54 protein-coding genes and 2 pseudogenes (1 of these 56 running past the window's edge) are annotated in these 54,788 nt (G+C 67.8%); 35 read left to right on the top strand and 21 right to left on the bottom strand.

Annotation, left to right across the window (positions count from 1 at the left end; translation table 11 throughout):
* The 4 genes from atpA to CDO46_RS20505 all read left to right on the top strand — a co-directional run.
* On the top strand, positions 1-409 hold the final stretch of the coding sequence (gene atpA / locus CDO46_RS20520; protein WP_087840367.1) for a F0F1 ATP synthase subunit alpha. The gene continues 1,133 nt to the left of window position 1, outside the view; the window shows 409 of its 1,542 coding nt (coding positions 1,134-1,542); the start codon falls outside the window, past its left edge; the stop codon is at positions 407-409.
* 59 nt (positions 410-468) lie between these two features.
* Positions 469-1,347, top strand: a complete 879-nt coding sequence (gene atpG, locus CDO46_RS20515; protein WP_087840365.1) for a F0F1 ATP synthase subunit gamma — start codon at positions 469-471, stop codon at positions 1,345-1,347.
* 42 nt (positions 1,348-1,389) lie between these two features.
* On the top strand, positions 1,390-2,808 hold the full coding sequence (gene atpD, locus CDO46_RS20510) for a F0F1 ATP synthase subunit beta (protein ID WP_087840363.1): 1,419 nt from the start codon (positions 1,390-1,392) through the stop codon (positions 2,806-2,808).
* A 142-nt stretch (positions 2,809-2,950) separates the two neighbouring features.
* Positions 2,951-3,373, top strand: a complete 423-nt coding sequence (locus tag CDO46_RS20505; protein WP_087840362.1) for a F0F1 ATP synthase subunit epsilon — start codon at positions 2,951-2,953, stop codon at positions 3,371-3,373.
* Between the two features lie 153 nt (positions 3,374-3,526).
* On the opposite strand, the gene CDO46_RS20500 is transcribed toward CDO46_RS20505, so the two are convergent.
* Together CDO46_RS20500 and CDO46_RS20495 are read right to left on the bottom strand one after the other, a co-directional pair.
* A complete protein-coding gene (locus tag CDO46_RS20500) occupies positions 3,527-4,309 on the bottom strand; it encodes an alpha/beta fold hydrolase (protein WP_087840361.1) in 783 nt (260 codons plus the stop codon).
* 23 nt (positions 4,310-4,332) lie between these two features.
* Positions 4,333-5,484: a tripartite tricarboxylate transporter substrate binding protein gene (locus CDO46_RS20495; RefSeq protein ID WP_087840360.1), complete on the bottom strand. Its 1,152-nt coding sequence runs from the start codon at positions 5,482-5,484 to the stop codon at positions 4,333-4,335.
* On the opposite strand from CDO46_RS20495, the gene CDO46_RS20490 reads away from it, so the two are divergent.
* From CDO46_RS20490 to CDO46_RS20475, 4 genes are all read left to right on the top strand, one after another.
* On the top strand, positions 5,483-6,166 hold the full coding sequence (locus CDO46_RS20490) for an IclR family transcriptional regulator (RefSeq protein ID WP_254914646.1): 684 nt from the start codon (positions 5,483-5,485) through the stop codon (positions 6,164-6,166). The genes CDO46_RS20495 and CDO46_RS20490 overlap by 2 nt on opposite strands.
* 251 nt (positions 6,167-6,417) lie before the next feature.
* Positions 6,418-7,752, top strand: coding sequence for a Rieske 2Fe-2S domain-containing protein (locus CDO46_RS20485; RefSeq protein ID WP_254914645.1), 1,335 nt, complete (start codon positions 6,418-6,420; stop codon positions 7,750-7,752).
* Positions 7,752-8,285 carry a 3-phenylpropionate/cinnamic acid dioxygenase subunit beta gene (locus tag CDO46_RS20480; protein WP_176400804.1) on the top strand — a complete coding sequence of 178 codons (534 nt, stop codon included), beginning with the start codon at positions 7,752-7,754 and terminating at the stop codon, positions 8,283-8,285. The genes CDO46_RS20485 and CDO46_RS20480 overlap by 1 nt, the downstream gene beginning before the upstream one ends.
* 73 nt (positions 8,286-8,358) lie before the next feature.
* On the top strand, positions 8,359-9,282 hold the full coding sequence (locus tag CDO46_RS20475) for a 2-hydroxyacid dehydrogenase (RefSeq protein WP_087840356.1): 924 nt from the start codon (positions 8,359-8,361) through the stop codon (positions 9,280-9,282).
* A gap of 7 nt (positions 9,283-9,289) precedes the next feature.
* Here CDO46_RS20475 and CDO46_RS20470 read toward each other — a convergent pair whose 3' ends face one another.
* Positions 9,290-9,877, bottom strand: a complete 588-nt coding sequence (locus tag CDO46_RS20470) for a TetR/AcrR family transcriptional regulator (protein ID WP_087840480.1) — start codon at positions 9,875-9,877, stop codon at positions 9,290-9,292.
* Positions 9,878-9,965: 88 nt separating this feature from the next.
* On the opposite strand from CDO46_RS20470, the gene CDO46_RS20465 reads away from it, so the two are divergent.
* Positions 9,966-11,207, top strand: coding sequence for an MFS transporter (locus CDO46_RS20465; protein ID WP_087840355.1), 1,242 nt, complete (start codon positions 9,966-9,968; stop codon positions 11,205-11,207).
* A gap of 91 nt (positions 11,208-11,298) precedes the next feature.
* A complete protein-coding gene (locus CDO46_RS20460; protein WP_087840354.1) occupies positions 11,299-12,399 on the top strand; it encodes a mechanosensitive ion channel family protein in 1,101 nt (366 codons plus the stop codon).
* A gap of 18 nt (positions 12,400-12,417) precedes the next feature.
* Here CDO46_RS20460 and CDO46_RS20455 read toward each other — a convergent pair whose 3' ends face one another.
* On the bottom strand, positions 12,418-13,200 hold the full coding sequence (locus CDO46_RS20455) for an IclR family transcriptional regulator (RefSeq protein ID WP_087840353.1): 783 nt from the start codon (positions 13,198-13,200) through the stop codon (positions 12,418-12,420).
* A 127-nt stretch (positions 13,201-13,327) separates the two neighbouring features.
* Here CDO46_RS20455 and CDO46_RS20450 point away from each other — a divergent pair, with 127 nt between their 5' ends.
* The 3 genes from CDO46_RS20450 to CDO46_RS20440 all read left to right on the top strand — a co-directional run bounded on the left by CDO46_RS20450 (position 13,328) and on the right by CDO46_RS20440 (position 16,645).
* Complete coding sequence (locus CDO46_RS20450; RefSeq protein WP_087840351.1) at positions 13,328-14,281, top strand: tripartite tricarboxylate transporter substrate binding protein; 954 nt, start codon at positions 13,328-13,330, stop codon at positions 14,279-14,281.
* A gap of 17 nt (positions 14,282-14,298) precedes the next feature.
* Positions 14,299-15,603 (top strand): homogentisate 1,2-dioxygenase, encoded by a 1,305-nt coding sequence (hmgA, locus tag CDO46_RS20445; protein ID WP_087840350.1) that lies wholly within the window; start codon positions 14,299-14,301, stop codon positions 15,601-15,603.
* 61 nt (positions 15,604-15,664) lie between these two features.
* Positions 15,665-16,645, top strand: a complete 981-nt coding sequence (locus CDO46_RS20440) for a fumarylacetoacetate hydrolase family protein (RefSeq protein ID WP_087840349.1) — start codon at positions 15,665-15,667, stop codon at positions 16,643-16,645.
* A gap of 22 nt (positions 16,646-16,667) precedes the next feature.
* On the opposite strand, the gene CDO46_RS20435 is transcribed toward CDO46_RS20440, so the two are convergent.
* Together CDO46_RS20435 and CDO46_RS20430 are read right to left on the bottom strand one after the other, a co-directional pair.
* The gene (locus CDO46_RS20435; RefSeq protein ID WP_132980134.1) at positions 16,668-16,985 is read right to left on the bottom strand and encodes a hypothetical protein; all 318 of its coding nucleotides are present in this window, start codon (positions 16,983-16,985) and stop codon (positions 16,668-16,670) included.
* A gap of 106 nt (positions 16,986-17,091) precedes the next feature.
* On the bottom strand, positions 17,092-18,150 hold the full coding sequence (locus CDO46_RS20430; RefSeq protein WP_087840346.1) for an AraC family transcriptional regulator: 1,059 nt from the start codon (positions 18,148-18,150) through the stop codon (positions 17,092-17,094).
* Positions 18,151-18,206: 56 nt separating this feature from the next.
* Here CDO46_RS20430 and CDO46_RS20425 point away from each other — a divergent pair, with 56 nt between their 5' ends.
* The 4 genes from CDO46_RS20425 to CDO46_RS20410 all read left to right on the top strand — a co-directional run bounded on the left by CDO46_RS20425 (position 18,207) and on the right by CDO46_RS20410 (position 22,728).
* A complete protein-coding gene (locus CDO46_RS20425) occupies positions 18,207-19,190 on the top strand; it encodes a tripartite tricarboxylate transporter substrate binding protein (RefSeq protein WP_132980132.1) in 984 nt (327 codons plus the stop codon).
* A gap of 30 nt (positions 19,191-19,220) precedes the next feature.
* A complete protein-coding gene (locus CDO46_RS20420) occupies positions 19,221-19,601 on the top strand; it encodes a RidA family protein (protein WP_087840344.1) in 381 nt (126 codons plus the stop codon).
* The gene (locus tag CDO46_RS20415) at positions 19,598-21,871 is read left to right on the top strand and encodes a penicillin acylase family protein (RefSeq protein ID WP_087840343.1); all 2,274 of its coding nucleotides are present in this window, start codon (positions 19,598-19,600) and stop codon (positions 21,869-21,871) included. The genes CDO46_RS20420 and CDO46_RS20415 overlap by 4 nt, the downstream gene beginning before the upstream one ends.
* 128 nt (positions 21,872-21,999) lie before the next feature.
* Complete coding sequence (locus CDO46_RS20410; protein WP_140416889.1) at positions 22,000-22,728, top strand: hypothetical protein; 729 nt, start codon at positions 22,000-22,002, stop codon at positions 22,726-22,728.
* 7 nt (positions 22,729-22,735) lie between these two features.
* Here CDO46_RS20410 and CDO46_RS20405 read toward each other — a convergent pair whose 3' ends face one another.
* From CDO46_RS20405 to CDO46_RS20370, 8 genes are read right to left on the bottom strand one after another with little or no spacing between them, the layout of a single operon-like run.
* Entirely contained in the window at positions 22,736-23,080 is a 345-nt protein-coding gene (locus CDO46_RS20405) for a non-heme iron oxygenase ferredoxin subunit (protein ID WP_165963237.1), read from the bottom strand.
* 22 nt (positions 23,081-23,102) lie between these two features.
* Complete coding sequence (locus tag CDO46_RS20400; protein WP_087840479.1) at positions 23,103-24,350, bottom strand: CaiB/BaiF CoA-transferase family protein; 1,248 nt, start codon at positions 24,348-24,350, stop codon at positions 23,103-23,105.
* Between the two features lie 26 nt (positions 24,351-24,376).
* On the bottom strand, positions 24,377-24,760 hold the full coding sequence (locus tag CDO46_RS20395; RefSeq protein WP_087840337.1) for a Zn-ribbon domain-containing OB-fold protein: 384 nt from the start codon (positions 24,758-24,760) through the stop codon (positions 24,377-24,379).
* Between the two features lie 8 nt (positions 24,761-24,768).
* Positions 24,769-25,944, bottom strand: a complete 1,176-nt coding sequence (locus tag CDO46_RS20390; protein ID WP_087840335.1) for a sterol carrier protein — start codon at positions 25,942-25,944, stop codon at positions 24,769-24,771.
* Between the two features lie 2 nt (positions 25,945-25,946).
* A complete protein-coding gene (locus CDO46_RS20385; RefSeq protein WP_087840334.1) occupies positions 25,947-26,453 on the bottom strand; it encodes an aromatic-ring-hydroxylating dioxygenase subunit beta in 507 nt (168 codons plus the stop codon).
* A gap of 11 nt (positions 26,454-26,464) precedes the next feature.
* The gene (locus CDO46_RS20380; RefSeq protein ID WP_087840332.1) at positions 26,465-27,712 is read right to left on the bottom strand and encodes an aromatic ring-hydroxylating dioxygenase subunit alpha; all 1,248 of its coding nucleotides are present in this window, start codon (positions 27,710-27,712) and stop codon (positions 26,465-26,467) included.
* A 10-nt stretch (positions 27,713-27,722) separates the two neighbouring features.
* Entirely contained in the window at positions 27,723-28,163 is a 441-nt protein-coding gene (locus CDO46_RS20375; protein WP_087840331.1) for a lipocalin-like domain-containing protein, read from the bottom strand.
* Between the two features lie 11 nt (positions 28,164-28,174).
* Entirely contained in the window at positions 28,175-29,020 is an 846-nt protein-coding gene (locus CDO46_RS20370; RefSeq protein WP_087840330.1) for an alpha/beta fold hydrolase, read from the bottom strand.
* A 124-nt stretch (positions 29,021-29,144) separates the two neighbouring features.
* On the opposite strand from CDO46_RS20370, the gene CDO46_RS20365 reads away from it, so the two are divergent.
* The 3 genes from CDO46_RS20365 (at position 29,145) to CDO46_RS20355 (ending at position 32,037) form a co-directional block, all read left to right on the top strand.
* On the top strand, positions 29,145-30,110 hold the full coding sequence (locus CDO46_RS20365; RefSeq protein ID WP_087840328.1) for a VOC family protein: 966 nt from the start codon (positions 29,145-29,147) through the stop codon (positions 30,108-30,110).
* 36 nt (positions 30,111-30,146) lie between these two features.
* Positions 30,147-30,890, top strand: coding sequence for an IclR family transcriptional regulator (locus CDO46_RS20360; protein ID WP_087840327.1), 744 nt, complete (start codon positions 30,147-30,149; stop codon positions 30,888-30,890).
* A gap of 166 nt (positions 30,891-31,056) precedes the next feature.
* Positions 31,057-32,037, top strand: coding sequence for a tripartite tricarboxylate transporter substrate binding protein (locus tag CDO46_RS20355; protein ID WP_087840325.1), 981 nt, complete (start codon positions 31,057-31,059; stop codon positions 32,035-32,037).
* A 19-nt stretch (positions 32,038-32,056) separates the two neighbouring features.
* On the opposite strand, the gene CDO46_RS20350 is transcribed toward CDO46_RS20355, so the two are convergent.
* On the bottom strand, positions 32,057-32,956 hold the full coding sequence (locus CDO46_RS20350) for a LysR family transcriptional regulator (RefSeq protein WP_087840324.1): 900 nt from the start codon (positions 32,954-32,956) through the stop codon (positions 32,057-32,059).
* 396 nt (positions 32,957-33,352) lie between these two features.
* Here CDO46_RS20350 and CDO46_RS28430 point away from each other — a divergent pair, with 396 nt between their 5' ends.
* The 13 genes from CDO46_RS28430 (at position 33,353) to CDO46_RS20290 (ending at position 48,794) form a co-directional block, all read left to right on the top strand.
* Complete coding sequence (locus CDO46_RS28430) at positions 33,353-33,508, top strand: hypothetical protein (protein ID WP_165963236.1); 156 nt, start codon at positions 33,353-33,355, stop codon at positions 33,506-33,508.
* A gap of 36 nt (positions 33,509-33,544) precedes the next feature.
* A complete protein-coding gene (locus CDO46_RS20345; protein WP_087840323.1) occupies positions 33,545-33,910 on the top strand; it encodes an SMR family transporter in 366 nt (121 codons plus the stop codon).
* A 9-nt stretch (positions 33,911-33,919) separates the two neighbouring features.
* Positions 33,920-34,252, top strand: a complete 333-nt coding sequence (gene mdtI / locus CDO46_RS20340; protein ID WP_087840321.1) for a multidrug/spermidine efflux SMR transporter subunit MdtI — start codon at positions 33,920-33,922, stop codon at positions 34,250-34,252.
* A 53-nt stretch (positions 34,253-34,305) separates the two neighbouring features.
* The gene (hemE, locus tag CDO46_RS20335) at positions 34,306-35,379 is read left to right on the top strand and encodes a uroporphyrinogen decarboxylase (RefSeq protein WP_087840320.1); all 1,074 of its coding nucleotides are present in this window, start codon (positions 34,306-34,308) and stop codon (positions 35,377-35,379) included.
* A gap of 404 nt (positions 35,380-35,783) precedes the next feature.
* Positions 35,784-37,994 (top strand): primosomal protein N', encoded by a 2,211-nt coding sequence (locus tag CDO46_RS20330; protein ID WP_254914647.1) that lies wholly within the window; start codon positions 35,784-35,786, stop codon positions 37,992-37,994.
* Between the two features lie 199 nt (positions 37,995-38,193).
* A complete protein-coding gene (locus CDO46_RS20325) occupies positions 38,194-40,218 on the top strand; it encodes a UvrD-helicase domain-containing protein (RefSeq protein WP_087840477.1) in 2,025 nt (674 codons plus the stop codon).
* A 189-nt stretch (positions 40,219-40,407) separates the two neighbouring features.
* Entirely contained in the window at positions 40,408-42,501 is a 2,094-nt protein-coding gene (locus tag CDO46_RS20320; protein WP_132980123.1) for a hydantoinase/oxoprolinase family protein, read from the top strand.
* A 16-nt stretch (positions 42,502-42,517) separates the two neighbouring features.
* A complete protein-coding gene (locus tag CDO46_RS20315) occupies positions 42,518-44,704 on the top strand; it encodes a hydantoinase B/oxoprolinase family protein (protein WP_087840316.1) in 2,187 nt (728 codons plus the stop codon).
* A gap of 11 nt (positions 44,705-44,715) precedes the next feature.
* On the top strand, positions 44,716-45,477 hold the full coding sequence (locus CDO46_RS20310; RefSeq protein ID WP_087840315.1) for a dienelactone hydrolase family protein: 762 nt from the start codon (positions 44,716-44,718) through the stop codon (positions 45,475-45,477).
* Entirely contained in the window at positions 45,477-46,616 is a 1,140-nt protein-coding gene (locus tag CDO46_RS20305; protein ID WP_087840314.1) for an extradiol dioxygenase, read from the top strand. Before CDO46_RS20310 ends, CDO46_RS20305 begins: the two co-directional genes overlap by 1 nt.
* Positions 46,617-46,670: 54 nt before the next feature.
* Positions 46,671-47,534 carry an alpha/beta fold hydrolase gene (locus CDO46_RS20300; RefSeq protein WP_087840313.1) on the top strand — a complete coding sequence of 288 codons (864 nt, stop codon included), beginning with the start codon at positions 46,671-46,673 and terminating at the stop codon, positions 47,532-47,534.
* Between the two features lie 7 nt (positions 47,535-47,541).
* Positions 47,542-47,922, top strand: coding sequence for a RidA family protein (locus CDO46_RS20295; protein WP_176400803.1), 381 nt, complete (start codon positions 47,542-47,544; stop codon positions 47,920-47,922).
* A 98-nt stretch (positions 47,923-48,020) separates the two neighbouring features.
* Positions 48,021-48,794 (top strand): GntR family transcriptional regulator, encoded by a 774-nt coding sequence (locus tag CDO46_RS20290; protein ID WP_165963235.1) that lies wholly within the window; start codon positions 48,021-48,023, stop codon positions 48,792-48,794.
* A gap of 25 nt (positions 48,795-48,819) precedes the next feature.
* On the opposite strand, the gene CDO46_RS20285 is transcribed toward CDO46_RS20290, so the two are convergent.
* A complete protein-coding gene (locus tag CDO46_RS20285) occupies positions 48,820-49,287 on the bottom strand; it encodes a YbaK/EbsC family protein (RefSeq protein ID WP_087840310.1) in 468 nt (155 codons plus the stop codon).
* A gap of 116 nt (positions 49,288-49,403) precedes the next feature.
* Here CDO46_RS20285 and CDO46_RS20280 point away from each other — a divergent pair, with 116 nt between their 5' ends.
* A complete protein-coding gene (locus tag CDO46_RS20280; RefSeq protein WP_087840309.1) occupies positions 49,404-50,177 on the top strand; it encodes a GntR family transcriptional regulator in 774 nt (257 codons plus the stop codon).
* A 35-nt stretch (positions 50,178-50,212) separates the two neighbouring features.
* Here CDO46_RS20280 and CDO46_RS20275 read toward each other — a convergent pair whose 3' ends face one another.
* Both CDO46_RS20275 and CDO46_RS20270 read right to left on the bottom strand, forming a co-directional pair.
* Positions 50,213-51,187 (bottom strand): tripartite tricarboxylate transporter substrate binding protein, encoded by a 975-nt coding sequence (locus tag CDO46_RS20275; protein ID WP_087840308.1) that lies wholly within the window; start codon positions 51,185-51,187, stop codon positions 50,213-50,215.
* Positions 51,188-51,359: 172 nt separating this feature from the next.
* On the bottom strand, positions 51,360-52,337 hold the full coding sequence (locus CDO46_RS20270; RefSeq protein WP_087840307.1) for a tripartite tricarboxylate transporter substrate binding protein: 978 nt from the start codon (positions 52,335-52,337) through the stop codon (positions 51,360-51,362).
* 262 nt (positions 52,338-52,599) lie between these two features.
* Here CDO46_RS20270 and CDO46_RS20265 point away from each other — a divergent pair, with 262 nt between their 5' ends.
* Positions 52,600-53,829 carry a CaiB/BaiF CoA-transferase family protein gene (locus tag CDO46_RS20265; protein ID WP_087840305.1) on the top strand — a complete coding sequence of 410 codons (1,230 nt, stop codon included), beginning with the start codon at positions 52,600-52,602 and terminating at the stop codon, positions 53,827-53,829.
* Position 53,830: 1 nt separating this feature from the next.
* Here the strand turns inward: CDO46_RS20265 and CDO46_RS28425 are convergent.
* The 3 genes and pseudogenes from CDO46_RS28425 to CDO46_RS20255 all read right to left on the bottom strand — a co-directional run.
* Positions 53,831-54,028 (bottom strand): annotated as a pseudogene (locus tag CDO46_RS28425) (helix-turn-helix domain-containing protein); the annotation flags it as partial.
* Positions 54,029-54,325 (bottom strand): annotated as a pseudogene (locus tag CDO46_RS28420) (type II toxin-antitoxin system RelE/ParE family toxin); the annotation flags it as partial. It lies immediately after the preceding pseudogene.
* 121 nt (positions 54,326-54,446) lie between these two features.
* Positions 54,447-54,788: cytochrome c5 family protein (locus CDO46_RS20255; protein WP_140416888.1), on the bottom strand; the 342-nt coding region annotated here is incomplete at its 5' end.

Below are 54,788 nucleotides of genomic sequence, written 5' to 3'. Positions count from 1 at the left end.
TGGCGCCGCCCAGACCAAGGTCATCAAGAAGCTGTCCGGCGGTATCCGTACCGACCTGGCCCAGTACCGTGAACTGGCTGCCTTCGCGCAGTTCGCTTCCGACCTGGACGAATCGACCCGTCGCCAGCTCGAGCGCGGCCGCCGCGTGGTGGAACTGCTCAAGCAGCCCCAGTACCAGCCGCTGCAGGTCTGGGAACTGGCCGTCTCGCTGTTCGCCGCCAACAACGGCTACATCGACGACGTCGAGGTCAAGGACGTCCTGGCGTTCGAAAAGGCGCTGAAGGAATACCTGAAGTCCAAGTACGACGCGCTGGTCGGCCGTATCGAGGACACCAAGGAACTGTCCAAGGACGACGAAGCCGCGCTGCACGAAGCAGTGAAGGATTTCAAGAAGAACGGAGCCTTCTGAAGCAGGGTACACGGGGCGCCGCTCGGCGCCTCTCTGTGAACACTGACAGGGGAAGATAGATGCCCGGAATCAAGGAAATCCGAACCAAGATCAAGAGCGTGCAAAACACGCGCAAGATCACCAAGGCGATGGAAATGGTCGCCGCGTCCAAGATGCGCAAGGCGCAGGACCGGATGCGCACGGCCCGTCCGTATGCCGACAAGGTGCGCAACATTGCCGCGCACATGGCGCAAGCCAATCCCGACTACGAACACGCCTACCTGGCCAAGCGCGACGACATCAAGGCCGCCGGCTTGATCGTGGTCACGACCGACAAGGGCCTGTGCGGCGCGCTGAACACCAACATCCTGCGCGCGGTGCTCAATCGCCTGAAGGACTCGGAAGCGAAGGGCATCAAGGTCCAGACCACGGCCATTGGCAACAAGGGTCTGGGCTTCCTGACCCGTCTGGATGCCAACGTCGTGTCCCAGGCGGTGCAACTGGGCGACGCGCCCAACCTCGAACGCCTGATCGGCGCGATCAAGGTTCAGCTGGACGCGTATGCCGAAGGCAAGGTCGACGTGGTGTACCTCGCGTACAACCGCTTCATCAACACGATGAAGCAGGAGCCCGTGATCGAGCAGCTGCTGCCGCTGTCGGCCGAGCGTTTCGCGCAGACCGAGGAAGAGAAGAAGGCCTACTCGTGGGACTACATCTACGAACCCGATGCCAAGTCGGTCGTCGATGAACTCCTGCTGCGCTACGTCGAAGCGCTGGTGTACCAAGCCGTTGCCGAAAACATGGCGTCCGAGCAGTCCGCCCGGATGGTGGCCATGAAGGCTGCATCGGACAACGCCAAGAAGGTGATCGGCGATCTGCAGCTGGTCTACAACAAGACCCGCCAGGCAGCCATCACCAAGGAAATTTCGGAAATCGTGGGCGGTGCGGCGGCGGTGTAAGCCGGCGCGACGCCTTAAAGAATCAGGAATCGAGGAATCGATATGAGCAACGGAACCATCGTTCAGTGCATCGGTGCCGTGGTGGACATTCAGTTCCCCCGCGACAGCATGCCCAAGATCTACGAGGCCCTTACGCTGGCCGACGAGAGCTCGGCTTTTGCCGAGAAGGGCCTGACGTTCGAAGTGCAGCAGCAGCTCGGTGACGGCGTCGTCCGTACCATCGCCATGGGCTCGTCCGACGGCCTGCGCCGCGGCATGGCCGTGGCCGCCAGCGGCGCGCCCATCTCGGTGCCCGTGGGCACCGGCACGCTGGGCCGCATCATGGACGTGCTGGGTCGTCCCATCGACGAAGCCGGCCCGATCAAGTCGGAAGAGCGCCGCGCCATCCACCAGGACGCGCCCAAGTTCGACGAGCTGTCGCCCTCCGTGGAACTGCTCGAGACCGGCATCAAGGTTATCGACCTGGTGTGCCCGTTCGCCAAGGGCGGCAAGGTCGGCCTGTTCGGCGGCGCCGGCGTGGGCAAGACCGTGAACATGCTCGAGCTCATCAACAACATCGCCAAGCAGCACAGCGGCCTGTCGGTGTTCGCGGGCGTGGGCGAGCGGACTCGCGAAGGCAACGACTTCTACCACGAAATGGCGGAAGCGGGCGTCATCAACCTGGACAAGATCGAAGAGTCCAAGGTGGCGATGGTGTTCGGCCAGATGAACGAGCCCCCGGGCAACCGTCTGCGCGTGGCGCTGTCGGGCCTGACGATGGCCGAGAAGTTCCGCGACGAAGGCCGCGACATCCTGTTCTTCGTCGACAACATCTACCGCTACACGCTGGCCGGTACCGAAGTGTCCGCGCTGCTGGGCCGCATGCCCTCCGCCGTGGGCTACCAGCCGACGCTGGCCGAGGAAATGGGCAAGCTGCAAGAGCGCATCACCTCGACCAAGACCGGCTCGATCACGTCGATCCAGGCCGTGTACGTGCCTGCGGATGACTTGACCGACCCGTCGCCCGCCACGACCTTCCTGCACCTGGACTCGACCGTCGTGCTGTCGCGTGACATCGCCGCGCTGGGTATCTACCCCGCCGTCGACCCGCTCGACTCCACCAGCCGCCAGCTCGACCCGCAGATCGTGGGCGAAGAGCACTACGCCGTCGCCCGTGGCGTGCAGCAGACGCTGCAGCGCTACAAGGAACTGCGCGACATCATCGCGATCCTGGGCATGGACGAACTGTCGCCGGAAGACAAGCAGGCCGTGGGCCGCGCCCGCAAGATCCAGCGCTTCCTGTCGCAGCCCTTCCACGTGGCCGAAGTGTTCACGGGTTCGCCCGGCAAGTACGTGCCGCTGAAGGAAACCATCCGTGGCTTCAAGATGATCGTCGAAGGCGAGTGCGACGCGCTGCCCGAGCAGGCCTTCTACATGGTCGGCACGATCGACGAAGCGTTCGAGAAAGCAAAAAAACTGTAACCCCCCTACGCGCTTACGCGCGCCCCCCAGGGGGCGGCACTGGCGGACCGGCAAAGCCGGATCCGCTGTGCCCTGGGTTCGGGGCAGTTATTTTGGGTAGGGGCGCTGGGGCTGCGCGAAGCGCAGTCCAGGAGAATTGAGTATGGCAACTATTCATGTGGATGTCGTCAGTGCCGAGGCGTCGATCTTCGCTGGTGAGGCGAAGTTCGTTGCGCTGCCTGGCGAGTCGGGCGAGCTGGGCATATTGCCTGGCCATACGCCGCTGATTTCGCGTATCCGTCCGGGTACGGTGAAGATCTCGCGCGCGGACAACGGCGAGGAAGAGCACATCTTCGTGGCCGGCGGTCTGCTCGAGATCCAGCCGGGTACCGTGACGGTGCTGGCCGACACGGCCATCCGCAGCCACGACCTGGACGAGGCCAAGGCCGAGCAGGCGCGCAAGGCGGCGGAAGAAGCGCTGCGCAATGCCAAGGACAAGGCCGAAGTGGCCGTGGTCGAGGCCGAGCTGGCGATGCTGGCGGCGCAGCTGGCCGCCATCCGCAAGCTGCGGGGCGGCAGGAGTTAAACGCCTCGGCGCGCCTGCGCGCGCGGCAGTCGGTGATGGATCATCATTCGCTCGCCCCGGTTCCCACTACAACGCGATGAGCGTGCAGGTGGGGCCGGGGCGCGGTGTTTTCTGTGGGCTCAATGCGGCGTTGCGCCTGGTGGCGCGGCGGCGCTATGCCAGCAGCTGTCTGGCTCGAAGATAAGAGGCGACGATTTCGTCGAAGCCGGCAGGGTCCTCGATGCAGCAGGCATGGCCGGTGCCGGGCAGAATGCGATGGACTGCATTCGGAATCAGGCTGGCGGTCTTGCGTCCGTCGTCGAGCGAAATGTCGAATTCGCCATTGATCACCAAGGTGGGAACGGCCAGCGATGGCAGGCGGGGCGTCATGTCCAAGGCCGCCCGCGCCTGGAAGATCCGGGCGATGGCTGCCCCGGACAGGGACGGGCCCACTTCGGCAAACCTGTCCAGCAGATAGGCGCCGAGCCTGGATCGGGCAAACTGCGGAGCGACCAGTTCGTGCAGGTGCTCGCGCTGATAGCGGGCCACGCCCAGGTTGCCGTAGCCGTCGATGCGGCGGTCGAAGTTCATGCCGCCGCTGCCGCCGCCAACCAGTACGATGGCCCGGAACAACTCGGGCCGCTCGAGGCCGAGCAGCAGGGCGATCCCAGATCCGACGCTCGCGCCCATCAACACGGCTTCATCGATCCCCAGGTCTTCGCACACGCCCAGCACGTCTTCGGCCATGTCGAGCATGGAGAACTCGCCCGACGGTTTGTCCGATCGTCCATAGCCCCGGATATCGACCGAAACCACCTTGAACCAGGTGGAAAAGTGCGCCGCCTGATAAAGCCAGAGCCGATGATCGAAAGGATTGGCGTGGATGAGGACCATGGGCATGCCCTCGCCGGAGACTTCGTAGTGGATACTGACGCCGTTGCGGGTGCTGTATGGCATGCGAGGCCTGCGCGTGGCTGGGTTCAGTCGAGCTTGGTGCCGGTATTCCGGATGACGGTGCTCCAGCGCTCGCGCTCCTGCCTGATGAACTTCGCCATGTCGGCCGGCGTTCCGCCGATCGGGTCCGCATTCATCTGGGACAGCCGCGCCATCGTGTCGGGTTCCTTGAGTATCTCGTTGACCATCGCAGACAGCTTGTTGACGATATGCTCGGGCGTCTTGGGTGGGGCGGCCATGCCGAACCAGGTCATCGACACGAATCCCGGAACGACTTCGCCGATCGCGGGCACGTCCGGCAGCCCGGCTTTACGCGACTCGCTGCCAACTCCGAGCGCGATCAGCTGGCCTTTGCGCACAAAGGGCAGCACCGAACCGAGATCCACGAAGGCAATGTCGGTTTCGCCCGAGACCACCGCCGCGAGCGCCGGGCCGCTGCCGGAATAAGGGATCTGGAAGATCTTGACCTTGGCCAGCTGCTTGAACATTTCCGCAGCCAGGTGCGGGGTGGAGCCGGTGCCGCCGGACGAATAGTTGAGCTTGTCCGGCCTTGCCCGGGCGGCCTTCAACAAGTCCTGCAGGTTCTTGATGCCGGATTTCGGATTGGCCACCAGCGTGCTCGGGCTCGTGGCGATGACCGATATCGGAACGAATTCGTCCGGCACGAACGTGAGCTTCGAATACAGGGCTTGGCTGGTCACCAGCGGTCCGGGCGCGGTGAAGAGCAGCGTATAGCCATCGGGAGCCGCGCGAAAGACGGCATCGGCGCCGATGTTGCCCGAGCTGCCGGGGCGGTTGTCGACGAAGACGGTCTGGCCCAGGCGCTTGCCCAATTTGTCGGCGATCAATCTGGCGAAGGTGTCGGATCCGGCGCCGGGCGCATAGGGCACGATGAAGCGGATCGGATGGTTCGGATAGTCTTCGCCCTGCGCATGGGCGCCTGTACAGAAGAGGAAGACAGACAGGGCATGGGCAGAGATTTTCAGGATTTTCATCGCGGCCTCTGGATGGCATGGTGAAACGATGATGAATTCGCGGAATAGGCGTGTCAATAAAAAATAGAAGTTGATTCTGCTTGGCAGAATCTTTACCATTTCTCCCATGAACAATGAAATCGTTGCTTCCGTCGACCGCGCCATACGCATACTGAATGCCTTTGCGGAAGACGGTTCGCCCATGACGCTGCACGACCTGTCCTTGCGGACCGGTTTCTACAAGAGCACCATCCTGCGTCTGCTTTCGACGCTGATCGAGCACGGCTGCGTCCTTCGCCTGGACAACGGGACGTACCAGCCAGGACCGACGCTTGCGCGCTGGGGCCGGCTGTACCTCGGGTCGGTCAAGAGCGAAACCCATATCACTCCCCTGCTCGAGAAACTCGCCGGAGATACCGGGGAAAGCGCGACGTTCTATGCCAGGCAATCGGACGAAACGCGCATTTGCGTGGCGCGGGTGGACAGCAATCGATCCATCCGGGACCACGTGCGCGTGGGCGATATCGCGCCGCTCGGAACGGGCGCCGGCGGCAAGGTTCTGCTCAGGTTCGACCCGGCGATCCGGAAGGCCCGCCCGCAGGAAACCATGGTGATCGTCAGCATCGGCGGCCGGGATTCGGAAATCGCGGGGCTCGGGACGCCGGTGTTCGGCGCGGGCGGCTCGCTGCGGGGCGCCATGACCGTTTCCGGAACCGTGACCCGGTTCACCGAAGCGGCGATTGCCAAATACGCCAAATCCCTGCTTACGAGCGCCATGGAACTGACCGTGTTGTTCGGCGGGGATCCGGAAGCGCATCGAGCGGCCCTCGGTTCCAATCCCATTCGCCTCGAGTTCAGTCCCAAGGGAAAACTCTGCGCTTCCTAGGGCGCCTGGCCGGCGCAGGCGCGCCGGCCCCCCCACTTCCCGCTTTTCCCGCCATCACTGGAACCCGCCTGCCGGTGCGCCTGTGCGTAGTTGACAGGTAGAGTCCGCGGCCGCAGAATGAATTCTGAGAGACAGTATTAGATTCTGTCTAGCAGAATTTCAATGAAAGAGGCCTGGTTCTTTATCGAGGAGGCGCCATGATGGCCGATGTTCGATGTGTAGACGTTGCCGCGGGAACCGCGGATCGCCGCATGTTCGTGGATGACGATTTGTTTGCCCAGGAAGTGCGGCAAATCTTCGGCCGCGCCTGGCTGCTGGTAGGCCACGAGAGCCAGATCCCGGATCCGGAAGACTTCATCCAGTCGAAGATGGGAACCGATTCCGTCATCGTCACGCGGACGAGGCAGGACAAGGTCGTCGTCCTGCTCAACAGTTGCCGGCACCGGGGGATGAAGGTCTGCCGGGTGGACGAAGGCAAGGCGCGTGCCTTCACCTGTCCCTATCATGGCTGGACTTACTCGACGGACGAAGAGAGAGTCTCCCGGCCAGGCGAGTTGTCGGGGGTTCCGGGTTTCAACGTTCACTACGAGGGCCGCCTCGACAAGGGGGAGTGGGGGCTCAAGGCGGCGCGCGTCCAGGTCTACAAGGGAACGATCTGGGCCACGTGGGACGAACATGCGCCCAGCCTGGAAGCGTACCTGGGCGGCATGCTGAGGTGGCTCGATTCCGCGCTCGACCACCGCAACGGCGATAGCGGCGGCAGCACGCTGCTGGTCGGGGTGCAGAAATTCCGGGTGCGATGCAACTGGAAGTTCCCCGCGACCAACTTCGTGGGCGATGCCTCCCATGCCGTGACGCACAACTCGGCAAACATGATCAAGCTCAATCCGAGCGGGAAGGACGGCCGCAGGGATGAACGCGCCCCCGGCCACGCGGCGTTCGGATGGCCTGACCTGGGCCATGGGGGGCTGGGCTTCCTGCCGCGTCCCGAAGAGGAGTTTCCCCGCCCCGACACCTTCCAGCAGTTTCCCGCTGCCAGCAACTACCTGCGGGACATGGCGCGGGAACACCTGCGCAAGCGGGCGGGCGGCATCCATTACCAGGGCAAGGGGACCATATTTCCGAACATGTCGTTCCACGAGGATCAGCCCCGCACGCTGGTGGTCCACCATCCGATCAGCGCCACCGAGACCGAGATGTGGCGCTACTACCTGATCGACGCCGACGCGCCCGACGAGGTCAAGGATATCTTCAGGCATTACTACATGACCTATTCCGGCCCCGGTGGAATGACGGAGCAGGACGACATAGAGAACTGGGAGTCGGCCACCAGGCAGAGCCTTGGAGGCATGGGCCGCGACCTGCCGTTCAACTACGCGCAGGGCCTGGGGGAATCCGAGCCCTGCGACCTCATGCCCGGCGCGGTCTGGTGCGGACGCACCATTACCGAACAGAACCAACTGATCTGGCTCAAGCGATGGCAGGAGTTCATGGAGGGCCGGTCCTGGGACCAGCTCATGCATCGTGTCGAAGTCGAGGACGATGCCGCTTTTCCCCTCAAGCGGCATGCCGCGGGAGCGAAGTGATGCACGATTCCATGAACGCCATGCTGCGGCTGTACGAGGTTTCCGAGTTTCTCTACAAAGAAGCGGAACTCCTGTCGGACAGGAAGTACGAAGAGTGGCTCGATACCTTGGCGGAGGACATCTCCTACCGCATGTTCGTGCTTCGCAACCTGTCGGGCAAGGCGCAGGCGACCGAGTATCTCGACGGTCCGCTGGACATCAGCTGGTTCGATGAAGGCAAGGAAACGATCACCAAGCGCGTCCGGCAGATCCGCACGCATCAACATTGGGCGGAGGAACCGCCTTCGCGAACGACGCGCTACCTTACCAACCTGCGCATACTCGAGGCCGATTCCGGCACGGAACCCCTGCTGGTCCGGACACGATGCAATTTCATGGTGAACCGGAATCGCAACGAAGCCGACGACCATTGCCTGTATGGACATCGCATCGATCTGCTGGCCAGGTACCAGGACACGTGGCGGATCAAAGAGCGAAAGATCTACATCAACCAATCGACGATATTGATGGGGAACCTGAGCTTCATCGTGTAGCGGTCTTCGCCGCATCGGCGAGCGCCATGACCGATTCATGAAGCATCCCCTCTCAACGACGAAGGCGCCATCCATGAGCAAGCCCGTGGTCCTGAACATCGCGAAGATACCGGCCGTTCTCCAGCAGTCGCTGGAAAGCGAGTTCGAGTTGAGAACCCTGGACTCGCCCGGCGATGCCTCGGAGATTTCCGGCCTGGTCTCTTCCGCGATACGCGGGGTGGACCTCGCCACGCTCGACCGGCTGCCGGGCCTGAAAGTCATGTCGATTTTCGGCGTCGGCCTGGACAAGGTCGATCTTGCCGCCGCGCGCCGCAGGGGAATACGCGTCGGCTACACGCCCGACGTCCTGAACGATTGCGTGGCCGACCTGGCTATAGGATTGATGATCGCGGCCAGTCGCAAGATTCCGCAGGCGGATGGCTACGTGAGATCGAACCGGTGGGCGGAAACAGGCAATGTGTTCGACTTGGGGGACAGGGTAAGCGGCAAGCGCATGGGCATCGCAGGCATGGGAAGGATAGGCAGGATCATCGCGAAAAGGCTTGTCGGCTTCGACGCGGAGATCCGATATTTCTCCCGCTCCGAGGTCCGGGAATGCTCCCATGAACGCGTCTCCACCTTGCAGGAGCTGGCCGCATGGTGCGACTATCTCTTCATTGCCGTGTCGGGCAGCGCGGAAACCCGGCACATGGTCGACGCCGGCGTACTCGCGGCGCTCGGACCGCAAGGCTATCTGATCAATGTTGCGCGGGGCAGCGTGGTCGACGAACAAGCGTTGGTTGCCGCGCTGGAGAACGAAATCATCCGGGGCGCCGCGCTCGACGTGTATGAAGTCGAGCCGCTGAAGTCGTCCAGGCTGACGGAACTGCGAAACACCGTGCTGCTGCCGCACGTTTCCAGCGCGACCAACGAGACCCGGACGGCCATGTCCAACATGGTGGTGGAGAATCTGAAGCGATTCTATGCCGGGGAAAGGATGCTGGCGGAACCGGCGTAGGAGCGGTTCAGCGCACAGCGAAGGCCTGCTCGACGAGTTGCTCGGCCGTGGCGCGTGCTGCCGCGGCCGCGCTGGCGTTGTCGTCCACGTGCGCCGACACCGACGCGCCGTCATAGAGCAGCATCAACTGACAGGCCAGGGCCTCGGGGTCGGACGCGCCGGCTTCGCGTGCCAGGCTGGTGAACAGGTCGCGCAGCCAGCGTCGGGCCGTATCGCAGGCTTCCCGGATGCCGGCGCTGGGCGCCGCCTCGGCGGCGGCGCGGCTGAACGGACAGCCCCGGAAGCGTGGCGACGACGCGGTTTCCCGCATGATGTCGAAGACGCCCAGCAGGCGCTCGCGCGGGCCGGGGTAGTCGGCCAGGCGGTCGGCGATGCGCAGCTTGCGCGCCTCGTGGCGGGCCAGCAGGTAGGCCTGGATCAGGGCCTCCTTGCTGCCGAAGGTGTCGTACAGCGAGGCCTTGGCCACGCCGGCGCGCTCGATGACCCGGTCGATGCCGACCGTGTGGATGCTCCCTTCATAGAACAGCTCGTCCGCGGCGTCGAGCAGGCGTTGACGCGCGGAACGGCGCGCTTCGGGGCTTTTTGTCGTATTCATGGTCATGTCTTGACATTACCAGACAGGTCTGTACACTTCAAGCAAATCAGACAGACCTGTCTGTTTAATGTTCCCCGGATCCCGCCCCATGACCTGCGCTTCCCCCGCCAAGGCCGTCCCCGCCCCTGTTTCCGCCTGCCCCCAGGTTGCCGGGCGCCTGTCGCCGCGCTTCAGTTTCCATCTGCTGGCATCGATCACATTGGCGTTCCTGGCGGGGTCGGCGGCGCCGACCCCGCTATACGCGATCTATCAGCAGCAATGGGGCTTCTCCACCACCATGCTGACCGTGGTGTTCGGCAGCTACGCCCTGGCCGTGCTGGCGGCGCTGCTGGTGGCGGGACGCCTGTCGGACCACATCGGCCGGCGGCCCGTGCTCATGGCCGCCGCCGTCGCACAGGCCGCGGCCATGGTGGTCTTCGCCACAGCCGGCGGGCTGTCCGACCTGCTGGCGGGCCGCATCGTCCAGGGGCTCTCGGCCGGTGCCGCCATCGCGGCCGTGGGCGCCGGCATGCTGGACATCGACAAGACGCGCGGCGCATTGGCCAATGCGCTGGCGCCCATGCTGGGCACGGGTACGGGGGGCATAGTCGCCGGGCTGATGGTGCAGTACCTGCCCGCCCCCACCCATCTCGTCTATGTGGTCCTGGGTGTGATCTTCGTGCTGCAGGGCGTGGGCGTCTACTTCATTGCCGAGACCGCGCGGCGGCGGCCGGGCGCCTGGGCCTCGCTCAAGCCCAGTTTCGCGCTGCCGCCGGAAGTGCGGATGCCGCTGCTGCTGGCGGCGCCCGCCGTGGTGGCCGTGTGGGGCCTGGGCGGCTTCTATGCGTCGCTCGGGCCCACGCTGTTGCGCAGCCTGGTGGGTTCGGGATCCAGCCTGCTGGGTGGGCTGGCCCTGTTCATCATGGCCGGTGGCGGCGTCGTCGCGGTGGTCCTGCTGCGCGATCGCTCCGCCCGCTTCCTGTCGCGCCTGGGCGCGCTGGCCCTGATGGCCGGCATGGCCCTCGTGCTGGCCGCGCTGTCGCTGCATTCGGTGGCGCTGTTCATGGTGGGCACCGCGATCGCCGGCATGGGCTTCGGCACGGGTTTCCAGGGCGCACTGCGCAACGTGATCGCGCCGCTGCCGCCCACCGGCCGCGCGGGCGTGCTGTCGGTCCTGTTCGTGGTGTCGTATCTGGCCATGGGCGTACCCGCCATCCTGGCCGGCTACGACGTGGCGCTGCGCGGAGACATCGTCTCCACCTCGCGCGAGTTCGGCGCGGCCGTCCTGCTGCTGGCGGCGCTGGCCTGGCTGGGTACAGGGAAGGCGCAGCCTGCGCGCGCAAGGGCATGAAAAATCGGCACGCATTCGCTGCGTGCCGAGAAGCGACGCACGGCACACTACTTGCTGGCATGGCGCCCGACTCGACCAAGAAGAGGCCTCCATGCTGGCATCCCTACCCCTGGACTTCCTGCCCGAAGCGCTGCGCCCCTGGTTCGTGCTGACGGTCGCGATGGTGCTGGCCGTCGCCGTCGCGCTGGTCATCCACCGGATAGGCTTCCTGATCCTGCGGCGCATCACCGCGCCGCGTCCCTATCTTCACGCGATGGTGGTCGGTGCGTGCACCGCCAGCCAGTTCGTGGCGGCGCTGCTGGCGCTGCGGGTGGTGCTGACCGGGACTCCGGAGGACATGCCCTATACCCGAGGCATTTCCTACGTCGTCACCGTCATGCTGATCGTATGCGTGACCTGGCTGGCCAACAGCTGCATCAAGTCGCTGAGCGACACGGCCATTCGCCTCAATCCCTATGACGTGGCCGACAACCTGCTCGCGCGCCGCAAGCTGACGCAGACCCGCGTGCTGGCCCGCAGCGCCCACGCCATCGTGTTGCTGCTGGGGCTCTCGTTCGTGCTGCTGACGCTGCCGGGCGCGCGCCAGTTGGGCGCGAGCCTGCTGGCCTCGGCCGGGGTGGCCGGCCTGGTCGCCGGTATCGCGGCGCGGCCGGTGCTGGGCAATTTCATTGCCGGCCTGCAGATCGCCTTCACCCAGCCGATACGCATCGACGACGTGCTGATCGTCAATGGCGAATGGGGCCGGGTCGAGGAGATCACCGGCACTTTCGTCGTGGTGCGCATCTGGGACGAGCGGCGCATGATCGTGCCCCTGCAATGGTTCATCGAGAATCCCTTCGAGAACTGGACACACCGTACCGCGTCGCTGCTGGGCACGGTGTTCCTGTGGCTGGATTTCTCGGTGCCGCTGGAGCCGATACGCAAGGAGTTCGAGCGGCTGTGCAAGGCTTCGCCGCTGTGGGATACGCGGGTGGCGGCGGTGCAGGTCACCGATACCAGTGATCGCGCCATGCAGGTCCGCTTCCTGGTCAGCGCCGCCAACTCGGGCAATGCGTTCGAGCTGCGCTGCCTGGTGCGCGAAGGCCTGATCGCCTTCATCGCCGCGCATCATGCGGAGGGTTTGCCGCGCATACGCGCGAACGTCGAGGGCGAAACCACGGATCCGCCGCCCCCGCGCGTGGTGCCGGTCTGACGCCCGGCTCGCCCGGTTTCAGGCCGGCCGGCCCCGCAGCGAGCCTTCGATTTCCCGCGCGTGCTCGTGCAGGCTGCGGGCCAGCGAGGCCACGCGTTCTTCCCGCATGCGGTCGTCGATGGCGGCCACGCTGATGGCGGCGATGGGCCGGCCGAGCGTGTCGCGTATGGGCACGCCGGCCGCGGTGACGCCCAGGGTGACGCGGTTGCGGATCAGCGAGTGGCCCTGGCGCCGGCACGCGTCGATGGCGGCACGCAGGTCGGCCTCGGTCAAGCGGCCTTCCTCGCAGATGCGGCGGCCATCGGTGGCGATGATGTCCTCGCGCTCGGCGTCGGGCAGGAAAGCCAGGATGGCCAGTCCGCCCGCGCCCAGCCCCAGCGGCCGGCGGCTGCCTATGGACAGGGTGTTGACCCGGATCGGCGACGGTCCTTCATGCCGCGCCTCGCACACGGATTCGCTGCCGCTGCGCACCGACAGATAGACCGTGTCGCCGACTTCTTCGGCCAGCCTGGACAGGCTGGCGCGGCAATGCTCGCGCAGGTCGTAGGCGGCCATGGCGGCGAGTCCCAGCTCGAAGGCCAGCGGGCCCAGCGCGTACCACTTGTCGGATTCCTTCTGGACGACCAGGCGCTCGTGCATGAGGCGGCGCAGCAAGCGATGCACGGTGGAATGCGGCAGGGCCGTGGCTTCGGCCAGTTGCGTGAGGGCCCGGCCCCGCTTGCCGGCCGTGGCCAGCAGCTTCAACAACTGCACTGCGCGTTCGATGCCGCCGGGTTCCGCCGTGGTGCTGCCGCTGGCCATAAGTCGTGTCCATTCAGTGGAAATGCGGGTACCCGCCGATCTGGCCAATCATATATTGCCCTTCACGGTGCAACCGGGATTTTCCGGCCAACGGAAAGCACTGCAAGAACAAGGAGGAGACCCCATCATGTACGGACGGATCATCGGCGCGGTTTGCGCGGCCGCATTGGCCGGCGCGGCGGGCGCGGCCTATCCGGAGCGGCCCATACAACTCATTCACGGCTTCGGCGCGGGCGGCAATGCCGACACCGTGTCGCGGCTGGTGGCTCGCCACCTGCAGGCGGCGCTGGGCCAGCCGGTGGTGGTGGAAATCAAGAGCGGCGCCGGCGGCGTGGTCGCGTCCAGCTACGTGGCCAAGGCCGAACCCGACGGCTACACGCTGGTAATGCTGACCGGCGGCCATACGGTTTCGGCCGCGGTGAACAAGTCGCTGCCCTACGATCCGGTCGCGGATTTCCAGCCGATTTCCACCGTGACCGCGTTTCCGTTCGTGGTCAGCGTCAAGGCCGACAACCCGGCGCGCACGCTGGCCGACCTGCTGGGGACGGCACGCGCCAAGCCGGGCACGGTGTCTTTCTCCTCGGTGGGCGTGGGCTCGACCCAGCACCTGACCGGCGAATTGCTGGCCGCCACGGCGGGCGTGCAGATGCTGCACGTGCCGTATCGCGGCGGCGCGGCGCCCGTGCAAGCCGTGCTGGCCGGCGACGTGGATGTGCTGGTGGATACCGCCACGGTGGCCGCGCCGCAGCTCAAGGCGGGCACGATGCGCGCGCTGGCCATCACCAGCTCCAAGCCGTGGCCGTTGCTGCCTGGCGTGCCCGTCGCGGCCGACACCGTGCCGGGGTTCCAGGTGTATTCGTGGCTGGGCATCGCGGCGCCGGCCAGGACCCCCGGACCCGTCGTCGACCGGCTGCACGCCGCGCTGGCGGCCATGCTGCTGGACCCCGCGTTCCGCAAGGCCGTCAACGACATAGGCAGCGAGCCCAGCGGCAGCAGCCCGGCCCAGATGCGGACCATGATCGAGTCGGAAATCACGCGCTGGAAGAAGGTCGTCCAGCAAGCGAACATCGCCGCGAATTGAACAGGGAGCAGGCAAGGATGGACAGGGCAGCCGCGGCGGAGCCGCAGTACCAGAGCGGATTCGGCAATGAGTTCGCGACCGAGGCCAGCCCGGGCGTGCTGCCCGTGGGCCGCAACTCGCCGCAACGGGTGGCGCATGGCCTGTACGCGGAACTGATCTCGGGCACGGCTTTCACGGCGCCGCGCGCCGTGAACCTGCGTACCTGGACCTACCGGCTGCGGCCCTCCGCCGCGCACGGCAAGGCCCATGCGGTAGCGCATCCGTGCTGGCTGACCGCTCCCTTCACCGAGGTGGCCGCGCCGGCCAACCGGCTGCGGTGGAACGCCTGGCCGGAGCCGGCGCCCGGCACGGACTTCGTCGACGGCATCGTGACCGTGGCGGGCAACGGCAGCGCCGAGACCCAGAGCGGCACCGCCGTCCACGTCTATCGCGCCAATGCGTCCATGCGCGACCGCTACCTGATGAACGCCGATGGCGAAATGCTGGTGGTTCCGCAGTCGGGTGCGCTCGACGTCCATACCGAAATGGGCCGCCTGCGGGTGGCGCCCGGCGAGATCCTGCTGCTGCCGCGCGGCGTGCATTGCCGCATCGACGTGCCCGACGGCGCCGCGCGCGGCTACCTGTGCGAGAACTACGGCGCGCCGTTCAGGCTGCCCGAACTGGGGCCCCTGGGTTCCAACGGCCTGGCCAATCCGCGCGACTTTCTGGCGCCGGTCGCCGCCTGCGAACCCGCGACGGGGCCGGTGCGCATCCTGCGCAAGTTCCTGGGCGGCTTCTGGGAGCTGGAGCGCGCGTCGTCGCCGCTGGACGTGGTGGCCTGGCACGGCAACCTGGCGCCCTACAAGTACGACCTGGCGCATTTCATGGCCGTGGGCAGCATCACTTTCGACCATCCCGATCCGTCCATCAATACCGTGCTGACCTCGCCGTCGGAAATCGGCGGCACCGCCAATTGCGACTTCGTGATCTTTCCGCCGCGCTGGCTGGTCATGGAGGACACCTTTCGCCCACCCTGGTTCCACCGCAACGTGATGAGCGAGCTGATGGGACTGGTACGCGGCGTCTACGATGCCAAGGCCGAGGGCTTCGTGCCGGGCGGGATCAGCCTGCACAACTGCATGCTGCCGCACGGCCCCGATGCCGCCACCTTCGAACGGGCCAGCACGGAAGCGCTGGCGCCGCGTCGTCTGGAAGACACCATGGCTTTCATGTTCGAGAGCCGCCACGTGTTCCGCCCGACGGCGCAGGCGCTGGCCGCGCCCAACCTGCAACCGGACTATGACGAGGTCTGGCGCGGGTTCCAGTCCGGCAATCCCGCCTAGGGCCTGTTCATCATCTTGGCGCCGGCAAGGGGCCGCGCGCCGCACTCTTGGAGAAGCTGGAATGAAATTGGCATCGCAACGCGCGGGGCGCGACGGCGCATTGCTCGTGGTCAGCCGCGATCTCGCCACGGCGGTGAGCGCGGCCGGCATCGCGCCCACGCTGCAATCGGCGCTGGACGACTGGGAGCGCGCCCGCCCACGCCTGCAGGCCCTGTACGACGACCTGAACGCCGGCCGCGCCGCCGGCGCCTTCGCGCTGGACCTGGGCACGCTGGCCGCGCCGCTGCCGCGCGCCTACCAGTACCTGGACGGCGCGGCGTATCCCAGCCACATCCAGCGCAATCGGCAGGCGCGCGGGGAATCGGTGCCCGACGATTTCTTCCAGAAGCCGTTGATGTACCAGGGTATCTCGCACGGTTTCATGGCCTGGAACGAGGACGTGCGCCTGCCTTCGGAAGACGACGGCATCGATTTCGAGGCCGAGATCGCCGCCATTACCGGCGACGTGCCGCTGGGCGTGGACGCCGGACGCGCGTGCGAGCACATCCGCTTGTTCGTGCTGCTCAACGACATATCGCTGCGCGCCATCATTCCCGGCGAACTCAAGCGCACCTTCGGCTTCCTGGTCGGCAAGCCCGCGTCCAGCCTGGGCCCCATCGCGGTGACGCCGGACGAGCTGGGCGAGCTATGGCAGGGTGGCCTGGTGTCGGGCACCATGAAATGCTGGGTGCGCGGCGAGGAGCTGGGCAGCATCGAGACCGGCATCGACGTCGCCTTCCACTATGGGGACCTGATCGCCCACGTGGCGCAGACGCGTGCCTTCGAGGCGGGAACGCTGGTGGGCCTGGGTACGGTATCGAACGAGGATGAATCCGTGGGCGTGGGGTGCCTGGGTGAACGCCGCGCGCTGGAGACCATCCGGCACGGTGCGGCCCGGACCCCGTTCCTGAAATTCGGCGACATGGTGCGCATCGAGCACTTCGACCGCTCCGGCAACAGCGTCTTCGGCGCGATCGAGCAGCGCGTCGCGCCGCGGGTCTAGTCCTGCCGCGGGCGGGCGCCGGTCAGCGCCCGTCCTTCTTCTTCAAGCGGGTGCCGGCGGCCGGTTGCGGCGTGGCGGCCTTGCCGGCCTCGGCCTGCGGGCCGCTCGCGGCCGACGCATCCAGCGAGGCATGCAGGCCGCTGCCCCCCAGGCCCATGGACGCCGGCGTGCGCGAGCCCAGGCGCAGGCCGTTGCCGCCATAGGAGCGGGACGACGTATCGATGGAACTCTCGCGGCCGCCGGATTCGCGCAGATCGTCGGCGCGCACCGGAAGCCCCCATGACAGGGCGGTGGTCACGAGGATCAGCGATGCGGTGGAACGTAGGCTTGGCTTGGTCATGCTGGACTCCAACTCCAGACTGCTGGTCATGCAGTTTGCCGCAGAATCGGGTCCAGGACCGGCCAAGTAACAACGAATTTGTAGCAGGATATGAGCCGGCGGGCGGCTATGAAAGCCTGGTCGCCGAGTTGCGGTGGCGCAGCCGGTAAGCCCGCGGCGTGCTGCCGTAGTGCGCCCGGAACACGGCCGCGAAGCGCGAGTGGCATTGCCAGCCCGCTTCGGCCGCGATCGCCTGCACCCCCAGGCGGGTCTCGCGCAGCAGCGTGGCGGCAAGCTCCAGCCGCTGGGCGACCAGCAGGTTGTAGACCGAAAGGCCGGTGGCATCGCGCACGTGCTGCTGCAGGCGCGCGCTCGTGCAGCCGACGCGGCGCGCCAGTTCCGTGATCGTCCATGGATGGGCCGGCGCCTCGGCGATGGTTTCGCGCAATCGTGCCAGGACGGCGGCGGCATCGGCGCCGGGCGAGCGGGCAGGGCGCAGCAGGTCGTCGAATCCTTGCAGCGCGCACAGCAGCAGCTCGGTGGCGCGCGCGTGGAAGAGGGGCGCGAAGGCGGGCTGGTCGCTGCGTTCGCCGCGTATGCGTTCCAGGCAGCCCTGCAATTGCGGCGTGATGGCGGCGTTGCACAGGATGCGGCCATCGTCGCGGTCGACCATCTCGTCGAGCTGGGCGGCGGGGAGGCGCACGCCCAGGGCCTTGAGCCAGCGCGGCAAGAGGTCGCGGCGTAGCCGGAACTGCACGAAGCGGTGGGTGCGGGCCCCGGGGATGTCGATGAGGTAGCCGCCGTTGCGATTGGGCGTGCGCAGCAGCATGCGGTTCAGGCGGAAGTCGAGTTCGGGGCCGTGTTCGTCGCCGACGTGTCCGCTGACATGGCCCTCCAGGAAGAAGGTCAGCAGCAGCTCCCGGTCGGGGTCCAGCCGCACCCGCAGGCGGTCGTTCAGGCTGAAGTCGAAATACCGGGCGCTGGCGCCTTCCCACGGCAGCGTATGCAGCCGCGTGACGTGGCCGCCGCTGGGCCAGGGAACGTTGCGGCGCGATTCGCTCAGGATATCGGTCAGGGTCAGGCCGGCCGGCTCCGGCGCCGAGGGGGCCAGGATGGCGTTGAGGTCGTCTTCCCGCATCACCGGCCCCGCGATGGGGATCGGCACAGTTTGCGATTCGATCTGCATACATGGCCTCGAGCCGGAACGTTAGCATCACTGCAACTTTCCGACGGAGTGTAATGATGAACGTCCGGCATGTCAGCCGCCTGCTGCGGGCCTGCTTCGCGCTGGGGTGCGCACTGGCGGCATCGGCCGCCGCGGCGGCCGATTGGCCGGTCCGTCCGGTGCGGCTGGTGGTGCCCTTCGTGGCCGGCGGCGGCGCGGACGTCGCGGCGCGCCTGATCGCGCTCAAGGTGCAGGAACGGCTGGGGCAGCCCATCATCGTCGAGAACAAGGCGGGCGGCAATACGCTGATCGGCGTGCAGGAAGTGCTGCGCGCGCCGCCCGACGGCTACACGCTGCTGTGGTCCATCGACCAGACCTTCGTGCTCAATCCGGCGCTGTACGAAAAGCTTCCCTACGATCCGAAGAAGGATTTCACGCCGATCTCGCTGGCCGTGGTCGGTCCCAACGCGGTGGTGGCGCGCAGCCAGCCCAAGGACCCGGCCAGCGTGGCGGACCTGGTCGAGCGAGGCAAGTCGGGCGGCGCCGGCCTGAACATCGGCGCCGCGGCCATCGTCTCGCAGATCCTGGTGGACACGTTCAACGACGCGGCCGGCACGCAGGCCCGGCGCGTGCCGTTCAAGGGCAGCGCGGAAGTGGCTCAGGCGCTGATGGCGGGCACCGTCGACGCGGCCTTCGACGGGATCGCGCCCTACGCGCAGTTCGTGAAATCCGGGCGCGCGCGTTTCCTTGCGGTGAGTTCGGCGCGGCGCTTCTCGGGACTGCCCGATGTGCCCACCCTGGATGAACTGGGATTCAAGGGCATCGATATGTCGGTCTGGTTCGCCATCGTCGGACCCTCGGGCCTGCCGGCCGGCATCGCGCAGCGCGTGGCCGGCGCGGTGGAGTGGGCGGTCAGGCAGCCCGACGTGGTCGACAAGCTGCTGGCGTTCGGCTTCGAGCCGGCCCCGCGCAACGATCCCGAGACCTTGCGCCGGCAGATCTCGACCGACCTGGACCGCTACGGTCCCATCATTCGCAAGCTGGGCTTCAAGCTCGACTGAACAATCACGGCATCCACGGAGCAAGCCACCATGCAGATCGCGGACTTTCCCCTGCCTTTCCCGCGCGCACCCTATAGCCGCGCCATGTTCGACCACGACTGGGTCTTCGTGTCGGGCACCATAGGCATGGACTACACCGCGCAGAAGCTGGCGCCGACGGTCGAGGAACAGACGCGCCTGATGCTGCGCAACATCGCTTCCTATCTGAAGGCGGCGGGCGCGCGGCTCGAGGACATCGTCAATTACACGCTGATCATCGATGCCATGGAGCACGTGCAGCCGGTCATCGGTGTGCTGGCCGACCATCTGCCCTGCAAGCCCACGGGCACGGCCATGATCGCCGGCATCGCCTATCCCGGGGCGCACGTCGAGATGCAGGTCATCGCCCGCAAGCAGGAAAGGCGGCCATGACCCCGGCACGGTGGGTGCGGGCCGGGGTGGCGGCATGCCTGGTCGCCGGATGCGGAGGCGGCGACGATCCGCCGCCGTCGCAACCGGCGGCGCGTTTCGACGCGCACGTGCGCTGGACGACGTACGGCGTGCCGCACGTCAGAGCGAGCGACCACGGCGGGCTGGGGTATGGCTACGGCTATGCCGTAGCGCGCGACCAGCTATGCGCGCTGGCCGATCGCATCATCACCCTGCGCGGCGAGCGGTCGGCCCACTTCGGCCCGGATGGCAAGGCGCTGGTCGGCTTCTTGCCGCTGCCCAACCTGGACAGCGACCTTTTCTACCGCATGCAGTTGTCGGCGGACGACGTGGACGCGGCGTGGAAGGCGCTGTCGCCGCAGGCCCGCGCGCTGGCCGAGGGCTATGCCGCGGGCTTCAACCGCTACGTCCGCGACCACGCGGCGCCGGCCGCGTGCGGCGGGTTGCGTCCGCCGACGATGGCCGCCACCGACGTGCTGCGCGCCGTCATGCAGATCGGCACCTTGAACCGGACCTTTCTGGCGGCGCCCTTCGCGTCGGCTTCGCTGTGGGACGACCTGGACCAGCCGGAGCGGGCCGCCGCGGCGCCTGCTCCGCCCCGCCTGGGCATGGCCAGCAATACCTGGGCCTATGGCGCCGATGCCACCGGTACGGGCGCCGCCATCGTGGTGGCCAATCCCCATACGTACTGGCAGGACCACTGGCTGTTGATGCACCAGATGCACCTGACCATTCCCGGTGAGCTGGACGTCATGGGGGCGGATTTCCTGGGCGTGCCGCTGCCGCTGTCGGGCTTCAACGATTCCGTCGCATGGAGCATCGAGGCGCCGTCCACGGTGACCTACGGACTGCCGCTGCGGCTCGACCTGCGCGCCGGCGCGACTCCCGCCTATGTGGTCGACGGCGTGTCCCGCGCCATCGAGCGGCGCGTGGTGGAAATCGGGGTCCGCCAGGCTGACGGATCCACGCGCACCCAAGCCTACGCGGTGCCGTACACCGCGCTGGGCCCGCTGTACCGGTTGCCCGCCGCGCCCGGCAGGCCGGCCGGCTGGTACGCCGTCACCGATGCCGCCGCGGGCGACGCGAGGGGCCTGGACCAGATGCTGGACGCCGCGAAGGCGCGTGACGTGGCCGACTTCCAGCGTGCCGTGGCCGGACAACGCGGCATCGCCGCCCACCTCGTGGCGGGCGACAGCGCGGGCAATGCCTTGTTCATCGAAGCGGGGCCCATCCTGGACATCGACGATGCCGGCCTGGCCGCCTGTGCCGTCGAGGCCACGCCATCGGGCCGCGTGCCCGCCGCGCTGGACGGATCACGCGGCGCATGCCTGCTGCGCGACGAACAGGGCCGCCCCCGGCTGGCGCCGGCGGACCGGATTCCCGCCCTGGCCACGCGCGGGGTCGCCTACAACGCCAACGACAGCTACAGCCTGTCCATCCATGGCGAGCGGCACGATCGCTACTCGATCCTGTTCGGCAGCCCGGATGCCGAGCCCAATGCCCGGACCAGGATGTCCCACCGGCTGGTGGCCGAGATGCTGGCAGCGGGCAAGGTGACGGTGGACAAGGCCGTGGACGTGGTCTTCGGCAACCGCAACTACGCAGCCGAAACCCTCATGGACGGTATCCAGGACGCGTGCGTCTCGGCCACGGGCGGGGCTGCCACGGCCTGCGGCGTACTGTCGCGCTGGGACCGCCGCAACAATGCCGACAGCCGTGGCGCCTTGCTGTTCGCCGAGCTCTGGCCCCGGCTCGCCGCCGTCGAGAACCTGTACGCCCAGCCGTACGATCCGGCCCACCCGCTGCGCGTGCGCACGCTTTCCGGCTGCGCGCCGGTCCAGGCCGCCGTGCGCGCCGCGCTGGCCGCCACCATTGCCGACCTCGGCACCCATGGCCTGAAGGGCGACGAAGCATGGGGACGGATGCTGGCGCGCCCCACCGCCGCCGGCCGCGTTCCGCTCCATGGCGGATCGGGAGATCAGGGGATACTGAATGCGCTGGAAGGCGCGCCGCTCGGTGCCGAAGGCTACGGCGACATCGTCGCGGGAACGGCCTACATGCATGCGGTGACCTGGACGAGCGGCAAGCTCGTGGCCAAGGTGATGGCGGCCAATGGGCAGTCGGCCGACGCCGCCTCGCCCCATCATGACGACCAGGTCGGTTTGTTTTCGCGCAAGCAACTGGTCGATGCGCCCTTCACCGACCTGCAGATCGCGGCCGCGACGGTCGAGAGCCTGCGCCTGGCGGAGTAGTCCGGCCGGTCATTAACGACCGTCCTCGTGATAACTGGATACGCAAAATCGCGCTTGTTGGTTTCTCTGATTGAGGCCTTCGCCACGCGCCCCTAGTCTGGCGGCTCGGACAACCTGAGGGCAGTGACATGAGGGGAATGATCGATTGCGGCGTATTGATGGTGCCCGAGCATGCGGGCTGGATGCGCGAACTGATGGAAGATTGGAAGGATGCGCGCGAACGCATCGCATTGCATGGCGTGCAGCTGGACGCGCCATCGGCAGACGCGCTGCGGCGCCAGGCGCTGGCGCTCAAGCGCTACGACGTCTGCCTGCTGCCGGTCACCCTGTCCACTCTGGGATGGACACGCACCGCGATGGCCGTGGCCGGCGAGGCGTTGCAGACGCCCGTCCTGGCGCTCGCGCGCGAAATGAGCGCCGCCGGGCTGCAGGATTTGCTGTCGCTCGGGCTGGACGATTTCATGCGCTACCCGATGTGCGGGGAAGAATTCAAGACACGCCTGGTATTGCTCGCGGGGCCGGGCAAGCCCCAGGAGGCCTGCGCATCGAGCGACGCGCCACAGGCCGAGGCCGAGCCGGAAGACGAGCATGAAGCCGAATACGGATGCCGGGACGGCAATTCCGGCCTCGTGTCGCGCGAACCGTTCCAGTCCGCCAAGGCCAGGATCGTGACGGAGTTCGAGCGCCACTACATTTCCGACATGCTGCTGCGCTACCACGGCAACATCTCGCAGGCGGCCCGCGCGGCACACAAGAACCGCCGCGCGTTCTGGCAGTTGATGCGCAAGCACGAGATCGCGGCGGATCCGTACCGCCGCAGGCACCGTGCGGCGCCATGCCAGCCGCCGGCGCGGTGAAGCGGTGCTAGTGCTGGCCGGCCATGTCGCGCGGACGGGTGTTCACCCAGACGATGCCGTCGGTCTCGCGGGTCGCGTAGGTCTTGACGGGCCGGTTGCAGGGCAGCGCCGTGGGAGCGCCGGTGCGGATATCGAAGCAGCCCTGATGGAACGGGCATTCGATGGTGTGCGCTTCCAGGACGCCTTCGGACAGGCTACCGCGGCCGTGGCTGCAACGGTCGGCGGTGGCGTAGGTAGCGCCTTCGACCCGGTACAGGCAGAAGACCTGCCCGTCCAGGGTCACGGCCAGCGTGCCGGCTTCGGGAAGATCGTTGGAAAGACAGGCCTCGCGCCAGTCGTCCGGTAAGGTCATGCGATGCTCCAGGGAAAAGGGTTCAGCGCGCGCGCCGGGGCGCCGTCGCCCCGATGTGTTCCAATTCGTCCATGTCGGCGTCCGTGAAGCCGGCTTCGCGCAGGATATCCCGCGCATGTTCGGCCAGCCTGGGAGGCGTTCGGCGCAGGCCGCCGGGCGTGCGCGACAGCTTGATGGGCGTGCCCAGGCCCTTGTAGCCGTGGTGTTCGTAGACCATGGAGCGGGCGTGCGTGTGGTCCGCGCCCAGGGCTTCGTCCATGCTCATGACGGGGCCGATGGGCAGGCCCTCGGCCAGCAGCGTCCGGCTCAAAGCCACGCCGTCATGCTGGGACAAGGCCTCGGCAAGCAGGGGGTAGAGCGCGGCACGGTTGCGCGACCGGTCGCTGTTGGTGGCGAACCGCGGGTCGGCTGCGAGGTTCGGGATGCCCAGCAGCTCCACCAGGCGGCGGAATTGCCGGTCGGTGCCGATGACCACGAAGATCTCGCCGCTGCGGGTGGCGAATTTGTCGCAGGGCGTGACGTTCGGATGCGTGTTGCCCGTCAGGCGCGGGCGGCTGCCGTCCAGGAAATAGTTGGCCGCGTGGGGATGGAGCAGCGACATGGCGCAGTCGTACAGCGCCATGTCCACGTACTGGCCCAGGCCCGAGCGGCGGCGTTCGTGCAAGGCCATCAGGATGCCTATCGTCGCGTAGAGGCCGGTGGCGAGGTCGACGATGGGCGTGCCTATACGCAGCGGGCCGGTCTCGGGCGTGCCGTTCACGCTCATCAATCCGCTCATGGCCTGCAGCACCGCGTCGTAGCCCGGCAGGTTGCCCAGGGGGCCATGGCCGCCGAAGCCGGACACCCTGCAATGGATCAGGCGCGGAAAGCGCGGAGCGAGATCCCGTTCATAGCCCAGGCCCCATGCTTCCATGGTGCCGGGCTTGAAGTTCTCGACCAGGACGTCGGCTTCCTCCAGCAGGCGCAGCAGCACGGCCCGCCCCGATTCGCGCGACAGGTCCAGCACCATCGACCGTTTGTTGCGGTTGACGCCGATGAAATAGCTGGCGTCCCCGCGTTCGGCGTCCGTGCCGGCGAAGGGCGGGCCCCAGCCGCGCGTGTCGTCGCCCTGCGGCGGTTCCACCTTGATGATCTCCGCGCCGTGGTCGCCCAGGATCATCGTGCAGTAGGGGCCGCCCAGCACTCGGCTCAGGTCCAGGATGCGCACGCCGTCCAGCGCGCCGGTAGGGGGAGTAGGAGGCGGGCAGGCGTGGGATGCAGGCTCGGTCATGAGCAGGGGTTCCGGAAAAGGGGCGGTCATGCCGCTGGGAGAGAGTCGGGGACGAACACCAGGCTTCCGGCCGGGTCGAAGCGCGCGCGCAGCGGCATGCCGATCGCGATGGCGATGCCGTCGTCCGCGACGATCCGGCTGACCAGGCGTGGGCCTTCGACGAGCGCGACCTGCGCCACGTTGTAGGGAGGCGGAAAGTCCGGGTGGTACTGCTGCCGGTAGACGGCATAGGCATGGAGCGTCGCCTTGCCGCTGGCGGGTATCCATTCGATGTCGTCCGGGTTCGCCCCGTAGCCGTGCGATGCGTAGCCCAGGATCTCGCCGCTGGCGCGCAGGCGCGGTACGCGCAGCTCGCGCTTGGCGACGAAGTCGAGGAAGCGGCGTTCGAAGTGATCGGAAGCAAGCAGCATGGCGGGTCCTAGGCGAGCAAGCGATGAGGGCTCAGTATCAGCGCGGCGTGATACTCCAGCCGGCCGCCCGAGCCGTTGACCAGAACGATATCGTTGGCCGCGCACTGCCGCTCGCCGCCGTCGCCGCGGCACTGGATGACGGCCTCGCTGAGCGGGGTCATGCCTTGCAGGTAGTAGCTCGCCAACTGGCCGCCGCCGGTGTTGACCGGCAGCGCGCCGCCGGGCGCGGTCGCGCCGTCCTGCACCATGCCGGCGGCCTCGCCCCGGCCGCACAGTCCGTAGTCCTCGAGCGCGGCCAGGGCACAGTACGAGAACGCATCGTAGAACTGGCACATCGAGACGTCCTTCGGCCCGACGCCCGCCATCGCATAGGCCTTGCGGCCGGCGAGCTGTCCGGCGGTGGCCAGGTCGTGCGGCCCCTGCGGCGTGTCGGCGCTGGCGTGGCCCTGGCCCATGCCGTGGACGTACACGGGCCGCCGGCCGGCGTCGGCGGCGCGGTCGGTGCCGGCCACGATGACGGCCGCTGCGCCGTTGACCGGGTAGGCGCAGTCCAGCACGTGGAAGGGTTCGACGATCATGCGCGAGGCATGGTATTGGGCCAGCGTGAGCGGCGCGCGCTGGAAGGCGAGCGGATTGCCTGCAGCCCACTGGCGGCAGGCCAGGACGTAGGCACCCAGGTGATCCGGGCCGGCGCCATGCAGGGCCATGTACCGGCTTGCGGCCAGCGCGTAGGACCCGACCGGACCGAACAGGCCGTACGATGCGTCCCAACCCGCGATGCCGGTCAGCGAGCCTTCGTTGCTGAAGGAGGCGCCGCCGCCGCGCGCCGGGCCGATGGGCGCATCGGCGAACACGCAGGCGACCACCGACGCCATGCCGGCGCGGATGGCGGCCGTGGCGTATTGCACCATCTGGAGGACGGATGAGCCCTTGGCTTCGATGGTGGTCAGCATTCCCAGCGTGCGCAGACCCATGTCGTCCTGCACTTTGGGCGGAAGGACCCCGGGATCGGCAAGGGCGCTGGGATTGAGCAGCAGACCGTCCACCAGGTCGGGGCCGACGCCGGCGTCGGCCATGGCGGCCCGCACGGCTGCGGCGGCCAGGGCGCGCACGGAACCGACGGGTTCGCGCGAAAGGGGGCTGAAGCCCAGGCCGATGATGGCCGAGAGCGGAGCGCGGGCCATGGTCAGACCAGGAAGGAAAGGCTGGGCAGCGGGCCCGAAGCGTGGACCAGGGATACCTTCTTCAGGAACATCCTGAGCTGGCCGTCGACCTGCCGCAGACCATATTCGACTCGGCCCGGCCAGACGTTCAACTGGTTGACTGACTGCACCTGGTACTCGTAGATGGCGAAGTTGGCCGCGACGCGATAGTCGCCGTTCCCGTCCTTGTCGGCCGTCAGGTTGGACAGCATCCTGCGCAGGATGGAGCGCGGCGCCTGGCTGTGCCGGGTGCCGGTGCGCAGTTGCCGCAGGCGGGTCGCCAGCCGGGAGCGGTTGTCGTTGATGATGGAGACGTCGCGGTCCGGATCCGGCTCCTCGCCGTCGATGACGACGGGCACCCAGTAGCGGACGTTCTCGTCCCAGAGCGCCTCCCATTCGTCGAAGCGCGATTCGTCCGCTAACCGGGCTTCCTCGTGGACGAAGCGCTCCAGCATCCGGTGTTCGTCGATCGGCAACAAGGGGGTCTGCATGGCATGTCCTTCTAGAGCGTGGGCTGGGCGGTTTGCGCCATGGTGTCCCGGTAGCATCGCCAGAAGCCCCGGTTGGGAGTCTCGTCGGTGTAGTGGGACACCACTACGCCGCCGTCGGTTGTCGTTTCGCGGGACTGGCCGCGGCTCAGGTCCAGCCAGGCCGGCGAACCTTTCAGCGCGCGCCACTGGCGTTCCGCGATGATGGCGTCGTCGGCCGTCAGGAACGATGACGGCCCCAACGCGACTTCGCCCTGGCGCATGATGCGTCGGTTCAGTTCCTCGGGCGCGCCCTTCAGGTAGAGCGGGGTGTGCCAGTTGACGGTCTCGCCCACGCCCAGGGGCTGGATCATGACCAGACAGGTTTCGGCCAGGAACAGGTTGGGGAAGATGAAGGTGTGGGGCGGCCCGGCCCGCATGATTTCCCGCGCGGCCGATTCGCCGTGCCGGCCGACCATGTCGCGCGTGTAGTCCGGATAGCGCGTCTCGTCCACGCCCAGCCAGGTCATGGGCCGGTCGTAGGTCGGGCCGTAGTCGAGCTCGGTGTGGCCGTTGCCCAGGTAGCGGACCACCGCCGTGATGCGGTCCTCTTCGCCGGACAGGATGTTGCCGTACTTGCCGGGGGTACCCACGCTTTTGGTGAAGGAGTCGTGCACGAAGCCCACGTGATAGCCGTCGGCCTCGTTTTCGGACAGCATCTTCCAGTTGGCGCGGAACAGGTGCTTGATCCACGGGCCGCGCAGTTCGATCTCGCCTTCGGGCGACAGGTTCACCTGCCGGTCCAGCGCGCGCGCGGCGTGGCCGAGATGCTCCAGCAGGGGGATGGGCGAAGGGTTGAAGGTCGCGAAGACGAAGCCGTTGTAGCTGTCGACGCGCGCGCGCTTCAGGTGCAGCGATTCGTCCGGCTCGATACTGGACAGCGGCATGTCGAGCAGCGCGCCGTCGGGCGAGAAGATCCAGCCGTGGTACTGGCAGGCCAGCGTGCGGCGGTTGCCGCGCTCGGGCTGGCAGAGCAGGTTGCCGCGATGGGCGCAGCGGTTGGCCACGACGTGGATGCCGTCGGCGCCGCGGATCAACAGCACGGGTTCGAGTCCCATGGTGCGCCGTACATAGTCGCCCCGCCGCGGAATCTCGGAGGCGTGGCCGACATAGACCCATCCCTGGCCGAAGATGGTCTCCATCTCTCGGTCGAAGATGGCCGGGTCGGCGTACAGGCTGCTGTGGACCGAGGCGTCGCGGATCAGGCTGGCAATGTCTTTCATGAAGCATCCCTCAGGAAGTGATGGCGCGGCTGGCGCGTTCCCACACCAGGCTGGCGGTGCGGGCCTCGGGCGTGCCGTCCTCCAGCCGCGCGGACAGGTGCAGCAGGCCGTCGACGATCGCCGCCTTGCGGCGCTGCACGCCGCCCTCCCAGTTCGGGAACAGGCTCATGTCGACGTGCTGCCGGACTTCGTCCCCGGCCAGTTCGTAGGTGCCGGCATAACTCATGAAGCTCTCGTAGGCCCGCGCCTTTTCCTCGGCGCTGGCGTTCCACTGCCCGCCGGTGGCGAAAGCCCGGCGGTCCGCCCGCTCGATCATGCAGAACATGCGGTCGTCGTCATATTGGATGAAGCCCCGGGGCGCCTGCCCCATGGGGTGGGTCACGCGGCCGTCGTCATAGGCCTGCGTCCATTGTCTGAGGGTCCAGCGGCCCAGCAGATCCTGTTTGCGCATGGTGTCTCCTTTCAGCGTGGCGCCAGGAATTCCCCGACCAGCGCGGTGAACGCCGCCGGCTGTTCGATCTGCACCCAGTGGCCGCAGCGGTCGATCTCGGCCAGGCGCGCGCGCGGCATGGCCTGGGCCAGTCGGCGCGAGGCCTCGATCGGGATCACCTTGTCGCCGCGCCCGTGGACGATGAGCGTCTCGTGCGGGATGGTGCGCAGGACGGCCTCGTCCGTGGCCATGTCGTCCAGGATCCGCTGCCGGGGAGGCGGGAACATGCTGCCGAACCGGGCCTGCACGTCGTCGCGGATGCTGGCCCGGTAGCGCATGGCCGCCAGCTCGTCGTCGATGAAGGACGGATCGTGGACGAAGACGTCCAGCAGTTCGCGCATCGCGGCGGGCGAGGGTTGATACCCCCACACCTTCTCCAGTCCGTCGGTGATGGGAAACCGCAGGCCCACCGGTCCCATCAGCACCAGGCGGTCGACGCGGCCGGGATGCCGGGCGGCCAGCTTGAGCGCCAGTGCGCCGCCGAACGAGTTGCCCACCACCGAGACCCGTTCCAGCTGCAGCGCGTCCAGCAGCGCGGTGAGCTGGTCCACCCAGGTGGACCAGTGGTAGCGGACCCCGGGCGGCGATTCCGTATAGCCGAAGCCGACCATGTCGGGGGCGACGACGCGCGCCTGCCGGGCCAGGACGGGGATGGTCAGGCGCCAGTTGGCCCAGGCCGTCACGCCGGGGCCCGATCCGTGTATCAGCAGGACGCCAGGCCCGTTGCCGGCGTCGTGATAGTTGGTCTTGAAGCCGCAGGTCGGCAGGCTGCTGCCGACTTCAGGCGGCCGCGCGTCCGGGGCGGAAGGTGTCTCCATCGGTTGCTCCTGGTTTCGTATTTTTTCTCAATATACAGTACAGATGTTAATTTGAGAAAAAAATTTCCGATTTATTGATTTGTTTTTCACGTATTATGGGATTTTAAAGATACGGAGCGGCGCAATGCTGCAATCTTTGGGATACGTGGGCCTGGGCACTTCCCGGCTGGCGGAGTGGGAAGATTTCGCTCAACGGCTGCTGGGCATGCAGATCGGCGACAGGAGCCGACACACCCTGGCGCTGCGCATGGACGACTGGCGCCAGCGCCTGCTGCTCGACGCGGACGCCGCCCAGCCGCATTTCTTCGGCTGGGAAGTCGCCAATGCCGGGGCGCTGGACGCGTTGGGCGCCCGGCTGGAGCACGCGCGGGTGCCGTTCGTCCGTGCACCGGAAGCGCTGGCGCGGCGCAGGGAGGTTACGGGGCTGCTGTCCCTGTCCGACCCCGCGGGCAATCGGCTGGAGGTCTTCCATGGCGCCGCCCGGGGCGGTGAACCGTTCCGCCCGGGCCGCGCGATATCGGGTTTTCGCACCGGCCCCCTGGGCCTGGGGCACGTGGTGTTGAACGCGCGCCATGTCGACGCATTGGTGCCGTTTTATCGCGACCTGCTGGGATTCCGCCTGAGCGACTACATGCGCGAGCCCTTCAAGGCCTACTTCTTCCACCTGAATTCACGTCATCACAGCCTGGCGCTGATCGAGGCCGACACCGACGGCATCCACCACCTGATGGTGGAGCTGTGTTCACTGGACGACGTGGGGCAGGGCTACGACATCGCCTCGTGCGAGCAGGACCGCGTGGCGGTGACGCTCGGCCGGCACATCAACGACTTCATGACTTCGTTCTACGTCCGCACGCCGTCTCCGCTGATGATCGAATACGGCTGGGGCGGGCGCAGCGTGGATCCGGACTGGCAACCGTGCGAACTCACGCACGGGGCCAGCCTGTGGGGACACGAGCGCCAGTGGCTGCCCGCCGACAAGCGCGCGCTGGCGCTGGACCTGCGCCTGGCCGCGGCGGCCCAGGGGCAGCGCGCGCCGGTGCAGGTGCTGCCCGGCCATCATCAGCTGGCCGCCGATGGCATGCGGTAGCATTCCGCAATCCCCCACCGCCCCGGATCCGCGGACATGTCCAGTCTCAAACGTATGCTCGCCGTCTTCGACGCCTTCTCGTCGGAACATGCCGTCCTGACCGCCGAGGAGATCATGTCGACCCTGGGCTACAGCCGCGGCACCGCGTATCGCTACGTCAAGGAACTGTGCGACGCGGGTTTCCTGACGCGCGCGGCGGGCGGGTACGCGCTGGGGCCGCGCATCATCCAGCTCGACTACTGCATCCGGCAAAGGGACCCGATCCTGATGGCCAGCCTGCCGGTCATGCAGGCCCTGCGCAAGCGGTACGAGTGCGACGTGCTGCTGACGGTCTTCTACGAGGACCAGGTCGTGGTCACGCACCGCGAAAGCGGCGACCAGGAACTCGTCATGAGTTACGGCCGGGGCCGGGAGATGCCGCTGTTCCGAGGCGCGGGCTCCAAGGTGTTGCTGGCCTGCCTGCCGCCGGCCCGCCAGAAGCGACTCTATGGCGCACACGCGCAGGCCATCGCCCAGGCCGGCCTGGGCGAGTCGTGGGAAGCGTTTCGGGCCTTGCTGGCCGCCGTCAAGCGGGCGGGCCACGCGGTGTCCTTCAGCGAACTCGACCAGGGCAACGTGGGCGTGGCGGCCCCCATCGAACAGGATCCCCTGAACATGCCCGCCGGCCTCGTCATGGTGTTCCGCACCGAGCGGTACGAGGTGCTGGACAAGGACGGCCTGCTGCAATCCCTGAAAGCCGGCATACGCCAGATCGCGGACCCCCGGACCGGGGCGGACTGACCTCTCGGGCGGGCCCGCCCGCATCCAGGGTGGCGGCGTTTTTCGTCTCTTGTTTCGTAAAAATCCCAGAATACGAAAAAATAAATAGGAAAAATTTGATTTTAGTGTCAGTATATTTCGTATATTGGGACTATAAAACGAACGTCCCGTCCGAGAGGAGACAGCTATGAACCACAACAGGCGTGCCCTCCTGGCCGCGCTGCCCGCGATGGCATGGGGGATGCCGGGCGGTGCCCGCGCCCAGGGCAACGCGTATCCCACCCGACAAATGCGCTTCATCGTGCCGTTCACGGCGGGCGGGGGCAACGATGTGCTGGCGCGCGACATCGCGCAGCCGCTGGCGGACATCCTGGGCCAGCCGATCATCGTCGACAACAAGCCGGGGGCCGGCGGCAACATCGGCGCCGACCTCGTGGCCCGGGCCGCGCCGGATGGCTACACGCTGCTGCTGGCCACCAACACGCTGACCATCAATCCCTTCGTGCTGCGCAACATCCCCTTCGACGTGGCCCGCGATCTGGCCCCTGTCATGCGCATCGCCAACCAGCCCATTGTCATCGTGGTCAACAACGCCTTGCCGGTGAAGAACATGCGCGAGCTCGTGGCCTATGCGGGCGAGCATCCCGACCGCCTCAACTACGCCTCCCCGGGCAGCGGCACGCCCCACCACATGGCGGCCGAACTGTTCAAGCAGGTCTCGGGCATCCGGATGGTCCACGTGCCCTACAAGGGCGCCAGCCAGGCGCTGACGGATCTCATCGCGGGCCAGGTGCAGGTCATGTTCGCGTCCATCATCTCGGCGCTGCCGTTCATCCAGAGCGGCCGGGTGCGCGTCATCGCCACGGCCGAAGGCCGCCGCCTGTCCCTGCTCAAGGACGTGCCAACCGTTCAGGAATCGGGCTTCCCCACCTACTCGGCCACCATCTGGGGCGGGGTCATGACCACCGCCGGCACGCCGCCGGCCGTGATCGACAAACTGGCGGCCTCGATCCGGCGCGCGTTGGACAAGCCGGGCGTGCGCCCGGGCCTGGTGGCCTCCGGTTTCGAGATCCTGCCCGAAGGGCCGGCGGAGTTCGGCGCCACGGTGCGCAGCGATCTCGTCCAGTGGCAGGCGGTGGCCCAGAAGATCGGCCTGGTGCCGGAATGATCCGCGGCGCGGGTGCGTTTCAGCCGCGCCCCGACCCGAACACCGACACCAGGAAATCCACAAAGGCCTTGATGTGCGGCGGCACCGGGCGACGCGCCGTGTACAGCACCGCGATGGGCGGCCCCGGGCGCTTCCAGTCGGGCAGTACCTGCACCAGGCGCTTCTCCGCCAGCGATTGCGCCAGCAGGAAGTCCAGGTCTTCGTAGATGCCCAGCCCCGCCAGCGCGCAGGTCAGGCCCGCGCGCGTGTTGTCCACGATCAGGCGGCCCTCGGCGGCCACGCTGACGGTCTGCTTGCCCTTGACCAGTTGCCAGTCGTAGGGGCGGCCGGTGTCCGGATCCCAGAACTCGATCAGCCGGTGCCGGCGAAGTTCATCCGGATGCCGCGGCGCGTGATAGAGCTTCAGGTAGGCGGGGCTGGCCGCCATGATGTAGTTGCCCCGGCCCAGCAGCTTGAAGCGCAGCGGCGAATCGCGCAGCGGGCCCACGCGCAGGCCGATGTCGGCGCCCGAGACGGTGGGGTCGACCACGCCTTCGTTGAGCGAGATGCGCAGCGAGATGTCCGGATAGGCCTGGACGAATTCCGGCAGGCGCGGGATGACGCGCGCGTTGGCCACCGATTCGGCCATTTCCACGTGCAGGTGGCCTTCGGCGCGGCCGCTGCGCGTCTGGATTTCCGCATCCAGCTCGGCCAGCCCTTCCAGCAGCATGCCCACCCGCTCGGCGTAGCGCCGGCCTTCGCGGGTCAGCCAGACGCGCCGCGTGGTGCGATTGAGCAATTGGGTGCCCAGGTGCCGTTCGAGTTCCTGGATGTGGCCGGTGATGGCCGAGCGCGAGACGCCGAGCTTGCGCGCGGCGCCGGTGAAGCTGCCGGTGTCGGCCACGGCCAGGAAGGCGCGTATGGGAGTCAGGCGGTCCATTGTTCAAGTATAGATAACAATATGGTCAAGGCATCGAAGCAATGACGCCCTATACTGGAATACGCAATAAGTATCCTTTTTCATAGGGAGCGACCCCATGTTCTGCCCGCTGTTTCGCGGACCGATCGCAAGGCGCCCTGCCACGTTCGCCGCAGGATATTCCGGAATTCCCGCCCACGCCGCGCATGGCGTGCGGCCGGCATCCCGCAGTCATCCTGCCCGTGTCTTCCGCGCTTCCTCGGTCCTGCCCGCACCGGATCGTTAGCGTCGTCCGGACGCCCGCGCCGCCGCGCACTCCATCGTTGCCTCCGGCGGCCGCACCCCGACCTCGCCATTACCACGACTGCCGCGCCAGCCGCATGGCTGCTCGCGCTCGTCACTCAAAGGAAGCGCATCATGAATACGCCCATTACCACCCGAATCCATCACCCGATCCCGCCGGCGATGCCGGACCCCGCGTTCGCGTTCCGCCCGGCCGAGGTTCTGGTGGCTGCCGCCAAGGTGCTGTTGCCCTTCGTCATCATGGCCGGAATATTGTTGCTCGCAAGGTAACAATTCCGCAACAACCATGAAAACGAGGAGCGCATCATGCGACATTGGTTTTTTCTTGCCATCGCCATCGCTGCCGAGGTGGCGGGCACCAGCTTCATGAAATGGAGCAGCGCCCACGGACACCTGGGCGGCCTGGCGGCGATGTTCGTCCTGCTGGGCGCGTCGTACTACGCGTTGTCGCTGGCCGTGACACGTGTGCCGGTGGGCCTGGCCTACGCGGTCTGGGAAGGCGTGGGGCTGGTGGCGATCACGCTGGTCAGCCTGGCCTGGTTCGGTGAAAGCATCGGCCCCGCCAAGGCGGCCGGCATTGTCGCCGTGCTGGGCGGCATCCTTCTGATCAAGCGTGGCATGACGCCCGCCCCGGACGAGGACGCCGTCCCCGCGCTTGCCGCCTCGCGGTAAGGGGGCGTCATGCTGGATTCCTTCACCTGGTTCCACGGGGCCATGCTGCTGATCGCGGCTGCCCTGGAAGTGGCGGCCAACATCTTCCTGAAACTGTCGCGGGGCTTCACCCGCAAGCGGTACGGGGCGCTGTCCATCGCCCTGGTCTTCGGCGCCTTCGCCTGCCTGTACGTGGCGGTGCAGGGCATCGAGCTGTCGGTGGCCTACGCCGCCTGGGGGGCGCTGGGCATCCTGGCGACCGCGCTGGCCGGGCGGGCCCTGTTCGGCCAGCACATCCGGCCCGCCGGCTGGGCCGGCATGGGGCTGCTGGTGGCGGGGCTGCTGCTGATGAAGTTCGCCTAGGCCCCGAGCGCCACCCAGGTAAAATCCCAGGCTTCTCTTTGCCGAGGTCTGCCGTGTCCGAGCCCAAACTCCAGAATGACGTCTTTTTGCGGGCTCTCGCGCGCCAGGAAACCGAATACACGCCGGTCTGGCTGATGCGGCAGGCCGGCCGCTACCTGCCCGAGTACAACGCCACCCGGGCGCGCGCCGGTTCCTTCCTGGGGCTGGCCAAGAACCCCGACTACGCGACCGAAGTCACGCTCCAGCCGCTGGCGCGCTTTCCGCTGGACGCGGCCATCCTGTTTTCCGACATCCTGACCGTGCCCGACGCCATGGGACTGGGCCTGGACTTCGCCGCGGGCGAGGGACCGCGCTTCGCGCGTCCGCTGCGCACCGAGGCCGACGTGGCCAACCTGGCCGTACCCGACATGGCCGAGCTGGACTATGTGTTCGCCGCCGTCAGGCAGATCCGGCGGGATTTGCACGGCCGCGTGCCGTTGATCGGCTTTTCCGGCAGCCCGTGGACCCTGGCCTGTTACATGGTGGAAGGCGCCGGGTCCAGCGATTACCGCACGGTCAAGACCATGATGTACAGCCGGCCCGACCTCATGCATCGGATCCTGGCGGTGAACGCCCAGGCGGTCGCGGTTTATCTGAACGCCCAGATCGAGGCGGGCGCGCAGGCGGTCATGATCTTCGACAGCTGGGGGGGCGTACTGGCCGACGGGCTGTTCCAGGAGTTCTCGCTGGCCTATACCAGGCAGGTCCTGGCCGGGCTGGTCCGCCAGCATGAAGGCCGGCAGGTGCCGGCCATCGTGTTCACCAAGGGCGGAGGGCTGTGGCTGGAAGAGATCGCCGCGTCCGGCTGCGATGCGGTCGGCCTGGACTGGACCGTCAACCTGGGCAAGGCGCGGGCCGCGGTAGGGGATCGCGTCGCCTTGCAGGGGAACCTGGACCCGATGACCTTGTTCGGCGGACCGGACCGCATCCGGGCCGAAGTGGCGCGCACGCTGGACAGCTACGGCCCGGGACCGGGCCATGTCTTCAACCTGGGACATGGCATCTCGCAGTTCACGCCGCCCGAGGCGGTCGACGTGCTGGTGGAGGCCGTTCACCAGCACAGCCGCAGGCAGCGCGCCGGCGCCTAGACGCTCCTTGTGGACGAGTCCCCGAGCGGGGCGAATGGCAGTGCTAACCCGTATTGCCCAGAGCCCGGATTCAACTTATGCACATTCGGGCTTTTGTCGGGAACGTATCTTGCAAGCTCGACGGGGCCACGGTTGTAGGTTGTAAGCATTTGATTTTTATGGATTTTTGTGGATCTGTATCATTAGATCCCAAAGCAAGCACTTTCCGTCTACGTCCTATTACCTTAATTGTGCGCCGGTTGTCCCCAAAGTTATCCACAGCTTCCGGCCCGATTAAAAATTCCCTGTCGAGCGGCGGGGTTAGCAAAGATTCAGAGGTTTTACTTTAAGTTCCCGCGGCCAGGATGCCGCAGTCTTCAAGCGGAGTTCACCAGTTGTCCACATCCCCGTCCGTCCCTCTATCTCTGGTCTCGCCGTCATGCGGGCAGGAAGGGACGACCTGGGTACGCGTGGCGCTGGACGTGCCGCTGGCGGGGCTGTTCGACTACCGAGCGCCGGCCGGTGCGCGCGTGGGGCAGCGCGTGATCGTTTCCTTCGGCCGCCGCGAGATGGTAGGTATCGTGATCGAGATCCCCGCGGCGCCGGCGATTGCGGTCGAGCAGGTCAAGGACGTGGTGCAGATGCTGGACGATCTGCCGCCATTTCCCGAAGATTGGCTGAAGTTGGCGGCTTTTGCGGCTGACTATTACCAGCGGCCGCTAGGCGAGGTCATGTTGCCCGCGCTGCCCGGGCCGCTGCGCAAGCCGACGGCCTACCAGGGGCTGCGGGCCGGTGGCGGGCCGGTGGCGCGGCTGGACGCCAAGGCCGCGCGGGCGGCCAAGCCCAAGCGGACGCGGCGCAAGAAGAGCCAGGCAGAGGATGAAGAGCGGGCGCTTACTTCCGACGTTAGCGTTTCTACGACTGACAGCCCGGAAGCAACGCCCAGCGCGCCGCCGGTTTCCCCGCCTGCCCTGAACGCCGCTCAACAGGAGGCGGTGGACGCCTTGTCGGGCCTGTCGGGCTTCAAGCCCGTCCTGCTGCATGGCGTGACCGGCAGTGGCAAGACCGAGGTCTACCTGCGCGTGGCCGAACGCGTCCTGCGCGAAGGCAGGCAGGTGATGCTGCTGGTGCCCGAGATCAACCTGACGCCGCAGCTGGAACAGGTCTTCCGCCGGCGCCTGGAGGCCATCGCCGGGCCGGGCGGGGTGGCCGTGCTGCACAGCGGGCTGGCCGACGGCGAGCGGCTGGAGGCCTGGCTGCGGGCGGTGCGGGGACAGGCCCGCGTGCTGCTGGGAACGCGGCTGTCGCTGTTCACGCCATTGCCCGATCTGGGCCTGATCGTGGTCGACGAAGAACACGACCCTTCCTACAAGCAGCAGGAAGGGCTGCGCTATTCCGCCCGCGACCTGGCGATCTGGCGCGCCCGCGACCGCGGCGTGCCGGTGATCCTGGGGTCGGCCACGCCATCGCTGGAGACCTGGCACCACGCCCAGACGGGCCGCTACCTGCTGCTGTCCCTGCCGCAGCGGGCCCTGGCGGCCGAACCGCCGCGCATCCGGCTGCTCGACACCCGCAACGTGAAACTCCAGCAGGGCCTGGCGCCGCCGTTGCTGCAAGCCGTGGCGCAGCGGCTGGAGAAAGGCGAGCAATCGCTGATCTTCCTGAACCGGCGCGGCTATGCGCCCGTCCTGCATTGCGACGCATGCGGCTGGGTCAGCGGCTGCCCGCGCTGTTCGGCCTACATGGTGCTGCACCGCCAGCCGCCGCGCGTGCCGGGCGGTCCGGGACGCCACGAGCTGCGCTGCCATCATTGCGGCTGGCAGCAGCGGGTGCCGATGGCCTGCCCGGATTGCGGCAACCAGGACCTGCAGCCCATGGGCCGCGGCACGCAGCGGCTGGAGGAACACCTGGGCGAGCTGTTCCCCGGCGCGCGCATCGCGCGCATCGACGCCGACAGCACGCGCCGCAAGGGCAGCGCCCAGGAGCTGTTCGCCCGCATGCATGCGGGCGACATCGACATTCTGGTCGGCACGCAGATGGTGGCCAAGGGGCACGACTTCCAGAACCTGGGCTTCGTCGGCGTGCTCAATGCCGACGCCATGCTGTTCTCGCACGACTTCCGCGCGCCCGAGCGCCTGTTCGCGCAACTGATGCAGGTGGCGGGCCGCGCCGGCCGCGCCGGCACGCCCGCCGAGGTCTACATCCAGACCGGCTATCCCGAGCAGCCGCTGTACCAGGCCCTGGTGCGCCACGATTACGCGGGCTTCGCGCGCTACGCGCTGCGCGAACGGGAATCGGCGGGATTGCCGCCCTTCGCCTACCAGGCCCTGCTGACCGCCGAGGCGCGCGAACTGGCGCAAGCCCAGGCCTTCCTGGCGCAGGCCCGGGCCTGGACGGAGGGGGGCGATGGGACCGATTCGTCCCAGGCCGCGGATATGTCGCGCATTACGCTCTATGATCCTGTACCGCTGCGCGTGGTTCGCGTGGCCAATGTCGAACGCGCCCAGTTGCTGGTGGAAAGCGACAGCCGTCCCGCATTGCAGGGTTTCCTGCGCGCGTGGGCCGGCGTGCTGCCCGGCCTGGCGGCGGCCGCCCGGGTGCGCTGGCACCTCGAGGTCGATCCGCTGGAGATCTGATGCGCGATCCCTGGCCGCCGTCCATGTCCGCCCCCGAGTACCGTCCGCGCGGCCGTCCGCCGCGCGCCATCGATTTCCAAGCTAGCGTATGACTGCCTCTTCCTCTTCCGCCGCGACCCGTGCCATGGACCGCGCCGACTCGCGGCTGAACAAGCCCGACGGACGCGCATCGGCCGCGCTGCCCCCGCTCGACGCCGGCATGAACCCGGCGCAGCGCGAGGCCGTCCGCTACCTGGACGGCCCCTGCCTGGTGCTGGCCGGGGCCGGCAGCGGCAAGACCCGCGTCATCACGCAGAAGATCGCCTACCTGCTGCGCGACTGCGGCTATTCGGCGCGCAACGTGGCCGCGCTCACCTTCACCAACAAGGCCGCGCGCGAGATGGCCGAGCGGGTCGGGGCGGTCGCGCCGCCCAATGCCATCAAGGGCCTGACCATCAGTACCTTCCACTCGCTGGGCGTGAAGATGCTGCGCGAGGAAGCCAAGCAGGTGGGGCTCAAGCCGCAGTTCTCCATCCTGGCGGCGGACGACGCCATGGGCATCGTGCAGGAGCTGGTCGCCACCACCGACAAGGGCCTGATCCGTGCCGTGCAGACCGCCATCTCGCTCTGGAAGAACGCTCTGGTCGAGCCCGACCAGGCCGAGCGCCTGGCCACCACCGAGAGCGAGCGCGATGCCGCGCGCGTCTACCGCAGCTACAACGCCACCCTGCGTTCCTACCAGTCCGTCGATTTCGACGACCTGATCCGCCTGCCGGCCCGGCTACTGGAGTCCGACGCCGAGGCGCGCGAGCGCTGGCAGTCGCGCATCCGCTACCTGCTGGTGGACGAGTACCAGGACACCAACGCCTGCCAGTACCGGCTGGTGCAGTTGCTGACCGGACCGCGCGCCATGCTGACCGCGGTGGGCGACGACGACCAGGCCATTTATGCGTGGCGGGGCGCGACCATCGAGAACCTGGCCAAGCTCACCACCGACTATCCCAACCTGCGCGTCATCAAGCTCGAGCAGAACTACCGTTCCATGCAGCGCATCCTGGCGGCGGCCAACAACGTCATCGGGCACAACCCCAAGCTGTTCGACAAGAAGCTGTGGTCGGACCTGGGCGTGGGCGATCCGATCGGCGTCATTCCCATGGACGATGAAGAGGCCGAGGCCGAATCCGTGGCCATGCGCATCTCCGCCGCGCGTTTCGAGCTGAAGGCCGACTGGCGCGACTTCGCCATCCTCTACCGCAGCAACCACCAGGCGCGCATATTCGAGCAGGCCCTGCGCAACCTGAAGATCCCGTACATGGTGTCGGGCGGGCAGAGCTTCTTCGACAAGGCCGAGGTGCGCGACATCATGGCCTACCTGCGCCTGATCGCCAACGACGAGGACGATCCGGCCTTCATCCGCGCCATCACCACGCCCAAGCGCGGCGTGGGCCAGTCGACCCTGGAAGTGCTGGGCACCTACGCGGGCGAACGCGAGATCCCGCTGTTCGCCGCCGTGTTCGAGACCGGCCTGGAGCAGCGCCTGCAACCGCGCCAGCTCGGCCCGCTGCGCGAGTTCTGCGAGTTCATCAACCGCATGCAGTGGCGCGCCGGCGCCGCCAAGGGCGATGCCGCCCCGTCGGGCGAGACCGCCTCCGAGATCCTGGACGACCTGGTGCGCGCCATCCAGTACGAGCGTTACCTGTACGACCACTTCGACGAGCGCGGCGCGCAGAACCGCTGGCAGACGGTGCTGGACCTCCTGGGCTGGCTCAAGCGCAAGGCCGAGGAAGACAAGATGAGCCTGATGGACCTGGTCCAGCACATCGCGCTCATCACCATGCTCGAGAAAAGCGACGACGAGGACCCCGACCTGGTGCGCATGTCCACGCTGCATGCTTCCAAGGGCCTGGAGTATCCACATGTGTTCCTGGTCGGCACCGAGGAAGGGCTGCTGCCTCACCTGGGCAAGGACGACGAGGAAGGCGACCCCGCCAAGGCGGCCGAATCGCTGGAAGCGCGGGTGCAGGAAGAGCGCCGGCTGATGTATGTTGGCATCACGCGCGCGCGCCGCACGCTGACCGTCACCTGGTGCAAGAAGCGCAAGCGCGGCCGCGAGGACATCGCGCGCGAACCTTCGCGCTTCATCAAGGAAATGGGGCTCGAGACCGACGAAGTGGCCGATGCCACGCCCGGGCTCAGCGCCAAGGAAAGGCTGGACCGGCTGAAGTCGCTGCTGAAGAAAGGCTGAGCCGGCGAGGGCGTCGAGCGGCGCCAGCTTGCCGCCCTAAAAGGGTAATTACCTAGTCTTTTAACATTCTATAGTTCTATACATAGAATGTTTTTCGGGTTCTAATAGCGCCAGATTCGGACGCGGCCGCGCGGCGGCCGTGTGCCGGGGAACGATCGCCCGCTGGGGCGGCATCTGGAGGAAAGACTCGTGTCTTACATAGGTACGGATATCGGAGGGACGTTCACCGACCTCGTTCTTCTGTCCGACGACGGCGACGTGCGCATCTTCAAGGCGCTGACGACGCCCGACGACCGCACGCGCGGCGTGCTGGACGCCATGAAACTGGCGGCCGAGGAACTGGGCATCCCGGCCGATCGGCTGGTGGCCGAACTGAAATACTTCTCGCACGGCACCACCGCCGCGACCAACGCGTTCATCGAACGCAAGGGCGCGAAGACGGGGCTGCTGACCACCCGCGGCTTCGAGGACACGCTGCGCATCCAGCGCGCCATGGGCGGCTGGATCGGCATGCCCACGCACGAGATCTCGCACTTCTCCAAGCGCCGCGTGCCCGAGCCCATCGTGCCGCAGGACCTGATCAAGGGCGTGGTCGAGCGCGTGGACTACAAGGGCGAGGTCATCGTGCCGCTGGACGAGGCGGCGGCGCGCCAGGCCATACGCGAGCTGCGCGACGCGGGCGTCGAGGCCATCGCCATCAGCCTGCTGTGGTCGTTCCGCAATCCGGCGCACGAGCGGCGCCTGGCCGAACTGGTGGAAGAAGAGGCGCCGGGGTTGTTCGTGACGACGTCCTCGCTGCTGGTGCCCATCATCGGCGAATACGAGCGCACCTCGACCACGTCGATCAACGCCTACCTCGGCCCGGTCATCCATCGCTACATCAACGGGCTGGAAGGGGCGATCCGGCGCTTCGGCTTCCAGAGACCGATCTCCATCATGGAGTCGGGTGGCGGCGTGCTGCCCGCGGCCGAGGCGGCGTTCCAGGCGGCCAACCTGCTGACCTCGGGCCCGGCCGGCGGCGTGCTGGCCTCGCAGAAGCTGGGCGACCTGCTGGGCTATCGCAACGTGCTGACGGCCGACATGGGCGGCACCAGCTTCGACGTGGGCCTGATCGTGGATGGCCAGCCGTTGCTGGAAACGGTGCGCGAAGTGGGCCGTTTCCACGTGGCGCTGCCGTCGATCAAGGTCACGGCCATCGGTGCGGGCGGGGGCTCGATCGCCCGCGTGCGCGACGGCCACCTGACGGTGGGCCCGGAAAGCGCGGGCTCCACGCCGGGGCCGGCGTGCTACGGCCGCGGCGGGGTCGAGCCGACCATCACCGACGCCGACGTGGTGCTGGGCATCATCGATCCGCGCTACTTCCTGGGCGGTCGCATGGCGCTGGACGTCGAGGCCGCGCGCCAGGCCGTGCGCAAGTACGTGGCCGAGCCGCTGGGCATGAGCGTGGAAGAGGCCGCCGCGGGCATACGCGAGGTCGCCAACAACCAGATGGCGGACCTGCTGCGCCGGGTCACGCTGCGCGCGGGCTACGATCCGCGCGACTTCGTGCTGATGGCCTACGGCGGCGCGGGCGCCACGCATGCGCACCAGTACGCCGAGGTGGCCGGCATCGGCAAGGTGGTCGTACCCAACACCGGGCCCGCGCATTCGGCCTACGGCACGGTCACGGGCGACCGCCACCGCTCGTTCTCGCTGGCGGTGGGCCAGCACGCGCCGGCGCGTTTCAAGCGGGCATCCGAGCACATCGACATCGCGGCTCTGAACGAGGGCTTCGGCCAGATCGAGGCCCGCGCCCGCGAGGCGCTGGGCGACGACGTCACCATCCACCGCTACATCGGCATGCGTTTCCGCCAGCAGGTACACGAGATCGGCGTCGAGGTGCCGGCCGGCCAGCTCCAGGCCGCCGACGTGGATGCGCTGGTGGATGCCTTCGAGGCGCAGTACGAGCGCATCTACGGCAAGAACACCGCGCTGCGCAGCTCGGGCGTGGAGTTCACCGTGGTGCGGGTCGAGGGCACGTCCCCGGTCATCAAGCCGGCGGCGCGCCAGGTCGACGGCGCCGGCCGTTCGAACCGGCCGGTGTCCGACCGGCAGGTCTATTTCTACGGCCACGGCTTCATCCGCGCCGACATCTACCGCAGCGAGGACGTGGGCCCCGGCCATGCCATCGCGGGCCCCTGCATCATCGAGCGGCCCGACACCACCATCGTCGTCGGCCCGGACCAGTCGGTCGAAATGGAGCCCTACGGCAACTTCGTGATTTCCATCGCGCGCAACCAATAACGCTATCGAGACGAGCATGCATCAGGTCTACGAATACACGGCCAAGGAGGTCGACCCGATCACCTTCGAGGTGATCCGCCACCGGCTGCTGTCGATCACCGACGAACAGGCGGCCACGCTGGCCTCGGTGTCGGGATCGGCGCTGGTGAACGAGGCGACCGATTTCAACACCGGCCTCTACCGCGCCTTCGGCGAAGTGGTCACCATGGGCAAGACGGTGACCTTCCACGCGGCCTCGCTGTCGCTGATGGTCAAGCACGTGATCGAGGATTGCGAGGACACCGTCGGCATCAATCCGGGCGACATGTTCATCGTCAACCACCCGCACAAGGGCGCGCTGCACTGCCCGGACGTGGGCGTGCTGGCGCCCATCTTCGTCGACGGCAAGCGCATCGGCTGGACCGGCGCCTGCGCCCACCAGCTGGACGTGGGCGGCATGGTGCCGGGCAGCTTCGCCTCCATGGCCAAGGACATCCGCCAGGAAGGCATGCTGATCCCGCCGGTCAAGATCATCGATCGCGGCGAGCTGCGCAGCGACGTGCTGAATTTCATCACCGGCATGTCGCGCCTGCCCACCAACATCAGCCTGGACCTGAAGGGGCTGATGGCGGCCAACAACATCGGCGTGAAGAGCCTGCTCGACACCATCGCCAAGTACGGCGTGGACACGGTGCTGACGGTCATGGACGGCATGATGAGCCTGTCCGAGACCAAGATGCGCAAGCGCCTGAAGGAGCTGCCCGACGGCGTGTTCCGCGCCCAGGCCTTCCTGGACCACGACGGTTTCGACAATAAGATCTACAAGATCCACGTCGAACTGCGCAAGCAGGGCGACCGCATCGTGTTCGACTACACCGGGTCCGACCCGCAGGCGCCGGGCTTCGTCAACGCGACGCGCACGGGCCTCCTGGCCGGGGTCTACGCCGGCATCCTGCCGGTCATCGCCTACGACCTGCCGTGGAACGAGGGCCTCCTGCGGCCGCTGGAGGTGCTGTCCACCGAAGGTTCCATCGTCTCGTGCAAGTTCCCCGCGCCGTGCAGCCAGGGGCCGCTGGGCGCGATGTGGCTGGTCGAGGTCACCACCACCGAGGTCATCTCCAAGCTGATGGCCACGCATCCGGACTACCTGGCCGAGGCGCAGTCGTCGCCGGCCAGCGGACCGGACCTGTTCCACATCCACGGCCGCAACCAGTACGGCGAACCGGCCACCGCGCCCATCCTGGAAGTGATGCTGTCGGGCGGCGGCGCCTATGCGCACCGCGATGGCGTGAGCGTCTCGGGCCAGCGCAACATCACCGCCGGCCGCGCGCCCAACGTCGAGACCACGGAACTGAAGCTGCCGGTGCTGTACATGTATCGCCGCATCATCACCGACAGCTCGGGGGCCGGCCGCAACGTGGGCGGCCAGGCCGCCGGGGCGGCCTTCGTGCTGCACGGCGTGGACGAGGTCGAATCGCTGGTGGCCTGCCACGGCTACCAGTCGCCCACCTCGCGTGGCCTGTTCGGCGGCTATCCCAGCGGCTGCAACCATCGCCGCTTCCTGCGCCACAGCAACATCCGCCAGTTGCTGGCCGACGGCGTGTTCCCCGACCGCATGGACGGACTGCAGGGCGAGGAGGTCGAGTTCAACGCCAAGCCGCCCGAGTTCGAGTTCGGCAAGGATGACGTGTACGAGTGCAATCCCACCGCCGGCGGCGGCTGGGGCGATCCGCTGGGGCGGCCGGCCGGCGGCGTGGCCGCCGATGTCGCGGCCGGGGCCTTCTCGGCCCAGGTGGCCGAACGCATCTTCGGCGTGGTGACGAAGGGCGGCGCCCTGGACGAAGCCGCCACCGCCGCCGCGCGCGCCGCGATCCGCCAGCGCAGGCTGGCGTGGCCGGCCGGCAAGGCATTGGCCGCCGCACCGCGCACGGAGCAGGCCGAGCCGGTGGCCATCGTCGGCGACGTGGCGCGCATCGTGCGCGCGTCCGGCACGCCCTACCTGGTCTGCAACAGTTGCGACACGGCCATCGCGCCGGCGGCGGAGAACTGGAAGGACTACGCGCGCCACCACCTCGCCACCCCCGAGGACCTGGGCCCGCGCGTGCGCATCCACCACGACCTCGAGGTCGTCCAGCACGCCTGCCCGCATTGCGCCACGCTGCTCGACGTCGAGGTGCGCCGCAAGGGCGAGGCATCCCTGTTCGACATCCAGGTCGCGGCCTGAAGGAGGCATCCATGAACAAGCGAACCAGCCATGGCCGCTGGGTGGCCTTTCCCAGCGGCGCCGACGAGGTGCGGGGCTACCTGGCCGAGCCCGAGGGCGACGACGTGCTGGGCGCGGTGGTCTGCGCGCCCGAGAACCTGGGGGTGACCGAGCATCGCCAGGAGGAAACGCGGCGCCTGGCGGCCGAGGGCTTCATCGTCCTGACCGTGGATCCGTACAGCCGTATCGGCGGCCGCCCGCCGCAGGACTACACCACCGCCGAGGAGCGGCGCAGCAAGGCCTTCATCGCCGCGCGCGACGAGGTCGTGGTGCCCGATTGCCAGGCGGCGCTGGCCTGGTTGCGCGCGCAGCCCCGGGTGGGGCGCGTCGGCGCCCTGGGCTACTGCCTGGGCGGCGGCACGGTGCTGGCCTGGGCGGCCGGCACGCGCGACCTGGCCTGCTCGGTGGTGCTGTACGCGCTGCCGGTGGTGCCGGCCGCCTATTCGCCCGACGGCCGGGACCGTTCGCGCATCGCCCTGGCGCCGCGCATCCAGGCGCCCATGCAATTGCACTTCGGCGAGGCCGACGAAGCCATTCCCATGGACCAGACCCTGGCGTTGAAGGAAGCGCTGGAAGCGCGGGCGCCCGCGCCCATCGATTTCCATGTCTATCCCGGAGCGCGCCATGCGTACATGGACAGCACGCTGGAGCGCTATTCGCCCGAGGCCGCCGCGCTGACCTACGAGCGCTTCGTGGGCTTCCTGCATCGTCATCTGGACGCCGGGGATAGCTGATGGGCGAGATCGTCTGGGCCGCCGCCACGGCCCACACCGGCGCCATGATGCGCGCGCCCAAGGGCGACCCGGACGACCTGGCGCGCGCCGACCGGGTGTTCCAGGCCTTCTCGGCCCTGTCCGCCTCGCTCAAGGAGGCGCGCCCGGACGTGCTCGTGGTCGTCGCCACCGACCATTTCCTGACCTTCGACCAGGCAGCGCTGCCGGTGTTCGCCATCGGTACCGGCGCGGCCTTCCCGGGGCATGGGGAGTTCGGCGTACCCAGGCGGGACTACACCGGCGTGGCGGGCCTGGGCGAAGCGGTGCACGCGGGCATGGTGGCCGCCGGCTTCGACGCGGCCGGCGCGCGCGGCTTGCCGCTGGACCACAGCTTCTCGTGTCCGCTGCAATTGCTGCTGGCCGGCTGGGACGCGCCGGTGCTGCCGGTGTACGTGAACTGCACCATCGAACCGCTGCCGCGCCTGGACCGCTGCCTGGCCTTCGGCCGCGCGCTGGGCGACGCGCTGCGCGCGCAGGATCTGGCGCCGCGCGTGGCGGTGCTGGGCACCGGCGGCCTGAGCCACTGGGTCGGCATGCCCGAGACCGGACACATCAACCGCGACTTCGACCGACGCTTCCTGGAAGGCTTCGCCGCCGGTCGGTTCGACGAGATCGCCGGCTGGAACGCGGCCGAGGTGGTGCGCAGCGCCGGCAACGGCGCGGCCGAGATCCGCAACTGGCTGCTGGCCGCCGGCGCGGCCCGGGCCACGGGCGCGCGCGTGGCGGCCTACGAGCCGGTGCAGGCCTGGGTGACCGGGATAGGCGTGACCGAACTGCTGCTGCCTCCGGGGCAGGCGGGTGAAACCCTGCCTGCGCAGGCCGCCGGGGCGCGCCGCGACAGGCACGCGCTGGAGCGCTACCTGTTCCGCTTCGACAAGGAGCCGGCGCTGCAGGAAGCGCTCAAGGCCGGTGCCGAGCACGCCTTCGATGGCCATGCGCTGGACGACGAGGAACGGCGCGCCCTGCGCGAACGCGATCTCGCGACCTTGTACGAGTGGGGCGTGCATCCGCTGTTGATCCGCAATTTCGCCGGCACCCTGGGACTGCGCTACGTGCAGGCCTACCATGACCGCGGCCTGCTGCCGCGGCACGGCAACTGAGCAAGCGGACCCCGCGACCGGCGGGGTCCACCTCTTCGACTGGAGACATCGATCATGAATGACACGGCAATTCGTTCACGCTGGGTACTGGCCAACGGCGTGCGCACGCACTACGCGGAAGCCGGCGACCAGGGGCCCACGCTGGTGGCGTTGCACGGCGGCGGCGCGGGTTCGTCCGGCGCATCGGGCATGGGGCTCGTGCTGCCGCTGCTGGGCAAGGACTTTCGCGTGGTCGCGCCCGATTCCATCGGCGGCTTCGGATTGACCGATACCCAGGCGCCCACGCCCTACGGGCTGATCAGCCGCGCGGCCCATACCGCCGATTTCGTCGACGCGCTGTGCCTGGACAAGTTCTCGGTGCTGGGTAATTCGCAGGGCGCGTGGTCGGGCGTGTACTACGCCATGCTGCATCCGGACCGGGTCGAAAAACTCGTCATCGTGTCTTCGCTCACCATTGCCGGCTCCATGGGCATCAAGCAGGCGCCGAACGAGGCCATGCATGCGCTGATGGGCTATGACGGTTCGCGCGCGGGCATGAAGCGCCTGCTGGAGGCCCTGATCATCGACAAGTCGCGCATCACCGACGCGCTCATCGACGATCGCCAGCGCGCCGCCACGCGGCCCGGCGCGTTCGAGGCCTTCCAGCGCATGGCGCAGGGCATAGATTTCGTGCGCAACGACCCGGTGCTCAAGCTGCAGACCCAATGGCAGGAAGCGCTGCCCGCGCTGACGCGCCGCATTCCCACCCTGATCCTGTGGGGCGAGGAAGATACCTTCGCCGTGCCCGCCACCGGCCGCGCGCTGGCCGAGATGCTGCCCGACGCGCGCATCGAATGGGTGCCCGGGGCCGGCCACCAGGTGCAGACCGACGCGCCGGACCGCGCCGCCGCCATCATCCGGGAGTTCCTGCATGGATAGGGCGAGCATGCCGCAGTCGCCGGACGCGCCCGATCGCATGCCGGGCATGGTGCCCGGCGTGCGGGCCGGGGGCTTCCTGTTCCTGTCGGCCATACGCGGCCGCGACCCGGCCACCGACCGCATGCCCGACGATCCCTACGAACAGGCCTGCCAGGCGCTGCGCAACGTCCAGGCGGTGCTGGCGGCGTCCGGCGCGACGCTCAGGCACGTGGTGAAGGTCACGCTCTATCTGCACGACCTGGACAAGCGCAAGGCCTTCCACCAGGCATGGATGGAGTTCTTTCCGCAGGATCCGCCCGCCCGCATCGCCGTGGGCGTCGCGGATGCCAACGGCGCGCCCGGCGGCAACGCCCACTACGCGCTGGACGTGATCGCGCTGGCGCCGTGACCGGACGGCTCGATTGCCAGCGCCCGCCGCGCCCCGGCACAATATGCGTTTGCGCCCCGGGGCGCGAGACTGGCCATCCGCCGCAGGTGATTCGCTCCATGGCATCCGCACGACGCACGACCGACGCTTCCGATACTTCCGCGCGTGCCGGCAACACCGGCCCGCGCGGCGGGCTGCCGATGTACGCGCAGCTCTTCGCGCTGTTCCGCCAGCGCATCGAGAACGGCGTCTGGCCGCTGAACGAGTGCATTCCGTCGCTGGACGAGCTGATGGAGGAATTCGACGTGGGCCGGGTCACGGTGCGGCATGCGCTGGGCATGCTCGAGGCCGAGGGGCTGATCGGCCGCTTCCGCGGCCGCGGCACCTTCGTCACGGCGCGTCCCCAGTCCAACATCTGGTATCGCATCCCGATGAACTGGGACGAGCTTACCGGGCCGCAGCCCGACATCGAGGTCGAGTGGCTGGAAAGCCACGAATGCGCGCAGCCGCCCGCCTCGGTGCACGCCGGCGCCGCGCTGGGCGAGTCTTATCAGGCCCTCAAGCGGCGCCTGCTGCGCCACCACATTCCCTACGGCATCGGCCATACCTACATCGAAAAGAACGTCTACGCCGCCTTCGGCGCCGACGTGCTGGCCAAGCCCATCCCGCTGAAGATCCTGGACGCTCGCCTGCCGGGCGGCGTCGGCCATGCCGAGCAGACCGTGCGCGCCAGCGTGGCCGACCTGGACACCGCCCGCCTGCTCGACCTGACTTCGGGCGCGCCGGTCATCCAGGTGACGCGGTCGGTGCTGGATCGCGACGGCGTCCTGGTCTATGAATCGCTGGGCATCTTCCGCGGCGATTTCGTCGAGATCCACACCGACCTGAAATAGACGCGCCTCAGGCCGTAGACGCGCCTCAGGCCGCTTCCTGGCTGACATCCACCCATTGCGCGCCGACCAGCTCGGCCAGGCGCCGGGGCGCGATGCGCACCGCGCTGTGCGTGGAACCGGCGGCGGGCAGCACTTCGTCGTAGGCCCGCAGCGAGACATCGCAATACACGGGCAGCGGCGTGGCCAGGCCGAACGGGCAGACGCCTCCCACCGGGTGTCCGGTCACGGCCACCACTTCGTCGGCCGGCAGCATTTTCACGCGGCCGCCGAACACGGCCTTGGCCTTCTTGTTGTCCAGCCTGGCGTCGCCGCGTGTCACGACCAGCACCTCGCGGTCGCCCGCCCGCAGCGACAGCGTCTTGGCGATCTGGCCCGGCGCGACGCCATGGTGCTGCGCGGCCAGTTCGACGGTGGCGGTGCTGTGCTCGAGTTCGATGATGGCGATGTCGGGTGCGTGGGTGGCCAGGAAATGGCGGACGGATTCGAGGCTCATGCGAAGACGGCGCGTGTTGCGGAAAGAGCACCGACTATAGCCTACCGTCCGCGCCGCCGATGGCGGGACAGGCCACTGATAGAATGAAAGGCTAGTCAACCAGCACATCGCGCCTCATGACTTTGCCTCCGCCCCGCGCCACCCGCACGACACCGTCGACCGCCATCGCGAACCTGGCCCAGGTGGGGACGCCCATCTACGTCAAGCTGGTCATGTCCTTCAGGAAGCGCATCGAGACGGGCGAGTGGGCGGTGGACCAGCAGATCCCGTCGCTGGACGAACTGGCCCGCGAAGAAGGCGTGGCGCGCGCCACCATCCGCCATGCCATCGGCTTCCTGGAGTCCGAAGGCCTGATCGGCCGTTACCGCGGCCGTGGCACCTTCGTCCTGCGCCGCCCGCAAAGCGGGGTGTTCTACGATATCCCGACCAGCTGGGATACGCTGGTCAACCACGTGCCCGACATCCAGATCGAATGGCTGGAGAGCAGCACTGTCATGCGGCCCCAATCGATCAACCACCACGGCGGCTCGCTGTCGTCCGACGGCTACCAGCACCTGCGCCGCCTGCAGAAGCACAACCAGATCCCGTACTTCGTCGGCGATTCGTACGTCGAGCGCACGATCTTTCGCGCCATCGGCAAGCGGGCGTTCAACTCGCCCGTGCCCATGCAGCTGATACAGAATCACGCGGGCGACCGCATCGGCCGGGCCGAGCAGACCATCCAGGCCAGCAACGCCGACTTCGAGGTGGCCCAGTTGCTGGACGTGCCGGTGAACACCGCCATCATGGTGGTCACCCGCTCGGTGTTCGACAAGGACGAAGTCCTGGTGTACGAATCCCAGGGCCTGTTCCGCAGCGACTTCGTGCGGGTGCACATGCGGCTGAAATAGCGCCGGCGCCTGGCGTGCCGGCCGCTCGCGTCCGGCTATTCGATGCTGATGCCCAGCCGCTTGATGCGTGTCTCCACCTCGGCCAGTTCGTCGCGCACGCGCGTGGACAGCTCGGCCGGCGTGCTGCCCTGGGGCTCGATCCCCAGCGCCGCGAACTTCTCGATCAGTTCCGGATCCTTCAGCACCTGCGCGATGCCGGCGTTGAGCTTCTGCACCACGGCCGGGGGCGTGCCCGCCGGCGCCACCAGGCCCACCCAGGTCTCGATGGCCAGGTCGGGACCGCCGGATTCCTTGACGGTGGGAACCTGCGGATAGTCGGCCAGGCGCTGCGGCGAGGCGGTGGCCAGCATCTTCAGCTTGCCGGCCTTGACCAGCGGCAGCCCCGAGCCGATGGTGGCCACGCTGAAGCTGATGTCGCCGTTGGCGACCGCCGTGTAGATCTGCGCGCCTTCCTTGTAGTGGACCGGCATCATCTCGGTGCGCGTGGCCTGGGCCAGGATGGCACCGCCGAAATGGGCGGGACTGCCGACGTAGGGCGTACCGTAGGTGATTTTCTTCGGATCCTTGCGGGCCGCCTCGATCAGGTCGCGCATCGATGCATAGGGAGCCGAGGCGGACGTGTAGAACAGGAAGGGCGCACGGAAGAACAGCGACACCGGCGTGTAGTCCTTCTGCGGGTCGTAGGGGACCGAGGCCAGCAGCTTGGGATTGGTGGTCATGTGCGCGTCGCCCACGACCAGCAGGGTGTAGCCGTCGGGCGCGGCCTGCTTGGCGGCGCCCAGCGCCAGGAAGCCGTTGGCGCCCGGCTTGGCCTCGATGACGATGGGCTTGCCCCACAGCTTGCCCAGTTTCTCGGCCATGATGCGGGTGGCGACGTCCGGCGTCAGGCCGGCCGGGTAGGGCGTGACGAGGCGGATGGGGCGCGTGGGGAAGTCGTCGGCATAAGCGGCCTGGATGCCGGCAAGCGCCAGGCTCGCCGCAACCAGGCCACACGATAGACTGGGTTTCAAGCTTGTCTCCTCGATGCGTCGTCGCTGGACGCGCGGGCGTCCGGGTGCCTGCCCGGTCGCTCGGTTCAATGTGATAGTAAACTATACTACTAGCTATTATGAGCCGAGCGCGGGCCGACGGCAAGCGGGGAGTGCCGCGCAGGCGAGGGGCCGCCGGCGCGGGAGGAAAAGACTACTGCGCGGTGATGTGGCGCTCTTTGATGATCGCGCCCCAAGTGGCCGACTCGTCGGCGATGAACCTGGCGAGTTCTTCGCGGCTCATCGGATCGGGCGTCAGTCCGTGCTTGATCAACTGGGCCGACACGTCGGGATCCTTCAGCACCTTCACGATTTCCTCGTTCCAGCGGTCGAGTATGCCGGCGGGCGTCCTGCCCGGCGCGACGAAGGCGTACCAGTTGGTGGCATTGAAGCCGGGAATGCCGGACTCGGCGATGGTCGGCACGTCGGGCATGAAGGCCGGGCGCTTCAAGCCCGTCGTGGCGATGGCGACCACCTTGCCGGTCTCGATATGGGGCTGGGCCGAAGACGGCGTGGAGTAGTACGAGGCGACTCGTCCCGACAGCAGGTCCACCATGGCCGGCGCCCCGCCCTTGTAGGGCACGTGGACGACGTTCACGCCGGCGCGCTGGTTGAGCAGTTCGCCCGCCAGGTGCGAGGCGGAGCCGGCGCCGGTCGAAGCGTAGCTCATCTTCTCGGGATGCTTCCTGGCCATCTCGATGTAGTCGTTCAGCGTCTTGACGCCCAGGCCGGCGTAGGCCACCAGCACGTTCGGGAAGTTGACGCCCATGGTGATGGGCGCCAGGTCCTTGACCGGGTCGTAGGGCAGCTTCATCAGGTGGGGCGCGATGGCCAGCGGACCGATCGAACCGAGCAGGATGGTGGAGCCGTCGGGTTCGGCCCGCGCGACCAGGTCGTGGGCGATGTTGCCGCCCGCGCCGGCCTTGTTCTCGACCACGACCGGACGGCCCAGGTTGTCCGCCAGCTTCCTGGCAATCAGGCGGGCCGCGGTGTCGGCGCCGCCCCCGGGTGCGAAGCCGACGACCATGGTGATCGACTTTCTTGGAATGTCCTGGGCCGAGGCCAGCGGCGGCAGGACACAGGCGAACGCGGCCGCGATCCACGCGGCCGGCATGAGCGGGTGGCGATGCATGGCTCCTCCGTTCTGGTTGTCCGGGGAATCGGACGTCCCCGGCATCGGGCCAGCATACGGGCACCCCGCCGGTGCCGGTAATCACCGGACATGAATGGGGGCTTCACGACTTGTGACGGGACGCGCGCGCCAGGCGTGGGGCGTCGGCGGCCGGGCCGGTGATTCTCGGGGAGCCGCCGGGCCCGTGGGGTAAGCTTACGGATTGCCCGGCATCGGCCGGTCCCGCGGTTTTGTTCTTCCTTCACGCGAATTCGAGCAAAGCATGACAGCACGCACTTCCCCCCTGGCCGGCATCCGTGTTCTCGACCTGACTCGCGTCCTGGCCGGACCCTGGTGTACCCAGAACCTGGCCGACCTGGGCGCCGAGGTGATCAAGATCGAGCGGCCGGGATCGGGCGACGACACGCGCAGCTGGGGGCCGCCGTTCCTGAAGGACAGCCAGGGCCGGGACACGGCCGAGGCCGCCTACTATCTCAGCGTCAACCGCAACAAGCGCTCGGTCGCGCTGGACATCGCCACGCCCGAAGGCGCGCGGCTGGTGCGCGAGCTGGCCGCGCAAAGCGACATCCTGATCGAAAACTTCAAGGTCGGCGGGCTGGCGAAGTACGGACTGGACTACGCCTCGATGAAGGAAGTGAATCCGCGCCTGATCTATTGCTCGGTCACCGGGTTCGGCCAGACCGGCCCGTACGCCAGCCGCCCCGGCTACGACTTCATGATCCAGGGATTGGGCGGCTTCATGAGCATCACCGGCGAGCGCGACGGCCTGCCGGGAGCCGGCCCGCAGAAGGCCGGCGTGGCCGTGGCCGACATCCTGACCGGCATGTACGCCACGGTGGGCATCCTGGCCGCGCTGCAGGAACGCCAGCGCAGCGGCCTGGGACAGCACCTGGACGTCGCGCTGCTGGACACCGTGGTGGCCATGCTGGGCAACCAGGCCCTGAACTACCTGACTTCGGGCATCGCGCCCCGGCGGGCCGGCAACGCCCACCAGAACATCGTGCCCTATCAGGTGTTCGCCGCGTCCGACGGCCACCTGATCGTCGCCGTGGGCAACGACGGTCAGTTCCGCGCCTATTGCGGCGTGCTCGAGGCGCCGCAACTGGCCGATCATCCCGACTACAGCATCAACAGCAACCGCGTCATCAACCGCGACCGGCTGGTGCCTATCCTGGCCGGGATCATGGAAAAGAAGCCGCGCGACTACTGGCTGGAGCGGCTCGAGGCCGTGGGCGTGCCTTGCGGCCCCATCAACACCATCGACCAGGCTTTCGACGATCCCCAGGTCCGGGCTCGCGGCCTGCGCCTGGACCTGCCGCATCCGCTGGCGGGCACGGCGCCGTCTGTCGCCAGCCCGCTGCGCCTGTCCGACACGCCGGTGCAGTACCGCCACGCGCCGCCGCTGCTGGGGCAGGACACGGAAGCCGTGCTGCGTGACTACCTGGGCCTGAGCGACGAAGCCATCCAGCGCCTCGTGCCGCCTGCCGCGTAGATCAGAGGATCGCCTGCAAGCCCTTGTCGGCGATGATGTTGAGCAGCTTGAGCGCCGGACCGGCAGGTCGGGTTTCTCCCTGCTCCCACTTGCGCACCGTCGAGGCGGTAGTGTGCAGGTGGAGCGCGAACACTGGCTGACTGAACTTCAGGGCTTCCCGCAGGTGTTTGATGTCGGCGGCTTCGAACTCGCGCACGGGGGACAGTTCCAGAAACACCTTGCCGACGAATTGCAGCGCCTTTTTTTCGCCCTGCGTGATGTCCGCCTTGTCGCTCTTGGGAAAGCCGTGCAGGAACACATAGCGTCTACCCAGGCGAGCTGACAACAGTGTGCGGTAGCCGCCGCTCTTGCCGCTGCCAAGGCGGGCCACCCGTTTCTTGTAGAGAAAGCCACCCAAGTCTGCGTCGATCAAGCCGCTTTCCATTTCCTTGACTGCTCCGCAGAGGCTGGCGTCAGGCAGCTTCTCGCTTGATCCGGGCGCAGGCCAGCAAGGTATCGGGCTGGAGAGGAGGGACGTAGGACAAAAATGCGCCGCTATGCGGCGGCGCGGCCTGAATAAAAAACCCAGCCCCCTTTCGGTGGGCCGGGTTTTTTCAGATCGAAACGGACGAGGTGGCTTACTTGGCCGCGTCGACCATGTATTGCACCGCCGCGCGGATGTCGGCCTCGGTCGCGTTCGCGGCGCCGCCCTTCGGGGGCATCGCGCCCTTGCCTTGCATGGCGACCGATACCATCGTATCCACGCCGGTGGCGATGTACTTCGCCCAGGCGGCCTTGTCGCCGAACTTGGGCGCGCCGGCGATGCCGGCGCCGTGGCAGGCGAAACAGGTGGAGTCGTACAGCTTCTTGCCGTCGGCGGTGGAAGCGGCCGCGGGTGCCGCGGCTTGCGGGGCAGGCGCGGCGGCCTGGGGCGCGGGCGCGGCCGGCGCCGCGGCGGCAGGGGCAGCAGGCGCGGCGGG

Origin of the sequence: Pigmentiphaga sp. NML030171, assembly GCF_002188635.1 — a bacterium.
GTDB classification, from domain to species: domain Bacteria; phylum Pseudomonadota; class Gammaproteobacteria; order Burkholderiales; family Burkholderiaceae_B; genus Pigmentiphaga; species Pigmentiphaga daeguensis.
The sequence above is the reverse complement of the archived record's forward strand: the minus strand, read 5'-3'. Positions and strand labels throughout refer to the sequence as shown.

What these genes read in the sequence shown, in the direction of transcription:
- CDO46_RS20310 (WP_087840315.1), top strand. Translation starts at nt 44,716, where the DNA reads ATGAACAAGCGAACCAGCCATGGCCGCTGGGTGGCCTTTCCCAGCGGC.
- CDO46_RS20365 (WP_087840328.1), top strand. Translation starts at nt 29,145, where the DNA reads ATGCTGCAATCTTTGGGATACGTGGGCCTGGGCACTTCCCGGCTGGCG.
- CDO46_RS20375 (WP_087840331.1), bottom strand. Translation starts at nt 28,163, where the DNA reads ATGCGCAAACAGGATCTGCTGGGCCGCTGGACCCTCAGACAATGGACG.
- CDO46_RS20325 (WP_087840477.1), top strand. Translation starts at nt 38,194, where the DNA reads ATGAACCCGGCGCAGCGCGAGGCCGTCCGCTACCTGGACGGCCCCTGC.
- CDO46_RS20300 (WP_087840313.1), top strand. Translation starts at nt 46,671, where the DNA reads ATGAATGACACGGCAATTCGTTCACGCTGGGTACTGGCCAACGGCGTG.
- CDO46_RS20480 (WP_176400804.1), top strand. Translation starts at nt 7,752, where the DNA reads ATGCACGATTCCATGAACGCCATGCTGCGGCTGTACGAGGTTTCCGAG.
- atpD (WP_087840363.1), top strand. Translation starts at nt 1,390, where the DNA reads ATGAGCAACGGAACCATCGTTCAGTGCATCGGTGCCGTGGTGGACATT.
- CDO46_RS20415 (WP_087840343.1), top strand. Translation starts at nt 19,598, where the DNA reads ATGACCCCGGCACGGTGGGTGCGGGCCGGGGTGGCGGCATGCCTGGTC.
- CDO46_RS20450 (WP_087840351.1), top strand. Translation starts at nt 13,328, where the DNA reads ATGTACGGACGGATCATCGGCGCGGTTTGCGCGGCCGCATTGGCCGGC.
- atpG (WP_087840365.1), top strand. Translation starts at nt 469, where the DNA reads ATGCCCGGAATCAAGGAAATCCGAACCAAGATCAAGAGCGTGCAAAAC.
- CDO46_RS20405 (WP_165963237.1), bottom strand. Translation starts at nt 23,080, where the DNA reads ATGACCTTACCGGACGACTGGCGCGAGGCCTGTCTTTCCAACGATCTT.
- CDO46_RS20315 (WP_087840316.1), top strand. Translation starts at nt 42,518, where the DNA reads ATGCATCAGGTCTACGAATACACGGCCAAGGAGGTCGACCCGATCACC.
- CDO46_RS20505 (WP_087840362.1), top strand. Translation starts at nt 2,951, where the DNA reads ATGGCAACTATTCATGTGGATGTCGTCAGTGCCGAGGCGTCGATCTTC.
- CDO46_RS20490 (WP_254914646.1), top strand. Translation starts at nt 5,483, where the DNA reads ATGACGCTGCACGACCTGTCCTTGCGGACCGGTTTCTACAAGAGCACC.
- CDO46_RS20430 (WP_087840346.1), bottom strand. Translation starts at nt 18,150, where the DNA reads ATGCAGATCGAATCGCAAACTGTGCCGATCCCCATCGCGGGGCCGGTG.
- CDO46_RS20455 (WP_087840353.1), bottom strand. Translation starts at nt 13,200, where the DNA reads ATGGCCAGCGGCAGCACCACGGCGGAACCCGGCGGCATCGAACGCGCA.
- CDO46_RS20495 (WP_087840360.1), bottom strand. Translation starts at nt 5,484, where the DNA reads ATGGGCGAACCGTCTTCCGCAAAGGCATTCAGTATGCGTATGGCGCGG.
- CDO46_RS20460 (WP_087840354.1), top strand. Translation starts at nt 11,299, where the DNA reads ATGCTGGCATCCCTACCCCTGGACTTCCTGCCCGAAGCGCTGCGCCCC.
- CDO46_RS20470 (WP_087840480.1), bottom strand. Translation starts at nt 9,877, where the DNA reads ATGAATACGACAAAAAGCCCCGAAGCGCGCCGTTCCGCGCGTCAACGC.
- CDO46_RS20285 (WP_087840310.1), bottom strand. Translation starts at nt 49,287, where the DNA reads ATGAGCCTCGAATCCGTCCGCCATTTCCTGGCCACCCACGCACCCGAC.
- CDO46_RS20360 (WP_087840327.1), top strand. Translation starts at nt 30,147, where the DNA reads ATGTCCAGTCTCAAACGTATGCTCGCCGTCTTCGACGCCTTCTCGTCG.
- CDO46_RS20290 (WP_165963235.1), top strand. Translation starts at nt 48,021, where the DNA reads ATGGCATCCGCACGACGCACGACCGACGCTTCCGATACTTCCGCGCGT.
- CDO46_RS20395 (WP_087840337.1), bottom strand. Translation starts at nt 24,760, where the DNA reads ATGCTGCTTGCTTCCGATCACTTCGAACGCCGCTTCCTCGACTTCGTC.
- CDO46_RS28430 (WP_165963236.1), top strand. Translation starts at nt 33,353, where the DNA reads ATGAATACGCCCATTACCACCCGAATCCATCACCCGATCCCGCCGGCG.
- CDO46_RS20280 (WP_087840309.1), top strand. Translation starts at nt 49,404, where the DNA reads ATGACTTTGCCTCCGCCCCGCGCCACCCGCACGACACCGTCGACCGCC.
- CDO46_RS20400 (WP_087840479.1), bottom strand. Translation starts at nt 24,350, where the DNA reads ATGACCGAGCCTGCATCCCACGCCTGCCCGCCTCCTACTCCCCCTACC.
- hmgA (WP_087840350.1), top strand. Translation starts at nt 14,299, where the DNA reads ATGGACAGGGCAGCCGCGGCGGAGCCGCAGTACCAGAGCGGATTCGGC.
- CDO46_RS20440 (WP_087840349.1), top strand. Translation starts at nt 15,665, where the DNA reads ATGAAATTGGCATCGCAACGCGCGGGGCGCGACGGCGCATTGCTCGTG.
- CDO46_RS20410 (WP_140416889.1), top strand. Translation starts at nt 22,000, where the DNA reads ATGAGGGGAATGATCGATTGCGGCGTATTGATGGTGCCCGAGCATGCG.
- CDO46_RS20295 (WP_176400803.1), top strand. Translation starts at nt 47,542, where the DNA reads ATGCCGCAGTCGCCGGACGCGCCCGATCGCATGCCGGGCATGGTGCCC.
- CDO46_RS20345 (WP_087840323.1), top strand. Translation starts at nt 33,545, where the DNA reads ATGCGACATTGGTTTTTTCTTGCCATCGCCATCGCTGCCGAGGTGGCG.
- CDO46_RS20475 (WP_087840356.1), top strand. Translation starts at nt 8,359, where the DNA reads ATGAGCAAGCCCGTGGTCCTGAACATCGCGAAGATACCGGCCGTTCTC.
- CDO46_RS20265 (WP_087840305.1), top strand. Translation starts at nt 52,600, where the DNA reads ATGACAGCACGCACTTCCCCCCTGGCCGGCATCCGTGTTCTCGACCTG.
- CDO46_RS20370 (WP_087840330.1), bottom strand. Translation starts at nt 29,020, where the DNA reads ATGGAGACACCTTCCGCCCCGGACGCGCGGCCGCCTGAAGTCGGCAGC.
- CDO46_RS20435 (WP_132980134.1), bottom strand. Translation starts at nt 16,985, where the DNA reads ATGACCAAGCCAAGCCTACGTTCCACCGCATCGCTGATCCTCGTGACC.
- mdtI (WP_087840321.1), top strand. Translation starts at nt 33,920, where the DNA reads ATGCTGGATTCCTTCACCTGGTTCCACGGGGCCATGCTGCTGATCGCG.
- CDO46_RS20350 (WP_087840324.1), bottom strand. Translation starts at nt 32,956, where the DNA reads ATGGACCGCCTGACTCCCATACGCGCCTTCCTGGCCGTGGCCGACACC.
- CDO46_RS20385 (WP_087840334.1), bottom strand. Translation starts at nt 26,453, where the DNA reads ATGCAGACCCCCTTGTTGCCGATCGACGAACACCGGATGCTGGAGCGC.
- CDO46_RS20355 (WP_087840325.1), top strand. Translation starts at nt 31,057, where the DNA reads ATGAACCACAACAGGCGTGCCCTCCTGGCCGCGCTGCCCGCGATGGCA.
- CDO46_RS20270 (WP_087840307.1), bottom strand. Translation starts at nt 52,337, where the DNA reads ATGCATCGCCACCCGCTCATGCCGGCCGCGTGGATCGCGGCCGCGTTC.
- CDO46_RS20305 (WP_087840314.1), top strand. Translation starts at nt 45,477, where the DNA reads ATGGGCGAGATCGTCTGGGCCGCCGCCACGGCCCACACCGGCGCCATG.
- CDO46_RS20425 (WP_132980132.1), top strand. Translation starts at nt 18,207, where the DNA reads ATGAACGTCCGGCATGTCAGCCGCCTGCTGCGGGCCTGCTTCGCGCTG.
- CDO46_RS20500 (WP_087840361.1), bottom strand. Translation starts at nt 4,309, where the DNA reads ATGCCATACAGCACCCGCAACGGCGTCAGTATCCACTACGAAGTCTCC.
- CDO46_RS20465 (WP_087840355.1), top strand. Translation starts at nt 9,966, where the DNA reads ATGACCTGCGCTTCCCCCGCCAAGGCCGTCCCCGCCCCTGTTTCCGCC.
- CDO46_RS20485 (WP_254914645.1), top strand. Translation starts at nt 6,418, where the DNA reads ATGTTCGTGGATGACGATTTGTTTGCCCAGGAAGTGCGGCAAATCTTC.
- CDO46_RS20420 (WP_087840344.1), top strand. Translation starts at nt 19,221, where the DNA reads ATGCAGATCGCGGACTTTCCCCTGCCTTTCCCGCGCGCACCCTATAGC.
- CDO46_RS20390 (WP_087840335.1), bottom strand. Translation starts at nt 25,944, where the DNA reads ATGGCCCGCGCTCCGCTCTCGGCCATCATCGGCCTGGGCTTCAGCCCC.
- CDO46_RS20380 (WP_087840332.1), bottom strand. Translation starts at nt 27,712, where the DNA reads ATGAAAGACATTGCCAGCCTGATCCGCGACGCCTCGGTCCACAGCAGC.